Below are 55950 nucleotides of genomic sequence, written 5' to 3'. Positions count from 1 at the left end.
GCCGGCGCTGGACCAGCACCTCAAGGAAGCCGATTTCTTCGACGCCGCCAAGTACCCGGTGGTGACGTTCAAGAGCACCAGCGTCGAACCGGCTGGCGGCAACCACTTCAAGGTCGTGGGTAACCTCACCGTGCACGGCGTGACCAAGCCGGTGACGCTGGACGCGACGCTGAACCGGGTCGGCCCGCATCCGATGACCAAGTCGCAGGCGATCGGTTTCGACGCCACCGCCACCGTGAAGCGCTCGGATTTCGGCGTAGGTGCCTACGTGCCGATGGTGGGCGACGAGATCACGATCCACATCACCACCGAAGGCGCGGTGCCGAAGGCGAAGTAAGCCGCGGCATCCGGAAAAGAAAAAACCCGCGCCGGCGACGGCGCGGGTTTTTTGTCGCCGAACCGGCTCAGTTCGCTTTCACGCCGGCATCCTTCAGCGAAGCCAGCTGGTTGAGGTCGATGCCGGCCACGGCCTGTTTCAGCTGGTCGATGCTGTCGGCATTGCCATGCGCCTTCACTGTGAAGCGCTTGCCGACGATCAGACTGTATTCGCCGTACTTCGACTGCGTGTCCCAGGCTTCGTGCACGAGGTTGCCGCCGGCGGTGTAGGTCTTTTCGTAACCGTGCTCAGTCTCCCGCTCCTCCTCCGGCGCCATCGCACTGGCCAGCGCCATCAAGCCCTTGGCGCCACCGGTGTCGGAAACCTCGAGGGTGATGTGCTGGCTGTTGTCGGCGCTTGCGTAGTCGGCGCTCGCCTCGGAAATCTGCATGCCCATCGCCGCGTTGCGCTGGGCCGACAGGTTGGTGCGCTTGAGGCTGCCGAGGCTGTCGGGCAGGAAGGCCTTGATCTGGTCGGGCGCCAGCGCCTCGACGCTGCCATCGCTGCCTGCCATCGCGCCCATCATCTTGCCGGCCGCCGCGGCCTGGGCCTGGCTGTCGCCGGATTTCTGCGCGGCCTCCATGTCCTTGCTGGCCTGCTCGGCGCGCTGGCTCATCGCAGCGAGCCGGCCCATCGCGCTGTTGCTTTCGATGCTGACGTTGCCGCTGTTGCTCATCGCGGCACCGCTGAGCATGGCGGCGCCGGCCATGCCGGCGACGATCAGGCCGATGATCCAGCTCAGCACGATCGCGATGACCACGCTGACCGCGGTGTAGCCGCCGGCCTTGTCCTCTGGGCATTTCATGGTGTGCGGCAGGCCGAGGTAGAGCAGGTAGATGCCGTAGATGGCGCCGGCGAGGGCGATCAGCCAGCCCAGCCACGGCACGATCACCGCGATGCCGGCGACCCAGGTGGCGGTCCACGAATAGGCCACCACCTTCAGCGCCTGGGTCATGTCCTTCTGGCCGCCGAAGCTCGGTGCCAGCGCGTTGATGATCAATGCCATCACGTAGGCCAGCACCAGCGACAGCAGGTAGCCCAGCACCAGCTGGGTGATGCCGGCGCCGATCGAGTTGCGGACGGTCATGCCGAAGGCGCTGCTGCCGATCAGGCTACCCTTGATGAAGTGGGCGATTGCCGGCAGCGCGGCGACGATGACGATGTAGCCGGAGTACAGGCTGGTGGTGGTGGCCGGTTCGGTGGCGATGACGGGCCACTCGGTCCTCGGCGTGCTCAGGATGGCCTTGATGCGATCGATGATCTTGCCGAAATCCATGGTCGACCCCCGCTGCAAGTGCCGGCCGAACCGGCTGGCTGTTGCCTCGCGGCGCGTGGCATAGGGCCCTGTACCGCGCCGTCCCCGTTGCTTCCCCTGCCGGCTTGCGCCGAGCGCCGGTAGCATAGCGCAGCCTGCTACCATTGGCGGTCCCGCATCCAGCCTGGAGCCATCCCATGTCTGCCCCTGTCGCGGCGGTCACGCCGATCCCGGCGAATGCCGAAAATCGTTACGAAGTGACGCGCGCCGACCTGCCGCTGTCGTGCCCGATGCCGGGCATGGCGCTGTGGAATTCGCACCCGAAGGTGTACCTGCCGATCGTCGACGATGGCGGCGAGTCGGTTTGTCCTTATTGCGGAGCACGTTACGTCCTGCGCGACTGATTGATCCAGTCTTCAGGATGGTGGCGGCATTGTTCTTGCTTGGATTTCAGGATGAAACTCATGCATCAGGATGCAGGCCCGCAGGCGGGAACCATGTCCGGCAGTGTCGACTCCACACCGCGACTGACCGTCGTCCAGCTGATCCCCGCGCTGCAGTCCGGCGGCGCGGAGCGTTCCGCGCTGGAGGTCGCGCGCGCGCTGGTGCAGGCGGGGCATCGCTCGGTGGTGATCTCTGCCGGCGGGCGCCTGGTGGAACAGCTCCTGGCCGAGGGCAGCGAACACATCACGCTGGATATCGGCCGCAAATCGCTGGCTACCCTGTGGCGGCTCGGTGCTCTGCGCCGGCATCTGCGTGAGCTCAGGCCCGACATCGTCCACGCGCGCTCGCGCGTACCGGCGTGGCTGGGCTGGTGGGCATTGAAGGGGCTCGATCCGCGGCCGCACTTCGTCACCACGGTGCACGGGCTCAACTCGCCCGGCCGCTATAGCGCAATCCTGCTGCGGGGCGAACGCGTGATCGTGGTATCGCAGACCTTGCGCGACTACGTGCTCGGTCATTACCGATGGCTGGAGCCGGGCAGGGTGCGGGTGATCCCGCGCGGCATCGACCCGGAGGCATTCCCCTACGGCCATCGTCCGGACGAGGCGTGGAAGCGGGCGTTCTTCGCCGAGTATCCCGCGCTGGCCGGTGCACCGCTGCTAACCCTGCCGGGTCGCGGTAGCCGACTCAAAGGGCACCATGACGCGATCGAGCTGCTGGCCGACCTCAAGCGCCGCGGTATCGACGTGCGCCTGCTGCTGCTGGGAGTGATCGAGGCCGGCCGCGAGGCGTACGTGGAAGAGCTGCGCAAGCTGATCCGCGATCGTGGCGTGGAGGCGCAGGTGGTGCTGACGCCGCCGCGCAGCGACGTGCGCGACGTGTACGCGATCTCCAGCCTGATCCTGCAATTGTCGAACAAGCCCGAATCCTTCGGCCGCACCGTGATCGAGGCGTTGTCGCTGTGCCGGCCGGTGCTGGGCTACGCGCATGGCGGCGTGGGCGAATTGCTGGCCGAGCTGTATCCCGCCGGCCGCGTGCCGCCGGGCGACCGCGAGCGGCTGGTGGAACGCGCCGCCGAACTGCTGCGCGTGGCGCCGCCGATCCCGATGCTGCAGTCTTATCGGCTGGAAGACATGCAGCAGGCCACCTTGTCGCTGTACGGGGACGTGGTCGCCGGCTGAACCCCTACAATGCGGGATCGTCGTCTTGCCGGTTCCTGCATGATCTCAGCGATCGATTCGCTCAAGACCGCCCTGCGCTCGCCGCTGCTGCCGTTCTGGCTGGTGATCGCGCTGCTGCCGTTCGGGCGCAGCAGCGAATTCGGCACCTTCCTTTGTGTGGTCGGGGCGATCCTGCTGTTTGCGCGCACGCCACAGGCGTGTCGCGATTTGCCCGGCGCGCGCCTGCTGTCGTGGCTGCTGGCAGCCTACATCGGCGCGGCGCTAATCTCGGCCTTCGATTCGCTGGCGCCGGGCAAGAGCTGGAGCACAGTGGCCGCGCTGCTGCGCTACCTGCCGCTGGGCATGTACGCCTGCTTCGTGATCCGCGACGAGCGCCGCCTGCAGGCGTTGTATGTGGCGGTGGCCTGTGTGCTGGCGTGGTGGGTGCTGGACGCATGGGTGCAGGCCTTTACCGGCTGGAGCCTCGGTGGGCATGCAGAGGCCGAGCGCATCTCTGGCATCTTCGGCGCGCGCAACCTCAAGCTCGGGCCCACGCTGGCGGTGCTGTCGCCGTTCGCACTGTGGGCGGCGCGGCGACGCTGGGGCTTGCCGGGACTGGTCGCGGCCTTCCTGCTGCTGCTGGGGCCGGTGCTGCTGGCCGGCTCGCGCGCGGCATGGCTGTGCTACGGGCTGGTGGCGCTGGCCTTTGCATGGCGGGAGGCGAGTTCGTGGCGCCGCTTCGCGCTGTATGGCGGCCTGTGTGCCATGGTGCTGGCGCTGGCCGGCGGTATCGCGTGGCATACCTCCAGCCGTTTCGAGGCGCGCATGCAGCGCACCATGGACGCGCTGCACGGCACGCATCGTGGACTGGACGAGGCGCTCACCGGACGGCTCGATATCTGGCGCGACAGCCTGGCGATGGTCGCCGCGCATCCGTTCAACGGCGTGGGCGTGCGTGCCTTTCGCTACGCCTATCCGCAGTTTGCGCCAGCGAACGATCACTTCGTAGTGGCCGAGTCCTGCGGCGAAGGCGAGGGCGCCTGCCACGCGCATCAGATCGTGCTGGAGATCCTCACCGAGACCGGCGGCATCGGCCTCGTGCTGTGGCTCGCGGCGGTGGTGCTGGCGTGGCGCGCCTGGCGGCGCGTGGGGGCCGCGGCGCGCGAACGGGCGTTCCCGGCCACGCTGGCGCTGGGTGTGATGCTGTTCCCGCTGAACACCCATCTGGCCTTCTATTCGGCATGGTGGGGCTTGCTGTTCGCCTGGTTGCTGGGGTTGTGGTGTGCGAGTTTGTTTGTTGCCGGCATCCCTGCCGGCAGAGCAGAGCCCGGCATCCCTCCCGGACTTTTCAAAGAAGCGCTTCCCCGGGAGGTTCGCGATGGCGCGTGAACCGCTGTCAGTGGTGGTCATCACCTTGAACAACGCGGCCACACTGGATGCCTGCCTGTCCGGCGTGGACTGGGCGGACGAGATCGTGGTGCTGGACTCGGGTTCGACCGACGATACGTTGGAGATCGCGCGGCGCCATGGTGCGCGCGTGGATACACATCCGTTCGACGAATTCGGCCCGCAGAAGCAGCGTGCGATCGGCATGGCCAGCCACGACTGGATCTTGAATCTCGACGCCGACGAGGTGCTCTCGCCGGCCAGCCGCGCAGTGATCGAGCGAGCGCTCACTGCGCCGAAGCATGCCGGCTTCCGCCTACCGCGGCGCGAGCGCATGTTCTGGACGGTGCAGCACCCCTGGAGCTGGCGCAACGCCCACCTGCGCCTCTACGACCGTCGCCGCGGCCGCATGAACGACGTGGAGATCCATTCGGCGATGGAAGTGGACGGCCCGGTGAAAACGCTGTGGCGCGCGGACTTCGTCAACGACAGCGACCCCGACATCGCCGGCCGCATCGATCGCATCAACCGCTATAGCAGTGCGCTGGTGGCCAACAAGCTGCGCCGCCGCCAACGCTTCACCGGCGTGCGCATGGTGATCTACCCGCCCGTGTTCTTTTTGCGCCAATACCTGCTCAAGCGCTACTTCCTCAATGGCTGGGCCGGCTTCATCGCCAGCGTGGTCGGCGCGAACTACGTGTTCCTGAAGTACGCCAAGCTGTACGAGGCGCGACGACGAATGCACTGAAGAGTGCGGCCATGGATGGCCGCCCGTTTGATCTTCGCGATCATGGATGATCGCAAAGGATAAGGCGTGCGGTCATGGATGGCTGCCCGTTTGATCTCCGCGATCATGGATGACCGCAAGGGATAAGGCGTGCGTCATGGATGGCCGCCGTTTGATCTCCGCGATCACGGATGCTCGCAAAGCAACGACAGCGGCTTCAGCGACCGGCTTCGCCCAGCTGGCGCACGAATTCGGCGGCGATCACCGGCGTGCTGAAGTGCTGCAGCGCGAAATCGCGTGCGGCAGCCGCCATCGGCAAGCACGTGGCGTCGTCGCACAACGCCAGGATGCCGTCGCGCCATGCCGCGCTGTCGCCTGGCGGCAGCAGCAGGCCGGTGACGCCGGGCTGCAGTGTTTCCGGGATGCCGAAAGCATCGCTGCACAGCACCGGCACATTGCAGGCCTGCGCCTCCACCGGAGTGCGGCCGAAGGCTTCCGTTGCGATCGAGGGGAAGGCCAGCAGCGACAGCGCGTTGTAGTACGGAGCCGCGTCGGCAACCCAGCCGAGCTGGTGGTGACGAGCGGGGAACGGCGAAGCGGCGATGCTGTCGCGCAATCGCTGCGTGTCGATGCCGTCGCCCAGCCACAGGCAATGCAGGCGTGGTTCCTGCGCCATCGCCGCGTTGGCGGCATCGAGCAAGGTGTAGATGCCCTTGCCTGCGTGCAGGCGGCCGAAGCAGCCGAGCACGAGCGCGCTTTCGTCCAGTTCCAGCTGCTGCAGCAGCGCGGCGCGTTGCGCCGGATCCGGCCGGCACTGCTCCATGTCCACCGGGTTGTACAGCACTTGCACGCGCCCGGCGGGCATGCCGTGTTCGATGTAGTCGCGGCGCGCATATTCGGATACCGCGAAGAAGCGCTGCGCGCAGCGCGCCACCAGTCGCGCCGAGAGCCGGTTCATCGGCTTGAGGCGATGGCGGAACAGCGCCACCGGGATGCCGAGCAGGCGGCCGATCAGGATCAGCGGCCAGTATTCCTTGCCGAAGTCCCCGACCAGCCAGTCCGGTTTCAGGCGGCGTGCGGCGGCGATGGTGGCGCGGTAGCCGCGCAGATCGAACACGTTGCGGAAGCGCCCCGCATGCAGGCGCACCGCCGAGCCGGCCAGCGCCTTCGCCATTGGCGCATCCGGGTGCACCACCGCCTCCACCGTGTGGCCGGCAGCGGCCAGCGCCTGGGTCAAGGTGACAAAGTGGGCCTCGGCGCCGCCGTTCTCGCGGCTGGTGCCGGCGAACAGGAACTTCATCCGCGCCGATCCTCGTAGCCGGTGAGCGCACGCCAGGCGAACTGCGGCAGGATGTGGCTGCGCGCTACCGCCACGCGCGGCAGCCGCCACAGGTCGCCGCCCGGCTGTGCGCGGCCGCGCTGGATCGTGGTGGCCGCGGCGTAGCCGGCTTCGCGGGTGGCGGCGACCACGCGGTCGTCGTGATCGCCGTAGGGATAACAGAACTGCGTGACCGGTGCGCCGATCAGCTCTTCCAGTTCGGCCTTGTTGCCGGCGATCTCGTCGCGCAACTGCGCGTCGCTGCACTGGCGCAGGCGCGGATGGGTGCGCGTGTGCGCACCTACCTCCATGCCGCCGGCATGCCAGGCGCGCAACTGCGAGGCGTCCATCATCGGCTTGCGCACGCCGAGCTTGGTATCGTCCCAGTCGTTGTAGCGGCCCAGTGCGCCGCTCACCGCATAACAGGTGGCGCTGAAGCCGTGGCGCTGCAGCACCGGCAGCGCGTTCTCGAGATTGTCGACGTAGCCATCGTCCAGCGTGATCACCGCGACGCGACCCTGCCGCTCGCCGCGCAGGTACGGCATCGCCGCGCCCATCGACAAGCCGGCGTAGCCGAGCCGGCGCAGCAGCGCCATCTGCCGTGCGAACGAACGCGGGTGCACGTACAGGCTGCGCCAGCGTTTCAGCTCGCGCGGTGCCGGCGCGATGTTGTGGTACATCAGGATGGGGATGGGCATGGCGGCGGGCGTGGCTGCGTGGTTCAGTACACCGGCGGCAGGCCGGGCGGGCGGGTCTTGAAGCGCTTGTGCACCCACAGGTATTGCTCGGGCGCCTCGCGCACCATCTGCTCGATGCAGGCGTTGACGCGCGCGGTGTCGTCCAGCGCACTGGCTCCGGGGAAATCCTCCAGCGGCGCGCTCAGGCGCAGCGCATAGCCCTTGCCGTCGGGCAGGCGGCGGTGGAAGAACGGAATCACCGCCGCGCCGGACAAGCGCGCCAGGTGATGGGTGGCGGTGATGGTGGCGGCGGGCACGCCGAAGAACGGCACGAACACGTTGTCCTTGCTGCGCATGTCCTGATCGGGCGCGTACCACAGCGTGCCGCCCGCGCGCAGGTATTTCACCGTGCCGCGGATGTCATCCTTGTCGAACATGGCGTCGGCGTAGCCGAGGCGGGCGCGCAGCACCACCCATTCGAATACCGCCGAATCCATCTTGCGGTACATGCCGGCGATGCGGATGCGCCGCGACACCAGTCGCGCGCACAGTTCCAGGTGCGAGAAATGGCCGCCCACCAGCAACACGCCACGGCCTTGCGCGCGGGCGGCTTCGAGATGCTCCAGGCCCTCGACGCTCACCGGGACGCGTGCGATCGCGCGTTCCGAGCCCAGCCAGCCCAGCGCGAACTCCATCAGCATCAGGCCGATGTCGCGCAGATGCGCGTCGACCAGCGCTGCCTGGGCGGGCGCGTCGAGCTCGGGAAAGCACAATGCGATGTTGGTCGTCGCCACCGGACGCCGCGCCGAGGGCACGCGCTGCACCAGCGCACCCAGCGCACGGCCCAGCGCCATCAGTGTGCGATACGGCAGCAGCGCCACCAGCTTGATCACGCCCACGGCGAGCCAGGCCGGCCAGTGGCGCGGCGCGAGCAGGGAGCGGTGGAAGTCGGGGCGTGGGGTGCCGGGCATCCGCGGCATTGTAATGGACGAGCCGCAACGGCATGGCCGCTCCCATGAGGCGTGTTCGATGTCGCCGCGGGACGGCCACGGCAAGACGACGCGGGCTGTGTGGGGATATCAAACTGGCTCTTATACTCGTGCGTTGTTTCCGGAGCCTGCCTTGCGTTATCTCTACACCCTCGCGATGTATCTGGTGACGCCGCTGATCGTGCTGCGGCTGGCGCTGCGCGGTTTCCGTTCGCGGCCGTACTACTGGCGCTGGGCCGAGCGTTTCGGCTTCTTCAAGGCGCCGTCGGATCTGACCGGCAGCCTGTGGGTGCATGCGGTGTCGGTAGGCGAGGTGAACGCGGCCGAGCCGTTGATCAAGGCGCTCAGGCGCGATTATCCGGATGCGCCGCTGGTGGTGACCACGGTGACGCCCACCGGTACCGCGCGGGTGCAGCAGCTGTTCGGCGACAGCGTGTTCCATGTCTATCTGCCCTACGACCTGCCGTATGCGGTGAACCGTTTTCTCGCCGGCGTGCGGCCACGGCTGGCGCTGATCGTGGAAACCGAGATCTGGCCGAACCTGTATTTCGCCTGCCGCCGCCGCGGCATTCCGTTGATGATCGTCAATGCGCGCCTGTCCGAGCGTTCGCTGCGCGGTTACCGGCCGCGGCCGTTGCGCGGGATGGTGCGTGCAGCGTTGGGCTGCGTGCGCCTGGTCGCCGCGCAGTCGCACGCCGACGCGGAGCGTTATCGGCTGATCGGTGCGCCGGCCGAGCGCGTCCTGGTGTGTGGGAATCTCAAGTACGACATGCCGGTGCCGCAAGAGGCGCCCATCGTAGGTGCACGCCTGCGCGATCACTGGGGGGCGCGGCGGCCGGTATGGATCGCGGCGAGCACCCACGAGGGCGAGGAGCAGGCTGTGCTGGATGCACATCTCGCGGTACTCAAGCGGTTGCCCGATGCGTTGCTGCTGATCGCTCCGCGTCATCCTGAGCGCTTCCGGCCGGTGGAGCACGCCGTGCGCAGCCTGGGTTTCGCCACCGGTACCTACAGTGCCGACGGTATGCCCGCACCGGCGAACCAGGTCTTCGTGATCGATGCGATGGGCCAGCTGATGCCGTTCTACGCGGCCGCGGGCCTGGCCTTCGTGGGCGGCAGCCTGGTGCCGATCGGCGGCCACAACGTGCTGGAGCCGGCGGCGTTGTCCACGCCGGTGCTGGTGGGGCCGCATACCTTCAACTTCGAAGAGATCACCGCCAGCCTGATCGAGCATGGCGGCGCGCTGCGCGTGCCTGGCAGCGATGCGCTGGGCGAAGCGGTGCTCGGCCTGCTGCGCGATGCTGAGCGCCGCCGCGAAATGGGACGGGCCGCGCAGCAGGTGTTCGAGCGCGAGCGCGGTGCGGTGGGGCGGTTGATGCATCTGATCGACGCGCAGCTGCGGGCATGACCGGGCGCTGAAACGACGACGGCCGGGCAGTGCCCGGCCGTCCTTGTGCGTGTTCCGCGGCGGCTTACTGCAGCAGGGCGTTGATGTCCTGCAGATCGCTGAGGCTGGCGGTGCCGGCGCTCTGCTTCAGCAGCAAGCGGTTGAGCACCAGCTGGTGGCGCGCCTGCGAGTAGCTGCTCTCCGCCTGGGTCAGTGTCTGGATCGCCAGCAGCACGTTGACCATGGTCTGCGTGCCCACCTCGAAGCCCGCGCGCGTGGCGTCCAGCGCCTTCTGCGCCGAATCCACCGCGGCCTTGCCGGACAGCACCTGGCTGACGCCGGCCAGCACCGAGCGATAGTAGTTGAGCGTGCTCGCCTTCACCTGGCGGCGCTCGATTTCCATCGAATCCTGCGCTGCGTCGCGGTTGTAGATGGACTGGCGCACCTGCGACTGGGTGAGGCCGCCGGAGAAGATCGGCACGTTGAGGGTGAGGCCGATCGTGGTCGAGGACGGCGTGTTGGAATGGATCGCCGCGTTCTCGTACCAGCTCGAGCTCTTGCCGTAGCTGACGTTGGCGGTGATCGTGGGCAGGTGGCCGGCGCGCGCCGCGGTGACGTTGTGCTCGGCGGCCTGCACGTTCTGCTCCTGGGCGAGCAGGGCAGGGTTGTTGGCCAGCGCCTGCTTGACCCAGGCGTCCGGGTCGGACGGGTCGGGCGCGCCCATCGGCAGATCGTCGCGCAGCTTCTTCAGCGAGCCGGTGGGCTGGCCGGTGATCTGGCTCAGCGCCTCGCGATCGTTGTCCAAGGTGTTCTGCGCGGCGATGGTCTGCGCCTTGGCGCCCTCGTAGTAGGACTTGGCCTGGTAGACGTCGGTGATCGCCGACAAGCCCACCTTGTAGCGCTGGTCGGATTGCTCGTACTGCCGCTTGTAAGCGTCTTCGTTGGCCTTGGCGAAGGTGAGCTGGTCCTCGTCGGTCAGCACCGTGAAGTAGGCGTTGGAGACACGTACGAACAGGTTCTGCAGCGCTGCCTGGTAGGTGTCGTCCTGTGCATTCGCCGAGGAGTGCGCCGCCTTGAGGCTGGCGTACTTGCTGAAGTCGAACACGGTCTGGCTGAGGTTGGCGCTGAGATTGCGCGTGCGGCTGTGGCCGAACGAGCTGGTGTTGATGAACTGGTTGGGGTTGTTCGGATCCTGCACGCGCTCGTTGCCGCCACCCGTGGTCTGGCTCAGCCCGAGGCTGCCGTTGATCTGCGGCAGCAGCAGCGCACGCGCTTGATTGACGCCTTCACCGGTGGCGAGGCGGGTGGCGTCGGCCTGGGCCAGCACCGGGTCGTTGGCGCGCGCCTGGCGATAGGCGTCGAGCAGGTCTTCGCCATGGCTGGGCAGCGAGACGGCGGCCAGGGTCAATGCCAGGGTGAGCAGCTTCAAACGCATGGGTTGCCTCGTGGGGGAGTCGATGTCGGTCGGTGGGGCGTTCAGAACACGAAACGCGACGACGGCGCGGCGTGGGCAAGATAGGGCAGGTCGGTCTCGAACAGGTTTTCCTCGCGCTGGCGGCCCTCGCCCTCATGGGTGATCAGCATCGCCTGCTGTGCGGGCGACTCGCCGCGGATCACCAGCAGTCGGCCACCAGGCTTCAGCCAGCCCAGCCAGCGCGCCGGCGTCTCAGCCACTGCGCCGGTAGCGACGATGGCATCGAACTGGCCATCCGGCTGCCAGCCGCGCACGGCTTCGCCGGTGTGGAGTTGCGCGTTCGTCACGCCGGCGGATGCCAGGCGCTGGCCCGCCGTCGCGGTGAAGTCGGCATGGATGTCGATGCTGACCACTTCGGCCGCCAGCCCGGCAAGGCAGGCGGTGAGGAAGCCCGAACCGGTGCCGATCTCCAGCACGCGGTCGCTGGCCTTGAGATCCAGTGCCTGCAGCACGCGGCCTTCCAGCACCGGCTTCATCATCACCTCGCCATGGCCCAGCGGCAGGCACAGGTCGGCGAAGGCGAGCTGGCGGTGTTCGGGCGCCACGAAATCCTCGCGCCGCACGCGGCCGAGCATGTCCAGCACGCGGCCGTCCAGCACTTCCCATGGACGCACCTGGTTCTCGACCATGTTCGTCCGCGCCTGTTCGAAGTTCATCGCCATGTCTGCCAGTGTTCCGTGAGTGCCGAAAAAGACCAGAAAGGATAAGGGCTTGGCCTTGCCTCGACAATGACTAGCCTGCGGCCCGCGCCTCGTGTCACGAAGTGCCGGAAGTCACCGCGATGCGCTGACGTAAGTCATGTCCCGGATAATGTCCGCGGACACTTTTTGGGCCAGCCGGCTGGAAATAATTGAACCAGTGCGTATAATAAAGTCCGTGTACCGTTTTGGGAAGGCTTCGACATGAGCAGTATCTCGCCGGTCAGGTCCCAGGGACCGGGGCGACCGAAGGACCTTGAGAAACGCGCGGCCATCCTGGCCGCGGCGAAAGCGTTGTTCATCCGCAACGCCTTCGCTGGCACCAGCATGGACGCGATCGCCGCCGAAGCCGGCGTCTCCAAGCTCACCGTCTACAGCCATTTCGGCGACAAGGACAACCTGTTCCGCGAGGTGATCCGCGCGCGCATCGAGGACTTGCTGCCGGAAAACACCTACGACCACGACCCGCAGGCACCTATCGAGCAGACCTTGCTGCGCGTGGCGTTGATCCACGCGCGGCTCGACTGCGACCAGGAAACCGTGGGCACCTTCCGTGCCATCCTCGGCGACTGCCGCCAGGGCAATCCGCGCTTCGGCCGGCTGCTGTGGGAGGAAGGCACCTTGCGCACGCACGGCTTGATGGAGCGCCTGCTGCAGCATGCGGTCGACGCCGGGCAGCTCATCCTCGACGACGTGCCGCGTGCCTGCGTGCAGTTCTTTGCGCTGATCAAGGGCGACCTGTTCATGCGTCGCATGTTCGGTTGCGTGGACTGTGGCGAAAGCTACGCCGCCGAGATCGAGGCCACCGCCCGTGCCGGCGTGGTCACCTTCCTGCGCGCCTACGCACCGCGCTGAGCGCCTGCCGCGACCCCGCCGCACTCGCGGCGGACCCCGCTTCGTGCTTGAATAGCCCCTCCAGAAGCGGGGGTGCCGGCGCAACGGTCGGCTGAGAGAGTCCCTTCGAACCTGATCCGGTTAGCACCGGTGTAGGGAGCTTCGCCGCATGGTGACCGAGTTCATCGTGCGTCCGGCGCCGTCGCTTCGCGCGCGAGTCCCTCGCGCAGAGACCGCACGTTACCGTGCGGATTTTTCATGCAAGCCGCCGGAATTTAAGCCGATGAATGCCCAGCTCTCCGACCTCGCACGCGCCGCGCAGGAACTTTCCACCGCCGTGACCCGGCCGATTCCCGGATCGCGCAAGATCCACGCGGCCGGCAGCCGCGCCGACCTGCGCGTGCCGCTGCGCGAGATCGCCCAGGCCGATACGCCGGCGATGTTCGGCGTGGAGAAGAACCCCGCCATCACCGTCTACGACACGTCGGGCCCGTATACCGACCCGGACTACCAGGTGGATCTGGCCAGCGGCCTGCCCGCATTGCGCGCGGCGTGGATCGCCGAGCGTGGCGATACCGAGGCGCTGGACGGACGCAGCTCCGAGTTCGGCCGCCGTCATGCGAGCGCGCCGGAACTGGCCGCGATCCGCTTCCCGCAGCTGCCGACGCCGCGCCGCGCGAAGGCCGGTGCCAACGTCACCCAGATGCACTACGCGCGCAAGGGCATCGTGACGCCGGAAATGGAATACATCGCGATCCGCGAGAACCAGCGCATCGAGGCGCTGGGCGACAGCGCGCTGCGCGTGCAGCATCCGGGGCAGTCTTTCGGCGCCGCGATCCCGCGCCTGATCACGCCGGAATTCGTGCGCGACGAAGTGGCGCGCGGCCGCGCCATCATCCCCGCCAACATCAACCACCCGGAAAGCGAGCCGATGATCATCGGCCGCAACTTCCTCACCAAGATCAACGCGAATATCGGCAATTCCGCGGTGACCTCGTCGATCGCCGAGGAAGTCGAGAAGATGGTGTGGTCGATCCGCTGGGGCGGCGACACGGTGATGGATCTTTCCACCGGCAAGCACATCCACGAGACGCGCGAATGGATCCTGCGCAACTCGCCGGTGCCGATCGGCACGGTGCCGATCTACCAGGCGCTGGAGAAGGTCGGCGGCGTAGCCGAGGAACTGACCTGGGAGTTGTTCCGCGACACGCTGATCGAGCAGGCCGAGCAGGGCGTGGACTACTTCACCATCCACGCCGGCGTGCTGCTGCGCTTCGTGCCGCTCACCGCGAAGCGCGTCACCGGCATCGTCTCGCGCGGTGGCTCGATCATGGCGAAGTGGTGCCTGGCGCACCACAAGGAGAACTTCCTCTACACGCACTTCGAAGACATCTGCGAGATCATGAAGGCCTACGACGTGTCCTTCAGTCTCGGCGATGGCCTGCGCCCCGGTTGCGTGGCCGATGCGAACGACGCGGCGCAGTTCGGCGAGCTGGACACGCTGGGCGAGCTGACGCAGATCGCGTGGAAGCACGACGTGCAGACCATGATCGAAGGCCCCGGCCACGTGCCGATGCAGCTGATCAAGGAAAACATGGACCGCCAGCTGGAGAAGTGCGGCGAGGCGCCGTTCTATACGCTGGGGCCACTGACCACCGACATCGCGCCGGGCTACGACCACATCACCAGCGCGATCGGCGCGGCGATGATCGGCTGGTTCGGCACCGCCATGCTCTGCTACGTGACGCCGAAGGAGCACCTGGGCCTGCCGAACAAGCAGGATGTGCGCGACGGCATCATCGCCTACAAGATCGCCGCGCATGCGGCCGACCTCGCCAAGGGCCACCCGGGCGCGCAGGTGCGCGACAACGCGCTGTCGAAGGCGCGTTTCGAGTTCCGCTGGGACGACCAGTTCAACCTCGGCCTCGATCCGGAGAAGGCCAAGGAGTTCCACGACGAGACCCTGCCCAAGGACGCGCACAAGAGCGCGCACTTCTGCTCGATGTGCGGCCCCAAGTTCTGCTCGATGAAGATTACGCAGGACGTGCGCGACTACGCCGCCGAGCACGGCGTGAACGAGACTGCCGCGCTGGACGAAGGCATGGCCGAGAAGGCCGCCGAATTCCGCGCGCAAGGTGCTGAGGTATATCGCAAGGCCTGACGCCCAGCGCCTGGGAATCGGGAAGAGCCGGGTGATGTTTTCACCCGGCTTTTTCATGCGCGCGCCTAGGCTGAAAGGCCGTGTCCGTCGCAGGCGGCATCAGCCCAGGAGCCAGCCATGTCCAAAGCCAAGCCTTTCGTCAGCGATCTCGAGGCCATTCGCAAGCGCGCGCGCCAGGACATCGACAAGGGCGCGATGACCGCCGGCTACAAAGCCGATCGCGCCACCGTGGTGAAGCTGCTCAACCACGCGCTGGCCACCGAGATCGTCTGCGTGCTGCGCTACAAGTACCACTACTACATGGCCTCGGGCATCCATTCGCAGGCGATCAAGCAGGAGTTCCTGCAGCACGCGAACGAGGAGCAAGGCCACGCCGACCTTATCGCCGAGCGCATCACCCAGCTCGACGGCAAACCGGATTTCTCGCCCGAGGGGCTGGCCACGCGCAGTCATTCCGACTACGTGGAAGGCGAAGACATCGTCGACATGATCAAGGAGGACCTGGTCGCCGAGCGCATCGCCATCGACAGCTACCGCGAGATGATCGATTACGTGGGCAAGGATGATCCCACCACCCGCCGCGTGCTGGAAAGCATCCTGGCGATGGAGGAGGAGCACGCCGAAGACATGAACACCTTGCTGGAACAGCTGGGCAAGAAGGGCGAGCCGGCCAAGCCGGCACCTGTGCACGGCGGCCGTGCCGGCGCGAAGAAGAACGGGCGCAAGCGCGGCTGAGCGCTGGGCGCTACGCGCCGCACGGCGGGCCGGCCATGCGCCGGCCCGCCTCGCATCACCAGCCGGCCAGTACCAGTTTGCCGATGCCGGCGCCCGACTCCAGCCGGCGGTGCGCCTCACGCAGGTTCGCCGCATTGATCGGGTTCAACGCCTCGCGCTGGATGCTCTTCAGCTCGCCGACGTCGACCAGTGCCGCCACGCGCGCGAGGATGCGGCCTTGTTCGGTCATGTCCGGCGTGCGGAAGCGGGATCGCGCGAACATCATCTCCCAGTGAATGCCGATGCACTTGGCCTTGTACGGGTCGCCGATTTTCAAAGCCCCTTTCGGTTCCACGATCAGGCCCACGTGGCCTTGCGGCGCCAGCAGTTCGCCCAGCGTGTCCCAGTAGTGGTCGGTGTCGGCAAGGTTGAGCGCGGCGTCGATCTGCGGGAAGCCCAACGCGGCCAGCTGCGGCGCCAGCGGATCGCGATGATTCACCACATACTGCGCGCCCATCGCATGGCACCAGTCCATGGATTCCGGACGCGACGCGGTGGCGATCACGGTGAAGCCCGCGCGCCGTGCCAGCTGGATCGCGATCGAGCCCACGCCCCCGGCGCCGGCGATCACCAGCAATGACTTGCCCTTGCCGCCGTGCTCGCTATCGAACGGCATGCGCTGGAACAGCAGCTCCCACGCGGTGATCGCCACCAGCGGCAGCGCGGCGGCCTGGGCGAAATCCAGCGAGCGCGGCATGGCCGCGGCGAGTCGTGCGTCGACAAGCTGGAACTCCGCGTTGCTACCCGCCCGGGTGACGTCGCCGGCATAGTAGACGCGGTCGCCGGGCTGGAAACCCTGTACCTCGGCGCCCACGGCCTCGACCACGCCGGCTGCGTCGTAGCCAAGCACCTTCGGCTGCGCTTCCACCTGCGGTTTGGGTGCGCGGACCTTGGTGTCGACCGGATTCACCGAGACGGCTTCCACGCGCACCCGCAGATCGTGTTCGCCGGGGGCGGGCCGCGGCAGTTCCACGTCGACCAGCGATTCGGGATTGTCGATGGGCAGGTAGCGGGTGAGGGCGACGGTTTTCATGGGTTCGACTCCGTGGGGACGGGAACGGCGGCTACCGGCGGCGGATTGCGCTCGGCGAACGGGCCGTTCCAGTAAGGGTAGTAGGGATACGGCGGCATCACCGCACTGGCGGTGTCGAGTACCGCCATCTGCGCGGGTGTGAGGTTCCAGCCGACGGCGCCCAGATTGTCGACGAGCTGCTGCTCGTTGCGGGCGCCGATCAGTACGCTGGACACGGTCGGCCGCTGCAGCAGCCAGTTGATCGCGACCTGCGGCACCGTGCGGCCGGTTTCCGCGGCGATGGCCTCCAGCGCGTCGACCACGCGGTACAGGCGCTCCCCATCTACCGGCGGCGCGAAGCCGGCGGTGTCGTGCAGGCGGCTGCCGGCGGGTAGCGGCTGGCCGCGGCGGATTTTTCCGGTGAGTCGGCCCCAGCCCAGCGGGCTCCACACGATGGCGCCCAGCCCCTGGTCCTGGCCTAGCGGCATCAGCTCCCACTCGTAGTCGCGGCCGATCAGCGAGTAGTAGGCCTGATTGGCCACGAAGCGCGTGCGGCCGTGGCGTTCGGCGGCGGCCTGCGACTTCATGATTTGCCAGCCGGAGAAGTTCGACGCGCCCAGGTAGCGCAGCTTGCCTGCGCGCACCAGGTCGTCCAGCGTGGACATCACCTCGTCGACCGGCGTCATCGCGTCGAAGTGATGCAGTTGCAGAAGGTCGATCCAGTCCGTGCCGAGCCGCTTCAGCGCGCGCTCCACGCCGGCGACGAGATGATGGCGCGAGGCGCCCACGTCGTTCGGGCCGTCACCCGCACGCAGGGTCAGCTTGGTGGAGACAATGGCGCGCTCGCGTCGGCCCTTCAGCGCAGCGCCGAGGATCTCCTCCGAGGCGCCGTCCGAATAGACGTCCGCGCTGTCGAACAGGTTGGCGCCGGTGTCGAGGCAGATGTCGACCAGGCGCCTCGCTTCGGCGACATCGCTGCTGCCCCAGGCGCTGAACAGCGGACCCTTGCCGCCGAAGGTGCCAGTGCCGAAACCCAGTGCGGGTACCTTGAAGCCGGAACGGCCGAGGAAGCGGTAATCCATGATGTAGCTCCGTGAGGGGGAAGAGTCAGGCTTGTGGACAGGCCACGCCCGCTTGTATGGCACGCCGGCCACGCAGCGCGTACGCCGCCAGCGCGATGCCGATACCTGTCACCAACGCGGCGGCCCATGGCAGCGCGGTCAGCCCGGCGCCGTGCGCGATCACCGCGCTGCCCAGCCACGCACCCAGCGCATTGGCCAGGTTGAACGCGCCGATGTTGAGGCTGGAGGCCAGGCTGGGTGCGTCGCCGGCCTGACGCAGGATCCACAGCTGCAGCGGCGCCACGGTGGCGAACATGGCCATGCCCAGCTGGCCGGTGAACAGCACCATCGACCATCGCGCGTGTTGCGCGAAACCGAACACAAGCAATACCGCGACCAGCGCCACGAGCGTGCCGATCAGCGCGCTGGACAGGCGGCGGTCGGCGAGCCGCCCACCGAGCGGATTGCCGATCGCCATGCCTGCGCCGAATACCAGCAACACCGGCGAGACCATCGCGTCGCCGAAGCCGGCGACTTGGGTGAGCAGCGGCTCGATGTAGGTGTAGACCACGAACACGCCGGCGAAGCCGAACACCGTGGTGGCCAGGCCGAGCAGCACCGGCACGCCCGCGATGGCGCGCAGCTCCACGCCTAGCGCCGCCGGCGCGGATTCGCCCTGCGTGGGTGGCACCAGCACGGCCAGCGCCAGCATGGCCAGCATGCCGATCGCGGTCACCGCCCAGAACGCCGCATGCCAGCTGAAGTGCAGGCCCAGCCATGCGCAAGCCGGTACGCCGATGAGGGTGGCCAGGGCGAGGCCGTTGAACATGGTGGCGATGGCCGAGGCCTTGCGCTGTTCCGGCACCAGCGAGGTGGCTACCACCGCACCCACGCCGAAGAAGGTGCCGTGCGCCAGCGAAGTAAGCACGCGTGCAGCCATCAGCGCGACATAGCTTCCAGCCAGCGCGCAGGCGAGGTTGCCGAGGATGAAGATAGCCATCAATCCCAGCAGCACTGCCTTGCGTGGCAGGCGGCGGGTGGCGATGGTGATGACCGGTGCGCCGGCGAACACACCGATGGCATAGCCCGAGATCAGCAGGCCGGCGGTAGCGATGCTCACGCCGAGATCCGCGGATACCTGCTGCAGCAAGCCCATGATCACGAACTCGGTGGTGCCGATGCCGAACGCGCCGATGGCCAGCGCGTACAGGGCCGGCGGCGTGCGGGGATGGGCGGAGGCCATGCGGGTGCTCCTTGAGGGGAGTGCGCAGCCTAGGCACTTGCACTGTCAACAAAAACCATCAGCATATGGATTCATTTTCAACAAATCATTGAAAGACATGGATCGCCTCGACGACCTCGCTCTGTTTCTGCGCGTGTTGGACCAGGGCTCGATCAGCGCTGCTGCGCGCAGCCTGGACATTTCGGTCGCGGTCGCCAGCCAGCGGCTGCAACGGCTGGAGCGCGGGCTGGGTGTGCGGCTGCTGCAGCGGACCACGCGGAGCCTGCATCCCACGCCGGAAGGGCGGCTGCTGGCCGAACAAGGCCGTGCCTTGGTCGAAGACCTGGACGCGTTGACCGCCGGCCTTCGCCAGAGCGCCGGCAGCGTGTCCGGCACCTTGCGCGTAACCATGTCGGCCGCGTTCGGCCGGGAATACATCTCGCCGCTGCTACCCGAGTTCCTCGCACTTCACCCGAAGCTGCGCCTGTTCGCGCACCTGAGCGACGAGATGGTGGACGTGGTGGGCGCAGGCTACGACCTCGCCATCCGCATCGGCACGTTGAACGACTCCAGCCTGGTCGCACGCCGGCTGGCCGCGAATCGCCGCGTGCTGTGCGCGTCGCCCGATTACCTGCGCCGGCATGGCCGCCCGCGCACGCCGGCAGAGCTTGCGCGACACGAATGCGTGCTGCTGTCCGGCCAGGACGTATGGCGTCTGGTCGACCGGCACGGCCACGAGCATGTCGTGCGCGTACAGGGACGGTTCGAAACCACGCTGGGCGAAGCGGTGCGCGACGCGGCACTGGCCGGACAAGGCATTGCCTTGCATTCGCTGTGGCACGTGCACGAGGCGCTGGCCAAGGGGCAGCTGGAGGTGGTGCTGCCGGATTATCCGCTGCCCGAAAGCGGCATCTGGGCGGTGACGCCGCAGCGGCGACTGGTGCCGCCGCGGGTGCGCGCGTTCACGGACTTTCTGGTCGGGAAGCTGGGCGACCCGCCACCTTGGGAACGTGGCCCGGCGCCGAAGGCGACAGCCGCGAAGCGCGCGCGCCGCGGTTGACGCGCGCAAAAGAAACGGCGCGCCGCCGGATGGCGACGCGCCGTCGATTCAGCGGACTCAGGCCTTGGAGGCCTTGTAACGCGCGATGCCGGCGGTGATCTCGGCCTTCGCCGCATCGGCGCCTTCCCAGCCTTCCACCTTCACCCACTTGCCCTTCTCGAGATCCTTGTAATGCTCGAAGAAGTGGCCGATGCGCTCCAGCCAGTGCGGCGAAACGCCCTTGATGTCGCTGATGTGGGCGTAGCCGGGGAACACCTTGGGCGAGGGGATCGCCAGCAACTTCTCGTCGCTGCCGGCCTCGTCGGTCATCTTCAGCATGCCGACCGGGTGGCAGCGGATCACCGAGCCCACCGTCAGCGGCAGCGGCAGGATCACCAGCACGTCCAGCGGATCGCCGTCGCCGCCCAGCGTGCCCGGCACGTAGCCGTAGTTGCAGGGATAACGCATCGGCGTGGACAGGATGCGGTCGACGAAGATCGCGCCCGAATCCTTGTCCACCTCGTACTTGACCGGCTCGGCATCCTTGGGGATTTCGATGATGACGTTGATTTCGTCCGGCACGTTGCGGCCGGCGGGCACCAGATGCAGACCCATGGGGATGTCCTTGCGCGTGTTTCGGAGGGAGAAAGCCCGCAAGGATACGGCAAAAGACTGTTGCGATGCAGCAGCGCAGGCTGAACGCCCGGCTTCAGGCCCGCTCCGCGTCCATGTCGTCCAGGCATTGGCCGAACAGCTGCATGGCCTCGCGCAGCGCCGTGACCGACAGGCCGCAATAGCCCAGCAGCAGGCCGGGGCGCGCCGGGGGATTCAGGTAGTGCGGGGTCATTGAGTACAGGCCCAGTCCGCGCTCGCGCGCGAGTTCGATCAGGGCCTCGGCGCGGCTGTGGTCGTAGCCGCGCAGCCAAACCACCACGTGCATGCCGGCGGGCGAACCGACGATCTCCACGCGTTCTCCCGCGTACTGGTGCAGGCCCTCGATCAGCGCTTCGCGGCGCACCTGCAGTTCTTTGCGCGCCAGGCGCAGGTGGCGCTCGAAGCCGCCGTCTTCCATGAAGTGCGCCAACGCCGCCTGCTCAATGCCGGGGCTGGCGATGTCGCTCAAGTACTTGGCGTTGAAGAAATCCTCGACCAGGGCTACCGGCAGCGCCATGTAAGCCAGCCGAAGCGTGCCGAACAGCACTTTGGAGAACGTGCCCACGTAGATCACGCGATCGCCTTGGTCGAGCGAACGCAGCGCCGCCAGCGGATGGGCGTCGTAGCGGAACTCGCCGTCGTAGTCGTCTTCGAGAATCCAGCACTGGTGTTTTTCCGCGTAGCGCAACAGTTTCAGCCTGCGCGGCAGCGAAAGCACGGCGCCGGTGGGGAATTGGTGCGAGGGCGTCACGCAGACCAGGTGGGGCGACACCTGTGGCAGTTCGGCGCAGATCAGTCCATCGCGGTCGGTGCGCACGGCGCATATCCGCGAACCGTGCGCGACCAGTGCCTGGTGCATGCTGAAATAGTGCGGCTCCTCCAGCACCACCGCATCGCCTTCGTCCAGCAGCACGCGCGCGGTGAGGGTCACGGCCTGCTGGGTTCCCGCGACGACCAGGATCTGCTCCGGCGAGATCCGCACGCCGCGGCGGCATGCGAGGTAATCGCATATCTGCTTGCGCAGGGCCGGCAGGCCTTGCACATCGGCGATCTGGGGCGGGGTGTACATGGCCGCCCGCGCCAGCTCCCGTCCCCAGATGCCATTCAGCGCCGGGTTGATCTGCGAATGGCCGTACTGCAGTTCGTAGCGCAGTCCGCGGTGTTTCGTGGCGATGCCCGGAGTGCGCGTCAGCCGCGCACGCTGTGCGTAGCGCGACGGCATGTCGATCATCGGCTGCGCCGAGAGCAGTGGCGGCTGGGTCTGCAGCGCCGCCACGTAGCTTCCGGAACCGGTGTGCCCCTCGATGAAGCCTTCCGCACGCAGTTGCTCGTAGGCGGCCAGCACGGTGGTGCGCGACAGCTCCAGTTCGTGGGCGAGTTCGCGCGTGGGCGGCAGGCGGGCGCCGGTGGTCAGGCGGCCGTCGAGGACGGCGCTCTTCAGCGCCCGGGCCAGTTGCGCATAGTGCGGACCATGGCCATCGAGTTCGAGGAACATGTCAGCGCCTTCGGGGAGCAGGCTCCGCCATAGCCGCGGTCATGGGAAACGACGTCCGCAGTATACGATTCGCCCGAAGGGGCGATGCCAGGGGCATCGGCAAGCGGATTCCGGGCGGGTACTAGCTTGGCTCGCCCAACTGCCGCAGCAGGTTGCGCAGCGGATCCAGCAGGGCGCCGTAGCGGGCCGAGCGGGCGGTGTTCGACTGCAGCGGCTGCCGCACCTGGGCGGCGCTGGCGGTGCTGCGGACCGCGCGGGCAGTTTTGTGGAATGCGAGGCAGGCCGGTTCGAACGGCAGGCCGCAGAACGCCAGCAGCTCGCGGATCCTGCCTTCCGGGTCCGCCAGCATGTCTTCGTAGACATGGTCGTGGTAGCGCTCCGTGAAGCGCTCTTTCCAGAACCGGCTGATGCGGTCGTATCCGGCGTAGTAGTGCGCCATCGATTCGAAGTCGTAGCTGAAGGCGGCGCCGTCGCCGAATAGCTGGCGGTAGCAGGCGAAACAGGTTTCCAGCGGGTCGCGCCGGGTGTTCACCACGCGGGCGCCCGGCAACATCGCCAGCGCGGGTCCGACCAGCGACCAGTTGCCGAGGTTCTTGTCGGTGAATCTGGGCTTGTCCTTGCGCCAGTGCGCGGTGCGTTCCAGGTATTCGCGGCCGAGGCGATGCCAGTCTTCGGCGCTGGCCTGCGGCGCCCATTGGGCGAGCGTCTGCTGCCTGCGCCTGGCTTCGCCCTGAAGCACCGCGGACAGGTCCGGTATTTCGTTGGCGCCCTCCACTTGGGAGTGGGAGGCGAGGATGTGCTCGGTGAGCGTCGAGCCCGAGCGGGGCAGGCAGGCAATGAAGATGACTTCGCTACCAAGGGTCGGATCGAGTGGGGCAGGCAGCGGGCGGGTGAATGTCTCGATGAGGCTGTCGATCCGCAGATGTTCGGCCTCGATGTCCCACGAGGTGAAGCGGCGCTTGGTCGCGTTGGCCGCCTGCAAGGTGCGGAAAGACGCCGTCAGCTCGTTCTGGTCCTCGAGCGCCTTGGCCAGCGCATAGCCCAGCCAGACACGGTCATCGGCGGACAGCGTGGGACGCTCCAGCAGCTGCTCGATGTGCCGGACCTCGGCGTCGTCGAGTTTCACCGTCTTGAGATTGACTAGCGAGTACCAGGCCCTGGCGTGGTTCGGATGGCTATGCAAGATGTCGCGGTAAAGCCGGATGGCTTCGTCGATGTCGCCCAGGCCGTTGAGCACGTTGGCCAGGGTCATGCGTGTCATCACGTGCGCGGGATCGAGCGCCATCGCGCGCTCCAGCGCGGGGCGCGCTTCCTCGGTGTAGCGCGCAATGTGCAGGGCGCGCCCGAGGTTGTACCAAGGTGCGCTGGCGTCGGGGGCCAGCTCGCAGGCGCGGCGCATGCTCGCAAAGGCGGCGTCGGGGTACTGGCACTGGAACAGCGCGCTGCCCAGATTCATGTGCGCGTTGAAATCGCCGGGCTCCAAGGCGACGGCATGCCGCAGGAAGCCGACGGCCATGCCTGCATTCCCGCGCATGAGCTGCACGATCCCGGAGAGCCGTTGCGCCTCGGCCGAATCCGGCGCGATCGCCACGGCCTGCCTCAGGGTCTGTTCCGCGCTGGCCAACTTTTGCGCCGCGATGGCGCGGGATGCCTTGGCCAGTAAATCGTTTAGCGACGAGGCGTCGACGGGATCCATGATGGGGCTGTCGCCGAATCCTCCGGGAGCCGGTCCGCTCCGGTCCGGTCGGGCATCGCCTTTGCCGGTACGCAAAGGGCGGGCTACCCGAAACTGAAACTATAGACCTGCAAGCCTTTCGCGGGGACATGCAGCTTCAGCACATGGATGCCGTCGGTGCCGCCGTCGAACAAGGGGTACAGGCGACTGCCTTGCACGGTGACGGGAGTCTGTGGCTTGCCGTCGATCGTCACTTCCAGCGTGATGGGCGTGCTTGCGCTGGCGACCATGTAGAGCTTGGTGGCCTTGAAGCGGATCTGGATGTCCCCTTTGGAGCCGACCAAGCCGGCATACTCGTCCGTCATGTTCCAGATGCCGGTCAGCGCATAGTGGTTGGGCGCGGGTTGCCCGGGATTGGGAAAATGGTGCAGGCCGTTGTTGCCGCTCTCGGAGCTGTCCAGGCCGGTCTGGGCTTCGGTGCCCAGCAGCATTTCCGGCGTGTCGCCTTCACCGGGGGCGTATTCGCCTGCGGCGGCGACGTCTGATTGCGCGCCCTGCCCAAGCAGCATGCGGATGGCGCTCTCCATGCGCTGGTAGCCGCCTTCGCCGTACTGATGGCCGATCAGCTGGCCGTTCTGGTCGATCAGGTATTCGGCAGGCCAGTACTGGTTGTGCCAGGCCTTCCAGGTCGCGTGCTCGCTGTCCATGGCGACCGGGTAGGTGACGCCCAGCTGCTGCACGGCGGCGGTGACATCGGCAGGGTTCTTTTCGAAATCGAATTCCGGCGAATGCACACCGACCACAACCAGGCCCTTGTCCTTGTAGGTTTCGTACAGATGCTCGACGTGCGGCATGGCGCGCACGCAGTTGATACATGAATAGGCCCAGAAATCGACCAGGACCACCTTGCCGCGCAGGCTGGCCAGGGTCAGCGGTGGCGAGTTGATCCAGTGGTCGATCCCGGCGAAGTCCGGTGCGGTCGCGGTCTGTGCCGCGATGGTGCTGCAGGACAGAAGCAGCAGGAAGGCCAGGGGGCGTATAGGCAGCTTCACGGGAGACCTCCCATCGTGGATGACGCGTGGTACATCGCGGGACGCAGCGCATGATCGCATGCCGGCGCCGTGCGCTGCGGGGCGGCGCCGGTGGACACCGCGCTCCGCAAAGCGTCGCGCGGTGTCCGGTTGGTCAATAGTCGTAGGTGACGCCGAGCTGCACGTAGCGCGGGCTTTCCATGCCCGCCGGTATCAGGTACCCCGGCAGCGGCGCCGCCGTTTTGCCATAGGCCGGGTTGATCTGGGTGATGCTCTGTTCGTTGAACACGTTGTGTATCTGCAACTGGAAGTCCAGCTTGTGCTGGGCGAAGGCCGGGCGGTAGTCCACTTGCAGGTTCAGCTGGTGCGTCCACGGCGTGTAGCCGGTGCTGCCGGGGGGTGTCGGCTTGCCGCCGCACCAGTGGTACGCGCCGCCGAACTGGGCGTAGTTCTGGTAGTTGCTCTCGTTGGGGCCGTAGTAACCCAGGCAGGATTCGGGCGTGCCCGAGGCGATGCGATAGGTGCCGCCGACCATCCACTCCGGCGTGATCGCGTAGGAGCCGTAAATCCGCAGCTGGTGCTTCTGGCTGTTGGCCTGGTCGCCGTTGGCGTACTGCATGATCTGCCAGAAGTCCCACTGCTCGGTACCCGACTGCGAGCTGCCGCCCTGGCCGATGTTCGACTGCACCGGTCCCTCGGTATCGCCGTAGCTGCGCGAGAACACGTAGTCGACCTTGCCGAACCACTTGCCGTCGAACGGATGCTCCAGGTACAGCTCGAGCGAGTAGTAGTGGCGCTTGGCCGGCGGGTAGTTGAAGACCACGCCCGGCATCTTGACCGTGCTGTAGCCGCCGGTGCCGTTCGGGATGGTCAAGGTGGCGGTGCTGCCCGGGTTGATCAGGACGCTGCCGCTGAGCATGGCCGGATCGATGGTCACGCCCTGGGCCGCGGCCAGGGCGGCGATCTGCGGTTCGTAGGCCTGCGGATCGAAGTCGTCGATGACGCGGCCCAGCTTGTTCACGATGCCGGTGACGCCATACACCCACGACGAGTTGATCTGCTGCTGCATGCCCAGCACGAACTGGTCCTGGTATTCCGCCTTGAGGGTGCCCGATGCCGCCGTCTTGGGATTGATCAGCTGGCCGTTCTCGCCGTTGACGTAATAGGTGTTGTTCGCCTGGACTGGGGTCAGGCCGGTCGGGACGCCGTCCGAACCCATGCCCGTGTAGCTGTAGAAGGTCTCTGAGTACAGCGGGTAACTTGCCTCGCGCAAGGCGACGGAGACCGGCATCGCCAGGTAGTAGCGGCCGGCGTTGCCGAACACCTTCAGGGTGGAGTCGCCGAACACGTCCCAGCTGAAGCCGATGCGCGGCGCCCACTGCGGCTTGGTCAGGCGCAGGAAGGGCTGGCCCTCCGGGTTGTAGTTGGTGAACTGGTCGTTGCGCAGGCCGATGTTGAGCAGGAGGTTCGGCGTGACCTGCCAGTTGTCCTGGATGTACTGCGCGCGCTGCTGGATGCGCAACGAAGAGGTAAGCGTGGAGAACACGTACTTGCTCACGAAGTAGGTGCCGCCGTTCGGCACGGGGCCGATCGAACCGGGGATGATGTCCTGGCCGGGCGTGCCGGTATTGCCGTACAGCCAGGCATAGCCCGGGCCGGTCATCTGCAGGCCATCGTCGAAATCGGCGTCGTCGTCGTTGTCGATGCCGAACTGGAGGTCGTGGTTGCCAAGTTTCCAGTCGAGGTCGAGGCGCAGGTTGCGCACTTCCGACTTGTGCGATGCGTTGTTGATGTTGGTGAAGAAATTGCCGCTGTGGACCGGGCTGCCGTTGGGCAGGTACGCCGGGTTCTCCTGCGACGAACTCAGGATGTTCGCCACGGTCGCGTCGTAACCCGGATACGGCGGCTGGTTGACGTAGTACTTGCCGTCCATCTTGCCGTACAGGAAGTTCAGCGTCAGGTTGTCGGTCAGGTACGAGGTGTACTTGGCGACCCAGATGTTGAAGCTGTTCTTGGTTTCCTGGCCCAGGCTTTCGAACGCGCCCCGCTGGTGCGTGGTGTTGTCGTACGCATAGAACTGGGACGGATCGTTGGTGATCGAGTTGTAGATGTCGGTCAGCGACAGGATGTTGCTTTCGTTGATGTTCCAGTCCAGCTTGAGGTAGTACTTGGGGTTGCTGGTGCGTTGGTCGGCGATGTTGCCGGCGTTGACGTTGCCCACGGTCGTGGTCTGCATCTTTTCGGCTTCGGCCGCCACGAACAGGAACAGCTTGTCCTTGATCAGCGGGCCGCCGAGGTAGGCGTCGTAGATCGTGGTCCAGCTTCTGTCGCCCTTCCTGTACTGGAAGAGCTGGCCGTCGTTGGCGACGCATTGGCCGTTGCAGCGCGGGTTGCTGTAGTAGTAGTTGTCGAAGTTGTTCTGCGCGAAGGCCGGCTGCCACAGCGCCTGGCCGCCGAAGTGCCAGTCGTTGGTGCCGCTCTTGCCCACCTGACTGATCACGCCGCCCGCCGAACGGCCATACATGGCGCCATAACCGCTGGTCAGCGTCTGCTGCTGGTCGATGGCGCCGTAGGGCAGGGCGATACCGCCGGTGTTGCTGAGCGGGTCGGAGGTGTTGAAGCCGTTGATGTAGTAGGCGTTCTCGACAATGGACGAACCGCCGAACGAAATCGGCGAATTGCCGGTGGGGCCGCTGCCCATGAACAAGGCCGCGCCTGGAACGGTGCCTGGTGCGAGCAGGGCGATGGCTTCGGCGTTGCGCGGCAGCGGCAACTGGGTGAGCTGTTTCGCGGTGATGGTCAGGTTCTGGTTGGTGGAGGTCACGTCGATCGCGGGCAGCGAGTTCGCCGTCACGGTCACCGTACTCAGGTTCTGCGCGTTCGCGCCGTTGCCGCCGGGCTGCACGAAGTCGGCTTCGGTGGCGCCGCCGGCGCTTGGGCTGACGTTGCTGTGCGACTGCACCACGGCGCCGTTCTGCATCAGATTGACCGTGTAGCTGCCGACCGGCACGGTCACTGAATAATGGCCGGAGCTGTCGACCGGAACGGTGCGGTTGAAGCCCGCGCCGCCGGCGACCTGGACCGTCGCGCCGCTGGTGGTCGGCGCGGTGCCGAAAATCGTTCCCGTCGTCGCCTGCGCATGGACGGGAGCGAATGCGGCCGCTCCATACACGCCCAGGATGGCGGCGATAGTGGTGCTCAGCGCCGAGTGGGCCATTCGATGGCTTCGACGGTTCTGTGCGAAGTGTTTGTTGTTTTGCATGCCACGCCTCTCCCAATGTGATTGCCGAGCCCGGGTCTTTGGCGCCGCCCGGACGAATTCACGTTCTTGATCAAAGCCGGTGCATGCACTGCCGCATGCATCGCCATCCTTGTGAGAATCGGAGCAAGCGCCGTTGCGCTAGCCGATCAACGCCTTCCTGCTGCAGAAATAGCCGCCCAACAGGGCATGCAGCGCGATCACACGGTTCGCATGACCGGGGCTGCCGGCATGGCCGAGCAAGTGATAGATCTGCGCGAGCGCATCGGCGCGTTGTGCCGGGTTCAATGAACCGCCGACCAGGCCGATGTAGGACTGGAGCACGCGGAACGCCGAGGCCAGCAGATTCGGGTCCACGGTGATGTGTGCTTCGGCATCGGCCGACGAGCCCTCGTCATCAGGTGGAACGGGAGCGGCCTGCGGCTTGGGTGGCCAGGTGGCAGGGTCGCCCGCGTCGCGCATGGAATCCTCGCCGGCGACCAGCCAGCGCAGGGAAATCCCGAGCGCCCGCGCGACGATGACGCAATGTTCGCGCGAGATGTCGCTGCGGCCGTGGCACCAGTCGCGCACGGTGTCTTCCGAAAAGCCGCAGCGTCGCGCGATGGCCGAGGCGCTGCCTTCGATCCGGATCAGCAACTGCATGCGCGCGGAGAGGCTGTCCAGTCCGGCGGGGACGATCGGCGGCGAGGACATCCGTGCCGGGGCCGTAGGCGGCATGGCGGGGGAAATGGTTTCCGAGGGCCTTTCCAGGACAGGCATGCCATCGTCGCCGCCGGCGAGGTCGTCGGCATGGAAGTCGCTGCGAATGGCTGCTTGAGCGGGGTGTGCGTCGAGGTGGGGGGGCGCGATCGACATCGAACTTCTCCATGGAGTGATCGAGCGACAACGTTGTGCCCGGCGATCGAGGGGGACGAACCGGGCGGATGCGTCTGCAACTGTGCGTCAGAACGTCAACGACTCGTTACAAAAGCGTCCGGTGACAAAGCCTAGGCAGGCGGAATGCTTCGGTACACGACCAATTCAGGTGGAATGGTCGAAGCCAATTCACAGGCGGGCGCGCATTCGCATCAATCGGTCGACACGATGTTGCGATGGATATCCCGCCATGAAAGATGGCGTCGTCGCGCTCGAAGAAATCTGCGGCCGGCGTTTGCCTGGCCTCAAGAAAAACGGGGAGATTGGCTATGGATGTAACACGCCGCCGCGCCTAGCCTGCGTCCATCGGCGTGGCGCCAGGGATGCGTGGGTGCCGCGCGAGGTCGTAATAGCAAGGTGGCTTTTCCCCACCCCGCGGGCGGATTTCTCCCCGGCCGCCTGCGGGCCTTTGCGAGGTGATCGCAAGTCGCGGCAGGCCATGCCGATCCTGTCGAGACTTTCGACATCCGCCGCGGGCCGTCCGGCCGCGGTATTGATTGGCGGCGACGTTTTCGTTGGCGCGCTGGACCTAGTTCTTGCGTGCGGCTACTGGAAATTAATGCACGGCGTGCCGCCGACGTGCACCTTTCAAGTGATCGCCTCGGGCGTGTTGGGAAGGCATGCCTTCGACGACAGCCCGGCGAGCCCGGCTGCGCGGTGGGCAGGCTCTAATAAGGCCTTTCGCGCAGCCACTTGGTGGCGATCCACTTCTCGCCGCGCAGCACCGGCAGGCCGGCGTGCAGCGAACTGGTGTCGCCGCCCTCGTAGGCGAAATAGACGGCCGAACCGCGCAGTGCCGTGATGGTGAGGCCGACCTCGGGAAAGGCGGTGCCGCCGCCGGCCTCGGGCGTGTTGAGATACATCACCACGCTGGCAATGCGCTGGCCGCCCAAGGCGGTGACGGCGGAGTAGCCAGGCTGCTCCGGATCGAACCAGTCGTAGTGCGGCGTGTATTCCTGCCCGGGCAGGTAGTGCAGGATCTGCAGGCCTTCGCCATGAGTCACGGGGATGCCGAGCAGTTCGGCGATGCGCTGCTCGAGCTGCGCCACCAGGGGCAGCTCACCCAGCTTGAAGAACATGCCTGCGCTGGTGCGTCGCTGGTCGACCTGCTGCTTGCCGGCGGCATCCACGGTGAGCGCGCGTGCCAGGCGCGGCTCGGCCAGCGCGATCAGCTCGTCGCATTCCTCGCCTGTCAGCAGGCCCTCGAGCACCCGCAGCGCGGGCCGGTCCATGCTGAGGGCGACGCGTATCTCGCGGTCGCCTGCCCTGGCCAACGGTGCTTCGGGATGTTTCGCACGGAGTCCGCCCGGCGCGGCCGCATCCGCCAGCAAGGTAGCCGCCGGCAGTTTCAGCACCTCGGTGATGATCGCGCGGCTCTGGTGCAGGCCATAGCCGTGCGCGCGCATCAGCTCCAGCACGGCACGCGGGTCGTGGCCGGCGTGGGCGGTGGCGAGTATCCACTCGCGCAGTTCGGGGCTGATCGTGCTGCTTGGGTTCATGGTGCCGGGCAAGCTATGAGCTTGCCCAAGCTTACTCCACGGGGCGCCACGCGATCGGCAAGGCGTACGGGCCGGCCGGCGCGACAGCTCAGCCGCGGCGCAGCATGCGGTGCGCGCAGATGGCGATCGGCAGGCCGAAGGTGAGCATGTGTATGACCATGTCGAGGGCAACCATCGGCAAGTTCGTGACTGGCTTGAAGGCAATCGCCGACAGCGGCAGCACGACCCCGTTCATCACCACATAGGCGACGAGCCCGTAGAGCAGCCCGCAGACGACGTAGCGACGCAGCAGCAGGGGCAGGCGCTGCGCCGCCAGCACGTAGGCGGCTGCCGCTGCCAGCGAGATGAGCAGGTGGAGGGCGGCGCCGCCGAGTGCCGACGGCAGGCCGCCGAAGTACGCGGCCTTGCCGGTCAGGCCGCTGGTGATGGACTGGAATACCTGCGCCGGCGTGGCGCCGAGCGCCACCTGCATGGGCAGTACCACCAGCATTTCAGTCGTGGCGGCAACGGTGCCTGCCACCAGGGTGGCGCGGAGGGTCTGCGGGGCGGTCGCTGGCGCGGCCATCGCGGCGGTTGCTGTCGTCGACATCGGTGCATGCTCCATGGGGGGCGCGTGGGGAGGTCCGTTCGCGGCAGGGAGGTTGCCAGGCGAGCCGGAGGCGTCGCGGTGGGGGCGCGGCGCCAGCGGCACAGGATAGGCAGGAGCCGTCAGCTTTCTACGGCCAATCGGAGCGAATTCGGCCAAGCCAATCGGGCGGAAGTCAGTCCGTCTTGGCCGGGACTGCGTCCAGGCATTCGCCGAACAGGCGCATCGCTTCGCGCAACTCGGTGCTGGACAGGTTGCAGTAGCCGAGCAGCAGGCCGGGCCGGGGCGGCGGCACGAAGTAATGCGGCGCCATGGGATGCAGGCCGAGGCCGCGGTCGTGCGCGTAGGCGATCAAGGCTTCGGCGCGGGCGTGGTCGTAGTCCCGCAGCCACGCCGCCACGTGCATGCCGGCCGGCGAATGGACAATCTGCACGCGTTCGCCGGCGTAACGCTGCAGGCCGGCGATCAAGGTCTCGCGACGATTTTTCAGCTCCTTGCGCGCATGGCGCAGATGCCGTTCGAAGCCGCCGCTTTCCATGAAATGCGCCAGTGCCGCCTGTTCGATGGCGGGCGAAGACATGTCGCACAGATACTTCGCGGCATTGAAGTCGTCGCGCAACGCCGTCGGCAGCACCATGTAGCCGATGCGCAGGGCGCCGAACAAGGTCTTGGAAAAGGTGCCCACGTAGATCACGCGGTCGTTTTCGTCCAGCGAGCGCAGCGCGGCCAGCGGGTGGCCGTCGTAGCGGAGTTCGCCGTCGTAGTCGTCCTCGACGATCCAGCTGCGCTTGCTGGCCGCATAGCGCAACAGTTCGAGCCGGCGCGGCAGCGACATCACGCTGCCCGTGGGGAACTGGTGCGAGGGCGTCACGCTGATCAATTTCGGTGGCGCGTCCGGCAGCTCGGCGCAGACCAGGCCTTCGTCGTCGGTGCGCACCGGATACAGGTTCGCGCCATGCGCGACCAGGACGTGATAGGCGCCGAAATAGTTCGGGTCCTCCAGTACCGCGGTGTCGCCCTCGTCGAGCAGCACGCGTGCGCACAACGCATAGGCCTGCTGGGTGCCGGTGACGATCTGCACGTTCTCCGGCCGCGTCTGCACGCCGCGGCGGCGCGCAAGGTAGTCGCAGATCTGCTGGCGCAGGGCCGGCAAGCCCCACGAACTGGTCACCCTGAGCGAGGAGTACGCGGCCGCACGCGCCAGCTCACGTCCCCATGCGGCATTCAGGGCGGGATTGGTCACGGGATCGCCGTACAGGAGATCGTAGCGCAGGCCGTAGTGCATGCCCGCGATCCCGCGGTTGCGCAGGTTCCGGGCGCGCTCGGTATAGCGCGAGGTGGGCGGAGCGGTCGCGTTGTCGTCGGGTTGCTGCGACGACGCGAGCTGGAGGCGGGACACGTAGCTGCCGGAGCCGACGCGGCCGTAGATGAAGCCCTCGGCGCGCAGCTGCTCGTAGGCGGCCAGCATGGTGGTGCGCGATACCTCGAGTTGCTGGGCCAGTTCGCGCGTGGACGGCAGGCGCGTGCCGGCGGCCATGCGGCCGTCGAGGATGGCGCCCTTCAGTGCCCGGGTGAGCTGTGCGTACTGCGGGCCGATACCGTCCAGGTCGAGAAACATGCGTGCGCACTTTCGGATGGGGCGCCGGGGGAGGCGGCTGCGCCGAGAGTTTTCGCACAATGACAGCGGCGTATCAATCCTGAACGATGGTTGGCCCGGTTCGGCCGAACCCGAAGGAGCACGGGCGCGGGATGTTTGCGGGGTGTCCGGGATGCATGTGTCGCTTGGAGGCCTGCCGTGCGGGGTGCGGAGGCTGTGCCGGGCGTGTTCGGGAAACGAAATGCGTGTACGGAGCTCGTCACTCGCGAAATCCGCCGCACTGCCGCTCCTGGCGGCATCGCCGGGCAGTTCCACCCGAGAAGCTGCGGTCGGCGTTGCCATGGCCTTGCTCCGCGATCAGGGAAAGGGGAGAAGGGTTCGCCTGGGGTTGGGGAGAGCCGCCAGGCGAACCAGACGCTGCGCCGGGGAACGGTAGGCGATGCCGCCAACGATTCGTTGCGAAAGCGCCCGTCGATCAGCCTAGGCGTGTGCAGCAGCGCGATACACAGCCAATTCGCGCGAAATTGCCGGAGCCACTCGGAAGATGTCGCGAGGCCGTGAATGACCGCGCCAGACGTGCATGCAACACGTCGTCATCGACGGCGTGGCCTGGCCGGCGCCGGTTTGGTTGAAGGGCGTGGGGCGCATTTGCGCGGCGGCGCGTGATGCGCGCCAGGCCCGGCCACATGGGCCGAGCCTGGCGTTGGTGCGCGGCGAAGCCGCGCGACGATCAGTCAAACACCCGGAAGACGCTTTCCGCTCCAGGCACTCCGGCTACCGGCTTACTTCAGTTTGTCCCACAGGAAGTCGTAGACCATCGCGTGCATGTGCGCGGATTGCTTGTTGTCCGCGCCGGCACCGTGGCCGCCTTCCAGGTTCTCGTAGAACCATACGTTGGGGATGTCCATGCCTTCCATCTTCGCGGCCATCTTGCGTGCCTGTGCCGGGCCGACGCGATCGTCGCTGGTGGTGGTGTAGAACAGCACCGGCGGATAGTGCGTTTCCTTGTGCAGGTTCTGGTAGGGCGAGAAGGTCTTGATGAAGCTCCACTGCTTCGGATCGTCGGGGTTGCCGTATTCGGCGATCCACGAAGCGCCGGCGTCGAGGTGGATGTAACGCTTCATGTCGAGCAACGGCACTTCGCAGGCGATCGCGCCGAACAGCTGCGGGTACTGGGTGAGCATGTTGCCCATCAGCAGGCCGCCGTTGCTGCCGCCCTCGGCGCCGAGGTGCTTCGCGGAGGTGATGCCGCGCTTCACCAGATCCTCGGCCACCGCGGCAAAATCCTGGTAGGCCTTGGGCCGGTTCGCCTGCAGCGCGGCCTGATGCCAGGCCGGGCCGTATTCGCCGCCGCCGCGGATGTTGGCGATCACGTACACGCCGCCGCGATCCAGCCAGGTGCGGCCGACCGAGCCGGAATAGAACGGCTGCAGCGAGACTTCGAAGCCGCCATAGCCATACAGCAGGGTGCGGTTCGAGCCGTCGAGCTTCATGTTCTTCGGCGCGATTTCGAAATAAGGCACGCGGGTGCCGTCCTTCGAGGTGACGAAGTGCTGGCTCACGGCGAACTTCGAGGCGTCGAAGAAGGCGGGTTGGTGCTTGATCGTCTCGGCCTTGCCCTGGCCCAGCACGCCGCGCTCCAGCGTGGGCGGGGTAAGGAAGCCGGTGACGGTGAGCCAGTACTCGTCACTGTGGTCCGGGTCGGTGTCGGTCACCGCCACCGTGCTCATCGCCGGGGCGCCCGGCATGGCCTCGCGCTTCCAGTCGCCCGCAGTTGCGGAATTTTCGGGGGGCGTCAGCACTTCCAGCCGGCTCTTCACGTCGTCCAGCACGTCGAGGATCAGGTGGTGCTGCGTCCAGGCGTAGTTGGAGAGCGCCGTGTGCGCATCGGGCTTGAACAACACGGTGAACGCGCGCTTGCCGGCCATGAAGTCGTCGAACTTCATGGTGATCAGCGCGCCATTGGGGTAGGTGGCGCCGCCCACCGTCCACGGCGAGCGCAGCGTCACCAGCAGCCATTCGCGGTGTGCGTCGGCGCTGGCGTCGCTGGGGATGTCGAGCTTCGCGAGCTTGCCGTCCTTGCGCAGGTAGGTATCGCTGTGGAAGAAGTCGGTGGACACCTGCACGAAGTCGCGTTCGAAGCCGGGGGTAAGGTCGCGGTAGGCGTTCACCAACATATCAGTGGGCTTGCCTTCGTATATGGTCGGGGCGGTGGCGAGCGGCGTGCCACGCGTCCACTCCTTGGCGATGCGCGGATAGCTCGATGTCGTCATCGAACCGGGGCCGAAATCGGTGCCCACGTAGATGTGGTCCTGGTCGATCCAGCCCACCTGGGTCTTGGCGATCGGCAGTTCGAGGCCATCCTTCACGAAAGACTTGGAGGAAAGGTCGAACTCGCGCACCGTCACCGCGTCGCCACCGTCGGGCGACAGCGAGAGCAGGCATCGCGTGTAGGCGGGCTTCAGGCATTGCGCGCCCTTGAACACCCAGCGCTTGCCCTCGGCCTTGTTGAGCGCATCCACGTCAAGCACGGTTTCCCACTTCGGGTCGGCCTTGCGGTATTCGGCCAGCGTGGTGCGGCGCCACAGGCCGCGCGGATGCGTCTTGTCCTGCCAGAAGTTGTAGAGGTACTCGCCCATGCGGCTCACGTAGGGGATGCGCGCGTCGGAATCGAGCACCTCGAGGATCTGGTTGCGGGTGTGGTCGAACCCGGCCGAGCTGGCGAAGGCCTTCTCGGTGATCGCGTTCTGCTGCTTCACCCAATCCATCGCACGAGCGTCGTGGGTCGCTTCCAGCCACAGGTAGGGATCGTCGCTGGCGGCGGGCTGGTCGGTGGTCGCGGCATGGGCGGTGTTCATGCCGCCCAGTGTGATGCCCAATGCGAGCGCCAGCCAGAGGGAAGTCTTGGAATTCATGGAAGCTCCTTGTCGGATGACCGTGTGTTGCGGCGAACGCTTGAGTGTGACGGCGTGGCGTGGCGTGTGCGTGTGGCTGAAGTCAGGTGCCAGAAATGCGACAGGCCCCGCGAACGGGGCCTGTCGCCGTGGCGGATCCGATCAATGCAGCAGCGGGATGATCAGCAGCGCCACGATGTTGATGATCTTGATCAGCGGATTCACCGCGGGGCCGGCGGTGTCCTTGTACGGATCGCCGACGGTGTCGCCGGTGACGGCGGCCTTGTGCGCTTCCGAACCCTTGCCGCCGTGGTGGCCGTCTTCGATGTACTTCTTGGCGTTGTCCCAGGCGCCACCGCCGGTGGTCATCGAGATCGCCACGAACAGGCCGGTGACGATGGTGCCGATCAGCACGCCGCCCAGCGCCTTCGGCCCCAGCAGAAGGCCTACCACGATGGGTACGATCACCGGCAGCAGCGAAGGCACGATCATCTCCCTGATCGCCGAGCGGGTGAGCATGTCCACCGCCTTGTCGTACTGCGGTTTGCCGGTGCCGTCCATGATGCCGATGATGTCGCGGAACTGGCGGCGCACTTCCTCTACCACCGCGCCCGCAGCGCGGCCCACCGCTTCCATTGCCATCGCGCCGAACAGATAAGGGATCAGGCCGCCGATCAGCAGGCCGATGATCACCATGTGATCGGAAAGGTCGAAGCTGTAGGTCGTGTCCGGATGGTTCACCGCGAGGTTGTGCGTGTAGTCGGCGAAGAGCACGAGCGCGGCGAGCGCGGCCGAGCCGATCGCGTAACCCTTGGTCACTGCCTTGGTGGTGTTGCCCACCGCGTCCAGCGGGTCGGTGACGCCGCGCACCTCCGGCGGCAGGTCGGCCATCTCGGCGATGCCGCCGGCGTTGTCGGTGATCGGGCCGTAGGCGTCCAGCGCCACGATCATGCCGGCCATCGAAAGCATCGAGGTTGCCGCGATCGCGATGCCGTACAGGCCGCCGTGCTCGTAGGCACCCCAGATCGCCAGGCAGATCGCCACCACTGGCAGGCCAGTGGCCTTCATCGATACGCCGAGGCCCGCGATGATGTTGGTGCCGTGGCCGGTGGTGGAGGCTTGGGCAATGTGCTTGACCGGCTTGTAGTCGGTGCCGGTGTAGTACTCGGTGATCCACACGATGGCGCCGGTGAGCACCAGGCCGATCAGCGAGCAGAACCACAGGTTCAGTGCGCCGTAGCTGAAGCCGCCCATCAGCCGCATGGTGATCGGGTAGAACGCTATCGCCGCCAGCACGCCCGACACCACCACGCCCTTGTACAGCGCGCCCATGATCGAGCCGCCGGGCTTCACACGCACGAACAGCGTGCCGATGATGGAGGCGATGATGGATACCGCGCCAAGCAGCAGCGGATACAGCACGGCGGTAGCGCCAGCGTTGGTCAGCGTAAGGCCGCCCAGCAGCATGGTGGCGATCACCGTCACCGCATAGGTCTCGAACAGATCGGCCGCCATGCCTGCACAGTCGCCCACGTTGTCGCCTACGTTGTCGGCGATCACCGCCGGGTTGCGCGGGTCGTCCTCGGGAATGCCCGCCTCGACCTTGCCCACCAGGTCGGCGCCGACGTCGGCGCCCTTGGTGAAGATGCCGCCGCCGAGGCGTGCGAAGATCGAGATCAGCGAACTGCCAAAGGCCAGGCCCACCAGCGCGTGCAGCGCGTTGTCATTGGTGATGCCGATGCGGTTGAGGATCAGCCAGTAGCCGGCCACGCCCAGCAGCGCCAGGCCCACCACCAGCATGCCGGTGATCGCGCCGCCGCGGAACGCCACATCCATCGCCGGGCCCAGGCCTTGCCGCGCCGCCTCGGCGGTGCGCACGTTCGCGCGCACCGAGACGTTCATGCCGATATAGCCGGCCGCACCGGAAAGCACCGCGCCGATCAGGAAGCCGATCGCGGTCGGCCAACTCAGGAAGAAACCGATCAGGACAAACAGCACCACCCCGACGATGCCGATCGTGCCGTACTGGCGGTTGAGGTAGGCGCGGGCGCCCTCCTGCACCGCCGCGGCGATTTCCTGCATCCGTGCATTGCCCGGCGATTGCGCCAGAACCCAGCGTGCCGATATTGCGCCATACAACACTGCCACCACCGCACACGCGAGCACGATCCACCAGCCAAACTGCTGCAGCATCGGAGCCTCCCCATGGGTTGTAATGGCCGTCCGGAGCGGGCGGTCCAAGGGAGTATAGGCAGAGCCCGCCGTGTATTCCGTTGTGCGGCGCAACGGGATACGCGGAAATGCGAAGGCCGCACATCGCTGCGCGGCCTTCGACATTGTGCTGGTGACTCAGTGTGTGGCGATGTCGAGGATGATGCCGGTGGCGAGTGCGACCAGCAGGTAGTCGTTGTTCTCCGCCCGCACCCAGCCATAGCCGCGTGGTGGCGGGCGCAGGCGGTAGTGGCCGTAGTCATGCACCACGTAGATCGGGCCACCGTAGCGATGGCCGCGTTCCCAGCGGCGATAGTGATCGTGGTCGTGTACGACCACGTAGCGGCGACCGTCGTAGCGATCGTGTCCACGGTATTCCGGCCGGCCGTGGCGGTCGTGCCCGTGATCGTGGCCGTGGCGGTGGCGGTGGCCGCGATCGTGATCGTGATCGGCCAGCGCCGCGGTGCTGCCGGCGAACAGCGGCAAGGCAAGCATCAGGCTGTACATGGTCTTCATCGCGGTACCTCCGGTCCTGCCGTCTGGCGGCTCGGCGTGAATCGTATGAAGTTGCGCCTGAACGAAAGATATGTCGATGCCGCGCCGTTCTCGGGCATGGGTTCGCCGATGGCTGGCTGCGCAGGGATGACACAGTCAGCAGATAGCGACGCACGCGGCATAGTAGGCTGTGTGGATGGACTCTATCGACTTCGCGCCACGCCGCGCCGCCTTCCGCAAACTGCATGAAAGCGGTTGTTTCATGCTCCCCAACCCCTGGGATCCCGGCTCCGCCTGGGCGCTTCAGCAGCTCGGCTTCAAGGCGCTGGCGACTACCAGTTCGGGTTCCGCATGGTCGCGGGCGCACGCCGACAACGCGATGGACGTGAACGCGGTGCTGGCGCACTGCCGCGCAATCGTGGGGGCCACCGACCTGCCGGTGAACGCCGATTTCGAGGACGGGCATGCCCGCGACCTCAAGGAGCTGGCGGACAATGTGCGCCGATGCGTCGACACCGGCGTGGCCGGCTTGTCGATCGAGGACTCCACCGGCGATGCCGCACGGCCGCTGTACGAGCTCGACGAAGCCGTGGCGCGCATGCGCGCCGCGCGGGCGGCGATCGATGCCTCGGGCCAGGACGTGATGCTGATCGGGCGTGCCGAATGTTTTCTCGTCGGCCACCCCGACCCGCTGGACGAATCGCTGAAGCGCTTGCGGGCTTATGCCGAAGCCGGCGCGGACTGCCTGTACGCGCCGGGCCTGCGCACCAGCGAACAGATCGAGGCGGTGGTGCGTGCCGTCGCGCCAAAGCCGGTCAACGTGCTGGTCGGTTACGCCGCGCCATTCACGCAGGCCGATCTCGCCAAGCTCGGTGTGCGCCGGATCAGTGTGGGCGGCGCACTGGCGGGCGCTGCCTGGGGCGGCTTCCTGCGCGCCGCGCGCGGCCTGGCCGAGGGGCGTTTCGACGGCTTCGCCGACAACGCCACCCACGCGGAAATCGATGGCTTTTTCTGAGCAAGGTCCAGTCCGGCGAGCGCCGCGTGGCTTGCCCACTGCTCGCCAGAGGCGTGCGCGATAGCAGGGCTTGTTTCACCGTGAATTCACCGGTGCCTGTCATGGTGGTCCAGGATTCCCTGGAGGCGACACCATGATCACCCCGATTGTTTTTGACGCGGACAACGTGATCGGCATGCGCGTCGACGGCCAGATTGTCGCCGCGGACTTGGACCGGATCGCGGCGACGGTGGAAGAGAAGCTGGCCCACCACGACAAGCTGCGGGTCTATGCCGAAGTGCCCTCCTTCGAGGGCATCTCGATCGAGGGCTTCTTCAAGGACCTGCAGCTCGGCTTGCGCCACTGGAACCGCTTCGAAAAAGAGGCGGTCGTGTCGGACGAACAATGGATGCACAAACTGGCGCCGCTGAGCGGTCACCTGGTGCCGGGTCTGGAAGTAAAAGTCTTCGCCAGCAAGGAGTCCGCCGTGGCCAAGGCGTGGGTCGTCGCCTGACCCCGCGCGGGCGTCAGGCCCCGAAAGGCGGGAGCTTCTTCGCCACGGACGCATTCTTGAGCGTCCCGTATTTCGGCAAGCCGTCCTTGCCGTAGGGCAACGGCGCCTCGCCGGCGATCAGCGGGGTGAGGTAGCGGCGTGCGGCGACGGTGATGCCGAAGCCGTCGCGGCGGATGTAGCCCTTCGGCAGCTTCTTCTCATGGTTGGCGATCTTCGCCAGCGGCGCGGGCTCGATCTTCCAGCGATACGGCGCGTCGGAGCTGCGCACGATCACCGGCATCACCGCGTTCATGCCGGCCAGCGCATAGCCCACGGCGGCCTTGCCCACGGCGTAGGCCTGCTCGGCGTCCACCTTCGAGGCGAGGTGTCGGGCCGAGCGCTGCAGATAGTCGGGCAGCGCCCAGTGCACTTTGTAACCGAGCTTGCCTTTCACCAGCGTGGCCAGCGTGGGCGCCACGCCGCCGAGCTGCACGTGGCCGAACGCGTCGCGCGTGCCGGCATCGGCCAGGAACTGCCCATCGGCATTGCGTATACCTTCGGAGGCCACCACCGTGCACCAGCCCACGCGTTCCACCGTGGCTTTCACCCTGGCGAGGAACGCCGCTTCGTCGAACACATTCTCGGGGAACAGGATCAAGTGCGGTGGCGCGTCCGCGCCTTCGCCCGCAAGGCCGGCGGCGGCGGCTATCCAGCCCGCGTGGCGGCCCATCACTTCCAGGATGAACACCTTGGTCGAGGTGGAGGCCATCGAGGCCACATCGAGGCTGGCTTCCAGCGTGGAGACCGCGGTGTACTTCGCCACCGAGCCGAAACCGGGGCAGCAGTCGGTGACGGCGAGGTCGTTGTCCACCGTCTTGGGTACGCCGATGCAGCGCAGGTCGTAGCCCATCGCCTTGCCGATCTGCGAGAGCTTCAGCGCGGTGTCGGCCGAGTCGTTGCCGCCGTTGTAGAGGAACCAGCGGATGTCGTGGGCGCGGAACACCTCGATCAGGCGCTCGTATTCGGCACGGTTCGCCTCCAGCGACTTCAGCTTGTAGCGGCAGCTGCCGAACGCACCGCCGGGGGTGTGGCGCAATGCGGCGATCGCAGCCTTCGACTCCCTGGCGGTGTCGATCAATTCCTCGCGCAGTGCGCCGAGGATGCCATTGCGCGTGGCGTACACCGGGACGCTCTTGGCGCGGGCCGCCTCGATCACGCCGGCGGCGGTGGCGTTGATCACAGCGGTGACGCCGCCGGATTGGGCGTAGAGCAGGCGGCCGGGCGTGGCGTTGCGGGGCGGCATGGCGATCTCCTGGCGTAACAGCCTGTTGCAGGCTCAAGCCTTCAGTATCGCGCCAATGCGACGTACGTCGGTACTTCGGCGATGGTTTCCGTTTGACGACAACAGCCCTCAAACGCTACCGTGAAGCCCATTTCCCAGGGAATCGGCGGCCTTCCGCCGCCATTGCGGAGCGATATGCGACTCGTGCTACTCGGTGCGCCCGGTTCGGGCAAGGGCACCCAGGCCACCCGGCTGAAGAACGACCTGGGCGTGCCGCACATCTCCACCGGCGACATGCTGCGCGCGGCTGTGGCCGCGGGCACGCCCACCGGGCTCAAGGCCAAGGCGGTGATGGACGCCGGTAAACTCGTCTCCGACGACATCCTGCTGGCCATGCTGGAAGAGCGCCTGGCCCAGGCTGATGCCCGCAACGGTTTCATCCTGGACGGCTACCCGCGCAACCTGGCCCAGGCCGACGCGCTCGACCACCTGCTGTCCCGCATCGGCCAGCCGCTGGATGCGGTGGTGAAGCTGGAGGTGCCGAACGCGGTGATCATCGGCCGCTGCGAGATCCGCTACGCCGCCGAACACCGCAAGGACGACGATCCGGCCGTGGTGCGCGACCGCCTCAAGGTCTACGCCGAGCAGACCGCCCCGGTGGCGGATTTCTATGCGAAGCGCGGCACGCTGCAGGTGATCGACGGCGTGGGCGAGCTGGACGAAGTCACCGCACGCGTGAAGCAGGCGCTCAAGGCCGAATCGGCGGCTGCCAACGGCTGAAACCTGCTTCTGCCCCTCTCCCCCGCGGGGAGAGGGCTGGGGTGAGCGGCCGGGCGGAGCAAATACGTCCGGATCCGCACAGCCCATCCTCCCGCAAGTCCCGTACCCTCGCCCCCAGACCCTCTCCCGGCGGGAGAGGGAGCAAGCATCGGCGAGAGGGATGGGTTCCACGATATGCGTCTGCACATCCTCGGCATCTGCGGCACCTTCATGGGCGGCGTGGCCGCGCTGGCGCGCGAGCTTGGCCTCACGGTGGAAGGTTCGGACGCCAGCGTCTATCCGCCGATGAGCACCCAGCTCGAATCGCTGGGTATCCGACTGATGGACGGCTACAAGGCCGAGTACTTGCAACCGGCGCCCGATCTGGTGGTGGTAGGCAACGCCATGGTGCGCGGCAACCCGGCCGTGGAATACATGCTCGACCAGCAGTTGCGCTACATCTCCGGCCCGCAGTGGTTGGGCGAGACGCTGCTGCCTGGGCGCGAGGTGCTGGCGGTGGCGGGCACGCACGGCAAGACCACCACCACCAGCTTGCTGGCGCATTTGCTGGAAAGCGTGGGCATGGCACCCGGTTTCCTGATCGGCGGGGTGCCGGGCAATTTCGATGTTTCCGCGCGCAAGGGCAGCGGTAAGCCCTTCGTGATCGAGGCGGACGAATACGACAGCGCCTTCTTCGACAAGCGCTCGAAGTTTGTGCACTACCGCCCGCGCATCGCGATCCTCAACAACCTTGAATACGACCATGCGGACATCTTTCCCGACGTGGCGGCGATCCAGCGCCAGTTCCATCATCTGGTGCGTACCGTGCCGGGCAACGGCCGACTCATCGTCAATGCGCACGACCATCATCTCGCCGAAGTGCTGGCTATGGGTTGCTGGACGCCGGTGGAGACTTTCGGCATCGGCCGGGGCGACTGGCAAGCCGAGCTGATCGAAGCCGACGGCAGCGCATTCAGGGTGACGCGCAAGGACGAGGCGATCGGCGAGGTGCGCTGGTCGCTGCTCGGCAACCACAGCGTGATGAACGCGTTGGCCGCGCTGGCGGCAGCGACTGCCGCGGGCGCCGATCCGCGCGCGTTGCTGCCGGCCTTCGCCAGCTTCGAGAGCGTGAAGCGGCGCATGGAGCTGGTAGGCGAGACGGGTGGCGTGCGCGTCTACGACGACTTCGCCCATCACCCCACTGCGATCGCCACCACGCTGGCCGGCCTGCGCGCGAAGGTGGGCAAGGCACGCATCGTGGTGGCGTTGGAGCCCCGCTCCAACTCGATGCGCCTCGGCGCGCATGCCGAGGCGCTGGCGCCCTCGCTCGCCGATGCGGACGCGGTGGTGTTTCTGCATCGGCCCGAACTGCCGTGGGACGCGCAGCGGGTTACCGATGCCTTGCAAGGGCGCGGCAGTACCGCGCCCAGCGTCGATGCGCTGCTCGCGGCACTGCGCGCGCAGACGCGGCCTGGCGACCACGTGGTGTTCATGTCCAACGGCGGCTTCGAGGGCGCGCCGCGCCGTTTCGCGGAGTCGCTGCGCGCTTGACGGCAACCCGGAGGTGGCGGGGATTTACCCCGCCAGCGGTGCGTCGAAACAGGGCGGCCGACGCAGGTACTCGCGCCGCGCCGAGCTCCACACGCCCAGTCCGAAGCCCAGCGTGACCAGCAACAGCACGCCGCTGCCGATGGCGTAGCCCAGCGCGCCGAGTAGCCAGTAGCCGCCCCAGTACACCGCCATCGCGCCCAGCGTCACGCCAAGATCGACCAGGCCGCGTCCCAAGTTGTTCTCCGGGCCGATCAGGTGCACCGCCAGTGCGGTGAGGCTGGCGCCCACGCTCACGATCGCCGCGTCGAGCAGCATGCGTAGCGGGTCTGCGGCATGGGTGAGCACGATGCCCAGCCCGGTATAGGCCACGGTGCTGAGCACGGTGATCGGCACCAGCACCACCAAGGCATCGAGCAGGGTCTGCTGATAGTCGGCGCGTGTCGGCGGCGCCAGCGTGAGATAGAGGTCGGCGAGATTGGGCCGCATCTGCCGCATACCGCGGCCAAGCTGCGGAAAGCGCGACAAGCCCAGCAGGACCGCGTAGGCGCCCACCATCACGGCATTGAAACGCTGCCGATGCATCACGGCGAACACATAGAACGTCACGATGGCCGCTACCAGCACCAGCCGCAGTGCGATCGCCTGCGGATTGTCGTGCGGCAGCAGCAGCCGGCGCACCAGCACCGTGCGCAGGCGCCAGGTGGGCCTTTGCCGGAAGCGCCCCAGCGCCTGTTCCATCGCGCGCTGCGAGGTGCCGTCGAAGAGCGCGCCGATGTACCTGGCCAGCTTGCCGCGCCGTGCCGGCGTGCCGTCCATGCTGCGGGCGCGCGAGCGGCCGAGCTGGACATTCTCCAATGGCGAGCTGTCCGTTTCGCGATCCTCGATGCGCAGCATCGCGCGCAGGCTGAGGCTGGCGATCAGCACAGTCAGAAGCAGCGCCAGCGGCACGGCCCACGGCGAGGCGATCAGCGCCTTGGCGATCTGGCTGGCCAGCCCGGGTTGCCAGCCGGCCAGCACGAACAGGCCCCACACCAGCAGGGTGATGTAGCGCGTGGAGCTGGACGCCAGCCCGATCGCCGCCAACAGCAAGATCGCCGCCCCGCCCAGCACGGCATGCGGCACGCCCAGCAGCACGGCAGCCAGGGTGGGCAGCAGTGCCCATTGCGCGACTTGCAGCCCGCCGACCATGGCGAGCCGTTTGCGGAAGTCGGGTAGCAGGAAACTCTCTGGCCGGCACAGGCCTCGCAGGCACAGGCCCAGCACGATGAACCAGAACCACGCGCCGAAGGCGAACAGCATCGCGGCCGCGCCGGCGAAGCCCACATCGATGGCAGGTGCGCAGCCCAGCAGGATCGCGCCGGCCAGCCATGCCAGTTGCAGCAGCAGCGCGCCGACCAGCATCTGCCGGAACGGCTGCAACCACAGCTGCCACACCGCCCTCATGCCAGCTCCACGAACAGATCTTCCAGCGTGGGTGTTTCGATGCGCAGCGTGGCGCCTTCGCGCGCGGCGAGCGCGTGCAGGCTTTCCGGATTCATGTCCTCGACCAGCAGCTGTGCCTCATCGCCCTTGACCGTGGCCTTCAGCAGGCCTGCTACCACCGGTGCCTGCGGCCAGCCGCCGGCGCGGTTCAGCAGTACGCGGCGCATGCGTTCGCGCAGCTCGGCCAGCGGGCGGGTGAACTGGATCGCGCCGTCGCGCAACAAGGTGATGTCGGCGTCGGCGCGCTCCAGGTCGGCGGTGATGTGAGTGGAGAAGATCACCGTCTTGCCCGGCGCCTGCATCAGCTCCAGCAGTTCGGCCATGAAGGCGCGGCGCGCCTGCGGGTCGAGGCTGGCGACCGGCTCGTCCAGCACCAGCAGGTCGGGCTCGGGCGCGATCGCGCGCACGATGGCCAGTTTCTGCCGCTGGCCCTGCGACAGCTCGCCGATCTTCTGCCGCGGGTCGAGCTCCCAGTCGCCCAGCAGCCGGGTGGCCAGGGCGTGGTTCCAGCCGGCGTAGAACGCGGCGGTGAAGTCGAGGTAGGCGCGTACCTTCATCCACGGGAACAGGTCGAAGGTCTGCGGCACGAAACCGATGCGATGCATGCGCTCGCCGCTCGGTTCGGTCATCGGTTCGCCGAACAGCGCCACCGTGCCGGCGTCGATCGGCGACAGGCCCAGCAGGCAGCGCAGCAAGGTGGTCTTGCCAGCGCCGTTGCGGCCGAGCAGGCCGATCACCCGGCCGGGCGGCACGTCCCAGTCGATGCCGCGCAGCACCTCGCGCTGCTTGAAGGACTTGCGCAGGCCGCGCACGCACAGTACGGGTTCGGTCCGCGTGTCGGCAAAAGCTGTCGTCGGTACAGTGGCGATGGTCGACATCCTTGCGCATGCTCCCCGGGCGAGGCAGTTAATGTGCCGTTGCATGGCGGGCGCGTCCAGTGAACGGGGTGCCGGACGCGATATCCTGCAGCGATTCCGACCAGGCCGATTCCACCATGGGCAATCTCTCCGGCAAGACCTTGTTCATCACCGGCGCCTCGCGCGGCATCGGCCTGGCGATTGCGTTGCGCGCCGCGCGCGACGGCGCCAATGTCGCGATCGCCGCCAAAAGCGGCGTGCCGAACCCCAGGCTACCCGGCACCATCCACACTGCCGCGGCCGCGGTCGAGCAGGCCGGTGGCCGCGCACTGGCGATCAAATGCGACATTCGCGAGGAGGCCGAGGTGCATGCCGCCGCGGCGCAGGCGGCCGAACATTTCGGCGGCATCGACATCGTGGTGAACAACGCCAGCGCGATCTGGCTGGCCGGCGTGGAAGGCACGCCGATGAAGCGCTTCGACCTGATGCACCAGGTCAATACGCGTGGCACCTTCCTCGTCACGCAGGCCTGCCTGCCGCATCTGAAAAAGGCTGCGAATCCGCACGTGCTGATGCTGGCGCCGCCACCCAGCCTGGAGCCGAAGTGGTTCGCGCCGCACACCGCCTACACCATCGCCAAGATGGGCATGAGCCTGTGCGTGCTGGGCATGAGCGCGGAGTTCGCGCCATGGGGCATCGCGGTGAACGCGCTGTGGCCGCGCACGGTGATCGCCACCGCGGCGATCGGCATGATCGACGGGGTGCGCCCGGAGCAGTGCCGCACGCCCAACATCGTGGCCGATGCCGCCCATGCCATGCTCGTTCGTCCCGCGCGGGAATACAGCGGCCGTTTCGCGATCGATGAGGACGTGCTGCGCGAGGCCGGCGTGCGCGATTTCGATCGCTACGCGGTGCAGCCGGGTACGCCGCTGCTGCCTGACCTGTTCCTGGATTGAGCGGGCTGCAGGCCCTTCACAGCGTCTGCAGCCGGTCGGCCAGGCGCAGGCTCATCGTCACGATGCCATAGGTGGGGAGGGTCCAGCCGTCGCCCGCTACACTTTGCTGCATGGCTGGACGTTCTTCCCGCGCTGAATTGCCACTGTTTCCGCTATCCACGGTGCTGTACCCCGGCGGACGGCTGGAGTTGCGCATCTTCGAGCCGCGCTACCTGGACCTGGTGCGCGAGTGCACGCGCGACGACCGCGGCTTCGGCGTCTGCCTGATCCTGGCGGGGCGCGAGGCGGGCGAACCGGCCTTGCCGGCAGCGGTGGGCACGCTGGCGCGCATCGTGGACTTCCACTACGGCGCCGATGGCTTGCTGGGGATCGTCGCTGAAGGTGCCGAACGTTTCCGCGTGCTGCGCACGCGCGTGCGCGCGGACGGCCAGTTGCGCGGCGAAGTGGGGTGGTGGCCGGAGGTGCCGGAGGTGCCGGTGCCCGTCGAGCTGGCGTTGCTGCAGACCATCGCCGAACGCCTGGTCGAGGCGATGGCGCCGCAGTGGAAGCACGCGCCGCGCGCGTGTTACGACGACGCACGCTGGCTGGGTTACCGGCTTGCCGAGTTGCTGCCCCTGAGCGGCGACGAACGTCAGCGCCTGCTGGAACTGACCGATCCGCTGCAACGCCTCGCCGAGCTGCGCGATATCCTGCCGCGCTTCCAGAAGGCCTGAGCCCGAGCCGGTGCCGCCGTCGGAAACCGTCCTTCCGCGATGGCGGCCAAGCAAGGCCTGTGCCCGTCGCCGCGGTCAAGCAAGGCCTGTGCCGGTGGCATAGGCTGGATTGTGCGCGGCTCGTCGTCACGCCACTGACGCTACAGCGGGTCTACAATCCGCGGGAAACCTATAGGGCAGGGATCTGCCTCACACGTGTTGCCAGGGGGTAGGTGACACGCGGCGATCGGAATCCGCGAGAGGGGACAATGGACGCCAAGGGCTCGAGGCGTTTGGGGTGTGTGATCTGGTTCGGTCGGCCAGAGGCGCGGGAGCGTCATGGTTTGACCGAAGCCGGCTGGCAGGTGCGGCTGGCCGATGGCGATACCCACATCAAGCTGCGCGAAGGCGGCGGCATCGTGGTGCTGGCGGATCTGCGCCACGGCGATGCCCGCAGCTTGCAGGCGATGCAGCGCTTGATGACGGACTGTCCTGGTTTGCCGTGGATCGCGCTGGTCTCGCTCGATACGCCGGCGCGGCGTCCGCAGGTCAAGCGCATCTTGCAAGGCTGCCGCGATTTCTTCAGCGCGCCCCTCGATCTGCCGCGCCTGCTCGCGGCACTCGAGCGCGCCGACGGTATGGCGTTGCGCGTGGCCGAGGCGATCACGGACCTGCCCGAACTGGTGGGGCGCAGCACCGTCGTGGCGACGCTGGCAGCGAGCTTGCGCAAATACGCGCCGAGCGACCTGCCGGTGCTGATCACTGGCGAGACCGGTGTCGGCAAGGAAGTGGCGGCTCGTGTGCTGCACCGGCTTTCGGCCCGTGCCATACAGCCGTTCGTGGCGATCAACTGCGGAGCCTTGCCGCTCAATCTGGTGCAATCCGAGCTGTTCGGCCATGAGCGCGGCGCATTCACCGACGCCACCGCGCGGCGGATCGGGCACATCGAGAGCGCGGCCGGCGGCACGGTCCTGCTGGACGAGGTCGGCGACCTGCCGATGGATGCGCAGACCAATCTGCTGCGCTTCCTGCAGGAGGGTGTGCTGCAACGTGTGGGCAGTAGCCAGCCGATCGAGGTCGACGTGCGTGTGATGGCGGCGACTCATATGGATCTTGAACAGGCCGTGGAGGCGGGGCGCTTCCGCGAGGATCTGTACTACCGGCTCAATGTCCTGCGGCTGCACATACCGCCGTTGCGCGAGCGCGGCGACGACGTGGAATTGCTGGCGCATCGCTTCCTCGAATGTTTCCGCGAGCGGCAGGCTTGCGCCGCCCGCGGTTTCGAAAGCACGGCGTTGCGCGCGATGCACGCCTACCCGTGGCCGGGCAACGTGCGCGAACTGCGCAACCGGGTGCAGCGCGCCGCGGTGATGGCGGAAGGCGCGCTGATCGACACGGCCGACCTCGCCTTGCCGGTGAATGCGCAGGAGCACGGCGATCCGGCGGTTACCAGCCTGGGCGTCTTCCGCGCATCGGCCGAGCGCGAGGCCATTGCCGCCTGCCTGCGCGAGTGCCGCTTCAACATCAGCGAGTGCGCGCGGCGCCTGAAGATTTCGCGGGTCACCGTGTACCGCCTGTGCAAGAAGCACCAGTTGGAGCTGCGCACGCCATAGCGCGGCGCCTGGCCTGCCGCCGGCTTGTTGGTGGATCGACAGCCGGCGCGGTGGTGTCCCGTGGGATAATGGCGGCTTCACGCGCATCACCAGGCTGGGCCCGCGGTCGCGAGCGTTTCGCGACGCCCAGGACGGACACGGGAACACGGCCGGGGCGCAACCTGGAGTGCCTTATGCAGCAACATGATTCGACCCCGCCCCCCCGCCTGATCGCGCTCGGTCAGCGCTACTGGCTGCCGGTCTACAAGCCGCGCGAGCTGGTGCTCGACCATGGCAAGGGCGCACGGGTGTGGGACATGGAAGGGCGCGACTACGTCGATTTCGGCGCCGGCATCGCAGTGAACGCGCTGGGTCACCAGGACCCCGACCTGCTCGCCGCGCTCACTACGCAGGCGCACAAGCTGTGGCACGCGAGCAACGTGTTCTACACCGAGCCGCCGCTGCGCCTCGCCGAGGAGCTGGTCGACGCAAGCGGCTTCGCCGAACGCGTGTTTCTGTGCAACTCCGGCGCCGAGGCGAACGAGGCAGCCATCAAGCTGGTGCGCAAGTGGGCCGCCGCGCAGGGGCGCGCACCGGACAGGCGCGTCATCGTCACCTTCAAGGGTTCGTTCCACGGCCGCACCCTGGCTACCGTCACCGCTACCGCGCAACCGAAATACCAGGCCGGCTACGAGCCGTTGCCGGAGGGTTTCCGCTACCTCGACTTCAACGATGCCGCGGTGCTGGAAGCCGCGTTCGCCGCCGGCGACATTGCCGCGGTGATGCTGGAGCCGGTGCAGGGCGAGGGCGGCGTGCTACCGGCCGCACCGGGGTTCCTGCAACGCGTGCGCGAGCTGTGCGACGCGCACGGCGCCTTGCTGGTGCTGGACGAGATCCAGTGCGGTATGGGCCGTACCGGCACGTTGTTCGCGCATGTGCAGGACGGCGTGAAGCCCGACATCGTGACCCTGGCCAAGGCGCTGGGCTGCGGCTTCCCGATCGGCGCGATGCTGGCCGGCCCGAAGGTGGCCGAAGTGATGCAGTACGGCGCCCACGGCACCACCTTCGGCGGTAACCCGATGGCCGCCGCGGTGGCGCGCGCTGCGCTGCGCAAGCTGGCTTCGCCGGAGCTGCTGGCGAACGTGGCGGTACAGGCGCAGGCCTTGCGCGACGGATTGGCGGCGATCAACGCGGAGCTGCACCTGTTCGACGAGGTGCGTGGCCGCGGCCTGATGATCGGCGCGGCACTGGCGGAGGCGCACCGCGGCAAGGCCGGCGAGGTCCTCGACCACGCCGCCGCGCACGGCTTGCTGCTGCTGCAGGCCGGCCCGGACGTGCTGCGCTTCGTGCCGCCGCTGACGATCAGCACGGACGAACTGGCCGAGGGCCTCGAACGCCTGCGCGCCGCACTGGCTGCTTTCGCTGCGGCGTGAGCACGGCGGCCTGCCCGTTCTGCGCGATCGCCGCGGGCGAGGCGCCGGCCGCCATCGTGGCGGACGATGGCGTGGTGCTGGCCTTCCTGGATCTGCGCCAGGCGGTGCCGGGGCATGTGCTGGTGGCGCCGCACCGGCATGCGCCCGACCTCTACGCGCTTGCGCCCGACGAGGCGGCAGGTGCGATGGGCATGGCGCAGCGGGTGGCGCTGGCGCTGCGCGCGGAACTCGATCCGGCGGGCCTGAACCTCTGGCAGTCCAACGGACGCGCGGCGGGGCAGGAGGTGTTCCATTTCCACCTGCACGTGCAGCCGCGGCGTGTAGGCGATGGCCTGCTGCGGGTCTATCCCGATGGTGCGCCGCGATCCGCGACGACCGGCGAGCTGGACGCCATGGCGGAAGCGCTGCGGACGCATCTGCGCGGTTGAACTGCGCCACGGCGGGTATCATCGCTCGCTCCCCATCGACACACCCGAGTGACGACCCATGAAATACCTGCACACCATGGTGCGCGTGCGCGACATCGATGCCTCGCTGCGCTTCTATTGCGAAGGTCTGGGGCTGCGCGAGGTGCGTCGCATGGACAACGCGCAGGGCAAGTTCACCCTGGTCTTCCTCGCCGCACCGGGCAGCCCCGAGGCGGAGGTCGAGCTGACCTGGAACTGGGGTTCCACCGAGGATTACGGCGGCGCGCGCAATTTCGGCCACCTCGCCTTCCAGGTGGAAAACATCTACGCCACCTGCCAGCGGCTGATGGACATGGGTTACGTCATCAACCGCCCGCCGCGCGACGGTCACATGGCGTTCGTGCGTTCGCCGGACCTGATCTCGATCGAGCTGCTGCAGGACGGCCACCTGCCGCCGCAGGAGCCGTGGGCGTCGATGCCCAACACCGGGCAGTGGTAGTCAGCTTTCGCTGGCCCGTGGTTTGCCGACGCGGAAGCGGCAGGCGTGGCCGCCGCGCAGCAGGCATTCCATGTGCTGGATCGGCCGTCCGGTGGCCGCTTCCATGAAAGCGAGGTCGAAGCGGCACACGTCCGGATGCGCCCTGGCCAGCGTGTGGAACACGCAGTTGTATGCCTCGACCTGGGTTTCGCCGTCGCGCTTCACCGTGGATGCTTCGTAGCCCAGTGCATCGAGCTGCTCGGCGAGGCGCGTGGCGATGGCGGCTTCGTCCTCGCCGTCGACGCGACTGGCCGCGGCACTGCCCAGTTCCTGCCCTATCGTCGCCAGCAGCGCCTGCACGCCGGCCTTGCCGGCGGTGGCGTACAGGTGTTCGAGGATGCCGGTGGCGATCAGGCCGTAGTTGCGCGGGAACAGCTCGCGGCCCGCGGGCAGCAGCAGGTAGCGCGCCTGCGGCCGACCGCCGGAGGGAAGCGCCATGCCGCGCTCGACGTAGCCTGCGGCGATCAGTGCGGCCAGGTGCTGCCGCACGGCGTTGTGGGTCACGCACAGCGCCTGGCACAACGTTTCCACGCTGGCGCCCTGCGGCTCGGCCAGCAAGGCCCGCAGCAGTTTCTGCTGGGTCTGGCCGAGCTGGCGCAGGGCGCTGGCGGCTTTCATTGCGCCTTGGCCGGGAACTGTTGAGCGATACCGCCGGCCAGCGCGTCGGCGATCATGTCCATGTGTTCCTGCATTCCCGCCCAGGTCTTTGCTTCGGCGGCGGTGTCGCCGCTCATGATCTCGCCGACCTGTGTGTGGTGATCGGCCACATGTTCCAATAGCAGGCCGCGCACGGTGGCTTCCGGCCAGTTCGCGGGATTGGCGCCAGCGAGGAATTTCGCGATCGCGCCCGCATTGGCGGACAGCGCCTGCATGGCCTTGTCGCTGGCGGCCTTGTCGCCTGCGTGTTCGGCGTCGGTCAGCGCCTTGACCCCGGCCCAGTGCCCGGCGAGCAACTGCAGCATGCCCTTGCCGGCGTCGGCACCGTAGAAGCCGGCCACGGCATGGGCGATCTGCTTCGCGTTCGCGACCACGTCATCGGCGGCCTTGGCGGCGGCCGCCTGGTTACCGGCTTTCACCGCCATCGCGTAGGCGCGGGTGTGCACGATATGGCCGTGCCACAGGCCGCGCAGTGCGGCGTGGAGTTTCGGGGCGGCCGCGGCTGCGGTGGCCTGCGGCGCGGTGGCTGGCATGGCCGGTGCTGCCGTGCAGGCGAACGGCAGGGCCAAGACCAGCCCCAAAGTGCAAGCGAGCGTGCGGTATTTCATGCGATGAACTCCTGTGACATGCCGACGGATGACGGCTGCGGGCATCCTGCGCGCTTGCCACAGACAGTAAAGTCACATATGTGTAAAGCCTGTATTTCCTTGTCTATGCCTGAGCTCAGCCAAGCTCGGCCAGCGTCTCGCGCGCAGCCTGCAAGGTATCGGCGATGTCCTGGTCGCTGTGCGCGCTGGAGAGGAAACCCGCCTCGAACGCGCTGGGCGCCAGGTATACGCCGCGCTTCAGCATGCCGTGGAAGAAGCGATTGAACAGCGTCGTGTCCGCGGTCGTGGCCTGCGCGTAGCTGGTCACTTTCTGCGCCGTGAAGAACAGGCCGAACATGCCGCCGACGCGGTTGGTGCTGAACGGCATGCCGGCGCCGTCGGCCACCGACTGGAAGCCGTCGCAAAGCAGGCGCGTGCGTGCGGCGAGCGTGTCGTAAAAGCCCGGCGCCTGGATCAGCTCCAGCATCGCCAGCCCGGCAGCCATCGCCACCGGATTGCCGCTGAGCGTGCCGGCCTGGTAGATCGGTCCGGCCGGAGCAATCTGCTCCATCAGCTCGCGACGGCCGCCGTAGGCGCCCACCGGCATGCCGCCGCCGATGATCTTGCCGAAAGTGGTGAGGTCGGGCGTTACGCCGTACAGCGCCTGCGCGCCGCCCAGCGCGACACGGAAGCCGGTCATCACTTCGTCGAAGATCAGCAGCGCGCCGTGCCGCGTGCACAGTTCGCGCAGGCCTTGCAGATAGCCGTCCACCGGCGGAATGCAGTTCATGTTGCCGGCGACGGGCTCGATGATCAGGCCGGCGATCTCGCTGCCCTGCTCGGCGAACAGCGCCTTGGCAGCATCCAGATCGTTGTAGGGCAGGGTGAGCGTGAGGTCCGCGTTCGCCTTGGGCACGCCGGGCGAGGTGGGTACGCCGAAGGTGAGCGCGCCGGAGCCGGCCTTCACCAGGAAGCTGTCGCCATGGCCGTGGTAGCAGCCTTCGAACTTCACGATTTTTGCGCGGCCGGTGGCGCCGCGCGCGAGGCGGATCGCCGACATGGTGGCTTCGGTGCCGGAGTTCACCATGCGCACCATGTCCACCGACGGCACCAGCTTCGCGATGGTTTCGGCCATGGCTACTTCGGCTGGGCATGGCGTGCCGAAGGACAGGCCGTCCTTGATCACGCGCGCCACGGCTTCGCGCACCGCGGGATGGTTGTGGCCGACGATCATCGGCCCCCACGAGCCGACGTAATCGATGTAGCGCCTGCCTTCCACGTCCCAGAGACAGGCGCCGTCGGCGCGTGCGGTGAAGAACGGTTCGCCGCCCACCGACTTGAAGGCGCGCACCGGCGAATTGACGCCGCCGGGCATCAGCTGGCGGGCGCGCTGGAACAGTTCGTGGTTGGTGCTCATCGGATGGATCTCGATCAATCGGGGGAATAGAGGCGGGCGAAGCGCTGCGCGGCGGCGCGTACGTCGGTGGCGCCGAACACTGCCGAGATCACGGCGATGAAATCCGCGCCGGCTTCGACCAGCGAAGGCGCATTGTCCGGCGTGATGCCGCCGATCGCTACCCGAGGCAGGTCCAGCGCGGCGCTCTGCCGCAGCAAGTCGAGCGATGCGCGTACGGCGTGTGGCTTGGTGGGTGAGGGAAAGAAGGCGCCGAAGGCCACGTAGCTCGCGCCGGCGGCTGCCGCCGCGCGTGCGCGGTCGAGCGAGTCGTAGCACGACACGCCCACGATCGCGCCGGCGCCCAGTACCGCGCGGGCAGCCGCCACATCGCCGTCGTCGCGGCCCAGGTGCACGCCGGCGGCGCCCACCGCGGCGGCAAGCGCTACGTCGTCGTTGATGATCAGCGGCACGGCGCGGGCATCGCATAGCTGCTTGAGCGCGTTGGCTTCGGCATGGCGCCGGGCGGCATCGGCGGTCTTGTCGCGGTATTGCACGACCCGTGCGCCGCCGGCCAGCGCCTGCGCGACAACGTCAGACAGGTCGTCGCGCGGGCCGTCGGTGATCGCGTACAGGCCGCGGTCCGGGAGTCGGGTGTGGATCATGGTGCGAGGTTTCCGTGCGCCCGCGGGGGCGAGGGTGGCGCTGCGTGCTTTCGCAATGGCAGGCGAGTTGCGAGAATGCACTATTCACCCTCGAACAAAGAAGCCCGACGATGAGCCAGAGCTCCACCGAAACCACCGCGTTGCGCAAATGGATGTGCGTGGTCTGCGGTTACATCTACGACGAGGCGCTGGGTGTGCCGGAGGAAGGTATCGATCCCGGCACCCGCTGGGAGGATGTGCCGGAGACCTGGACCTGCCCGGACTGCGGCGCCACCAAGAGCGACTTCGAAATGATCGAGGTCGACTGATCGCCGATTCTCGCCCCGGCCCGGCCCGTTTTCGCCACTTTCCGGCCTGCGAACGGGCCCGCCGATCGGTTGAGATGCTTCCGTGCGCAGGCCATGCGCGTCACGCCGGAAGCATCACCATGCAGCAGTTCATTCCCTTCGAAGACGATTGGGACATGCTCGACGCGATCCGTCCGGAAGCATTGATCCCCTACCGCGTCGGCCTGGCGGTTTCCCCGTCCGGCATCCGCGCCGCCGCTCAGTCGACCGCGCCCAGCTTCCCTTCGATCGCCAGCGTGTCGCCGTCGCGCACGCCGATGCGCTTGACCGTGCCCGCCGACAGCTCCAGCACGTAACGCGCCGGCCCCGCGCTGGGGTAGACCGGGCAGGGAACGGCCTTGCACGGCGGCACGTTCAGCTGTGCCGATACCAGCTTGTGCTGTTCGTCGAAATACAGGATGTCGAGCGGGATCAGGGTGTTCTTCATCCAGAACCCGCGCGGCGCCGTGTCCGGGAACACGAACAGCATGCCGTGATCCGGCGCCAGCGAGGTGCGCATCATCAGACCGTGCTCGCGCGCGGCTTCGTTGGTGGCCAATTTCACGGAAAAGCGCTGGCCGTGCAGGGTTACGGTGACGGGTGCGGCCGCAGTGTCCGCGCGAGCGTGGCTACAAAGCATCAACAGCGACGCGGCGATCAGGGATTTCAGCATGGCGCGATGCCTCGTATGACGTGTGATCGGGCCAGTGTAGTGCCCGCGATGAGGCACTCCCGACGAAAAATTTGCGTGCTGCCTCTTCCCAGTCGTGCCGCCCGGCGCTATGATTCACGCCCCTTCGACGAGCCCACTACTTCGAAGGGTCTGCGCCACCAACACGCTGCAAGAAATTCTTCGCTGCAGGTGTTGACGGACCGGAAAGACGATGTATAGTGAGCGGCTCACCGGGACGAAATGTCCTCTAGCGGAAACGACCGCGGTGAAGAGATCTTTGACAGTGTGCACAGGTGAATTGTGTGGAC

Annotated in this window: 50 protein-coding genes and 1 riboswitch (1 of these 51 only partly in view); of the genes, 21 read left to right on the top strand and 29 right to left on the bottom strand. The window is 67.3% G+C overall.

The window, feature by feature from the left end; genetic code table 11:
• On the top strand, positions 1 to 337 hold the 3' portion of the coding sequence (locus ISP14_RS06225) for a YceI family protein (protein ID WP_404537247.1). It extends 248 nt beyond the left edge of the window; 337 of the gene's 585 nt are visible here — the last part of the coding sequence; its start codon lies off the left edge, out of view; its stop codon occupies positions 335 to 337.
• Positions 338 to 404: 67 nt separating this feature from the next.
• Here the strand turns inward: ISP14_RS06225 and ISP14_RS06220 are convergent, their stop codons facing one another.
• Entirely contained in the window at positions 405 to 1652 is a 1248-nt protein-coding gene (locus ISP14_RS06220; protein ID WP_404537245.1) for a Yip1 family protein, read from the bottom strand.
• A 176-nt stretch (positions 1653 to 1828) separates the two neighbouring features.
• Between ISP14_RS06220 and ISP14_RS06215 the strand changes: the two genes are divergently transcribed.
• The 4 genes from ISP14_RS06215 to ISP14_RS06200 all read left to right on the top strand — a co-directional run bounded on the left by ISP14_RS06215 (position 1829) and on the right by ISP14_RS06200 (position 5369).
• Positions 1829 to 2035: a zinc-finger domain-containing protein gene (locus ISP14_RS06215; protein ID WP_404537243.1), complete on the top strand. Its 207-nt coding sequence runs from the start codon at positions 1829 to 1831 to the stop codon at positions 2033 to 2035.
• A 93-nt stretch (positions 2036 to 2128) separates the two neighbouring features.
• The gene (locus tag ISP14_RS06210) at positions 2129 to 3256 is read left to right on the top strand and encodes a glycosyltransferase (protein WP_404537813.1); all 1128 of its coding nucleotides are present in this window, start codon (positions 2129 to 2131) and stop codon (positions 3254 to 3256) included.
• A gap of 39 nt (positions 3257 to 3295) precedes the next feature.
• On the top strand, positions 3296 to 4624 hold the full coding sequence (locus ISP14_RS06205; protein ID WP_404537241.1) for an O-antigen ligase family protein: 1329 nt from the start codon (positions 3296 to 3298) through the stop codon (positions 4622 to 4624).
• Complete coding sequence (locus ISP14_RS06200) at positions 4614 to 5369, top strand: glycosyltransferase family 2 protein (protein WP_404537239.1); 756 nt, start codon at positions 4614 to 4616, stop codon at positions 5367 to 5369. The genes ISP14_RS06205 and ISP14_RS06200 overlap by 11 nt, the downstream gene beginning before the upstream one ends.
• Positions 5370 to 5565: 196 nt before the next feature.
• Here the strand turns inward: ISP14_RS06200 and ISP14_RS06195 are convergent, their stop codons facing one another.
• The 3 genes from ISP14_RS06195 to lpxL are packed head-to-tail and all read right to left on the bottom strand — an operon-like array spanning position 5566 to position 8323.
• On the bottom strand, positions 5566 to 6648 hold the full coding sequence (locus tag ISP14_RS06195) for a glycosyltransferase family 4 protein (protein ID WP_404537237.1): 1083 nt from the start codon (positions 6646 to 6648) through the stop codon (positions 5566 to 5568).
• Positions 6645 to 7364, bottom strand: coding sequence for a polysaccharide deacetylase family protein (locus tag ISP14_RS06190; protein ID WP_404537235.1), 720 nt, complete (start codon positions 7362 to 7364; stop codon positions 6645 to 6647). Before ISP14_RS06190 ends, ISP14_RS06195 begins: the two co-directional genes overlap by 4 nt.
• Before the next feature lie 23 nt (positions 7365 to 7387).
• Positions 7388 to 8323, bottom strand: coding sequence for an LpxL/LpxP family Kdo(2)-lipid IV(A) lauroyl/palmitoleoyl acyltransferase (gene lpxL, locus ISP14_RS06185; protein WP_404537234.1), 936 nt, complete (start codon positions 8321 to 8323; stop codon positions 7388 to 7390).
• 142 nt (positions 8324 to 8465) lie between these two features.
• Here lpxL and waaA point away from each other — a divergent pair, with 142 nt between their 5' ends.
• A complete protein-coding gene (gene waaA / locus ISP14_RS06180) occupies positions 8466 to 9740 on the top strand; it encodes a lipid IV(A) 3-deoxy-D-manno-octulosonic acid transferase (RefSeq protein WP_404537232.1) in 1275 nt (424 codons plus the stop codon).
• 64 nt (positions 9741 to 9804) lie between these two features.
• On the opposite strand, the gene ISP14_RS06175 is transcribed toward waaA, so the two are convergent.
• On the bottom strand, positions 9805 to 11154 hold the full coding sequence (locus ISP14_RS06175; RefSeq protein WP_404537230.1) for a TolC family outer membrane protein: 1350 nt from the start codon (positions 11152 to 11154) through the stop codon (positions 9805 to 9807).
• A gap of 41 nt (positions 11155 to 11195) precedes the next feature.
• Positions 11196 to 11855, bottom strand: coding sequence for a protein-L-isoaspartate O-methyltransferase family protein (locus ISP14_RS06170; protein WP_404537228.1), 660 nt, complete (start codon positions 11853 to 11855; stop codon positions 11196 to 11198).
• 240 nt (positions 11856 to 12095) lie between these two features.
• Here ISP14_RS06170 and ISP14_RS06165 point away from each other — a divergent pair, with 240 nt between their 5' ends.
• The 3 genes from ISP14_RS06165 (at position 12096) to ISP14_RS06155 (ending at position 15621) form a co-directional block, all read left to right on the top strand.
• Positions 12096 to 12746, top strand: a complete 651-nt coding sequence (locus ISP14_RS06165) for a TetR/AcrR family transcriptional regulator (protein WP_404537226.1) — start codon at positions 12096 to 12098, stop codon at positions 12744 to 12746.
• 58 nt (positions 12747 to 12804) lie between these two features.
• A riboswitch (TPP riboswitch) is annotated at positions 12805 to 12901 on the top strand.
• Between the two features lie 107 nt (positions 12902 to 13008).
• Positions 13009 to 14886, top strand: coding sequence for a phosphomethylpyrimidine synthase ThiC (gene thiC, locus ISP14_RS06160; RefSeq protein WP_404537224.1), 1878 nt, complete (start codon positions 13009 to 13011; stop codon positions 14884 to 14886).
• Positions 14887 to 15003: 117 nt separating this feature from the next.
• Positions 15004 to 15621 (top strand): ferritin-like domain-containing protein, encoded by a 618-nt coding sequence (locus ISP14_RS06155; RefSeq protein WP_404537222.1) that lies wholly within the window; start codon positions 15004 to 15006, stop codon positions 15619 to 15621.
• Positions 15622 to 15676: 55 nt separating this feature from the next.
• On the opposite strand, the gene ISP14_RS06150 is transcribed toward ISP14_RS06155, so the two are convergent.
• From ISP14_RS06150 to ISP14_RS06140, 3 genes are read right to left on the bottom strand one after another with little or no spacing between them, the layout of a single operon-like run.
• Entirely contained in the window at positions 15677 to 16693 is a 1017-nt protein-coding gene (locus tag ISP14_RS06150; protein WP_404537220.1) for a zinc-binding alcohol dehydrogenase family protein, read from the bottom strand.
• Positions 16690 to 17754, bottom strand: a complete 1065-nt coding sequence (locus ISP14_RS06145) for an aldo/keto reductase (protein WP_404537218.1) — start codon at positions 17752 to 17754, stop codon at positions 16690 to 16692. Before ISP14_RS06145 ends, ISP14_RS06150 begins: the two co-directional genes overlap by 4 nt.
• A 25-nt stretch (positions 17755 to 17779) precedes the next feature.
• Complete coding sequence (locus ISP14_RS06140) at positions 17780 to 18976, bottom strand: MFS transporter (RefSeq protein ID WP_404537216.1); 1197 nt, start codon at positions 18974 to 18976, stop codon at positions 17780 to 17782.
• A 97-nt stretch (positions 18977 to 19073) separates the two neighbouring features.
• Between ISP14_RS06140 and ISP14_RS06135 the strand changes: the two genes are divergently transcribed.
• Positions 19074 to 20015 carry a LysR family transcriptional regulator gene (locus ISP14_RS06135; protein ID WP_404537214.1) on the top strand — a complete coding sequence of 314 codons (942 nt, stop codon included), beginning with the start codon at positions 19074 to 19076 and terminating at the stop codon, positions 20013 to 20015.
• Positions 20016 to 20072: 57 nt separating this feature from the next.
• On the opposite strand, the gene ppa is transcribed toward ISP14_RS06135, so the two are convergent.
• The 12 genes from ppa to ISP14_RS06075 form a co-directional block, all read right to left on the bottom strand.
• The gene (ppa, locus tag ISP14_RS06130; protein WP_404537212.1) at positions 20073 to 20609 is read right to left on the bottom strand and encodes an inorganic diphosphatase; all 537 of its coding nucleotides are present in this window, start codon (positions 20607 to 20609) and stop codon (positions 20073 to 20075) included.
• Positions 20610 to 20703: 94 nt separating this feature from the next.
• Positions 20704 to 22143 carry a MocR-like pyridoxine biosynthesis transcription factor PdxR gene (gene pdxR, locus ISP14_RS06125; RefSeq protein WP_404537210.1) on the bottom strand — a complete coding sequence of 480 codons (1440 nt, stop codon included), beginning with the start codon at positions 22141 to 22143 and terminating at the stop codon, positions 20704 to 20706.
• 121 nt (positions 22144 to 22264) lie between these two features.
• On the bottom strand, positions 22265 to 23839 hold the full coding sequence (locus ISP14_RS06120) for a tetratricopeptide repeat-containing sulfotransferase family protein (RefSeq protein WP_404537208.1): 1575 nt from the start codon (positions 23837 to 23839) through the stop codon (positions 22265 to 22267).
• Positions 23840 to 23922: 83 nt separating this feature from the next.
• A complete protein-coding gene (locus tag ISP14_RS06115; RefSeq protein WP_404537206.1) occupies positions 23923 to 24870 on the bottom strand; it encodes a thioredoxin family protein in 948 nt (315 codons plus the stop codon).
• 133 nt (positions 24871 to 25003) lie between these two features.
• Positions 25004 to 28066: a TonB-dependent receptor plug domain-containing protein gene (locus ISP14_RS06110; protein WP_404537204.1), complete on the bottom strand. Its 3063-nt coding sequence runs from the start codon at positions 28064 to 28066 to the stop codon at positions 25004 to 25006.
• Between the two features lie 183 nt (positions 28067 to 28249).
• Positions 28250 to 28963 (bottom strand): helix-turn-helix domain-containing protein, encoded by a 714-nt coding sequence (locus tag ISP14_RS06105; protein WP_404537202.1) that lies wholly within the window; start codon positions 28961 to 28963, stop codon positions 28250 to 28252.
• 728 nt (positions 28964 to 29691) lie between these two features.
• Positions 29692 to 30522, bottom strand: a complete 831-nt coding sequence (locus ISP14_RS06100) for a 2OG-Fe(II) oxygenase (protein ID WP_404537200.1) — start codon at positions 30520 to 30522, stop codon at positions 29692 to 29694.
• 88 nt (positions 30523 to 30610) lie between these two features.
• The gene (locus tag ISP14_RS06095; RefSeq protein ID WP_404537198.1) at positions 30611 to 31126 is read right to left on the bottom strand and encodes a hypothetical protein; all 516 of its coding nucleotides are present in this window, start codon (positions 31124 to 31126) and stop codon (positions 30611 to 30613) included.
• A gap of 157 nt (positions 31127 to 31283) precedes the next feature.
• The gene (gene pdxR / locus ISP14_RS06090) at positions 31284 to 32726 is read right to left on the bottom strand and encodes a MocR-like pyridoxine biosynthesis transcription factor PdxR (protein ID WP_404537196.1); all 1443 of its coding nucleotides are present in this window, start codon (positions 32724 to 32726) and stop codon (positions 31284 to 31286) included.
• Positions 32727 to 33487: 761 nt separating this feature from the next.
• Positions 33488 to 35620, bottom strand: coding sequence for a prolyl oligopeptidase family serine peptidase (locus tag ISP14_RS06085; RefSeq protein ID WP_404537194.1), 2133 nt, complete (start codon positions 35618 to 35620; stop codon positions 33488 to 33490).
• Between the two features lie 141 nt (positions 35621 to 35761).
• The gene (locus ISP14_RS06080) at positions 35762 to 37792 is read right to left on the bottom strand and encodes a sodium-translocating pyrophosphatase (protein ID WP_404537192.1); all 2031 of its coding nucleotides are present in this window, start codon (positions 37790 to 37792) and stop codon (positions 35762 to 35764) included.
• 156 nt (positions 37793 to 37948) lie between these two features.
• Positions 37949 to 38326, bottom strand: coding sequence for an RcnB family protein (locus ISP14_RS06075; RefSeq protein WP_404537190.1), 378 nt, complete (start codon positions 38324 to 38326; stop codon positions 37949 to 37951).
• Positions 38327 to 38501: 175 nt separating this feature from the next.
• Between ISP14_RS06075 and ISP14_RS06070 the strand changes: the two genes are divergently transcribed.
• On the top strand, positions 38502 to 39320 hold the full coding sequence (locus ISP14_RS06070) for an isocitrate lyase/PEP mutase family protein (RefSeq protein WP_404537188.1): 819 nt from the start codon (positions 38502 to 38504) through the stop codon (positions 39318 to 39320).
• A 133-nt stretch (positions 39321 to 39453) separates the two neighbouring features.
• A complete protein-coding gene (locus ISP14_RS06065; protein WP_404537186.1) occupies positions 39454 to 39813 on the top strand; it encodes a SpoIIAA family protein in 360 nt (119 codons plus the stop codon).
• Positions 39814 to 39826: 13 nt separating this feature from the next.
• Here the strand turns inward: ISP14_RS06065 and ISP14_RS06060 are convergent, their stop codons facing one another.
• A complete protein-coding gene (locus tag ISP14_RS06060; RefSeq protein WP_404537184.1) occupies positions 39827 to 41095 on the bottom strand; it encodes a 6-phosphofructokinase in 1269 nt (422 codons plus the stop codon).
• A 174-nt stretch (positions 41096 to 41269) separates the two neighbouring features.
• Between ISP14_RS06060 and ISP14_RS06055 the strand changes: the two genes are divergently transcribed.
• Together ISP14_RS06055 and mpl are read left to right on the top strand one after the other, a co-directional pair.
• Complete coding sequence (locus ISP14_RS06055; protein WP_404537182.1) at positions 41270 to 41854, top strand: adenylate kinase; 585 nt, start codon at positions 41270 to 41272, stop codon at positions 41852 to 41854.
• Between the two features lie 174 nt (positions 41855 to 42028).
• On the top strand, positions 42029 to 43384 hold the full coding sequence (gene mpl, locus ISP14_RS06050) for a UDP-N-acetylmuramate:L-alanyl-gamma-D-glutamyl-meso-diaminopimelate ligase (protein WP_404537180.1): 1356 nt from the start codon (positions 42029 to 42031) through the stop codon (positions 43382 to 43384).
• A 24-nt stretch (positions 43385 to 43408) separates the two neighbouring features.
• Here mpl and ISP14_RS06045 read toward each other — a convergent pair whose 3' ends face one another.
• On the bottom strand, positions 43409 to 44827 hold the full coding sequence (locus ISP14_RS06045) for a hypothetical protein (protein ID WP_404537178.1): 1419 nt from the start codon (positions 44825 to 44827) through the stop codon (positions 43409 to 43411).
• Positions 44824 to 45744 carry an ABC transporter ATP-binding protein gene (locus ISP14_RS06040; protein ID WP_404537177.1) on the bottom strand — a complete coding sequence of 307 codons (921 nt, stop codon included), beginning with the start codon at positions 45742 to 45744 and terminating at the stop codon, positions 44824 to 44826. The genes ISP14_RS06045 and ISP14_RS06040 overlap by 4 nt, the downstream gene beginning before the upstream one ends.
• Before the next feature lie 116 nt (positions 45745 to 45860).
• Here ISP14_RS06040 and ISP14_RS06035 point away from each other — a divergent pair, with 116 nt between their 5' ends.
• From ISP14_RS06035 to ISP14_RS06010, 6 genes are all read left to right on the top strand, one after another.
• On the top strand, positions 45861 to 46679 hold the full coding sequence (locus ISP14_RS06035) for an SDR family oxidoreductase (protein ID WP_404537176.1): 819 nt from the start codon (positions 45861 to 45863) through the stop codon (positions 46677 to 46679).
• A 110-nt stretch (positions 46680 to 46789) separates the two neighbouring features.
• Positions 46790 to 47392 (top strand): LON peptidase substrate-binding domain-containing protein, encoded by a 603-nt coding sequence (locus tag ISP14_RS06030; RefSeq protein WP_404537175.1) that lies wholly within the window; start codon positions 46790 to 46792, stop codon positions 47390 to 47392.
• 248 nt (positions 47393 to 47640) lie between these two features.
• A complete protein-coding gene (locus tag ISP14_RS06025; protein ID WP_404537173.1) occupies positions 47641 to 48984 on the top strand; it encodes a sigma-54 dependent transcriptional regulator in 1344 nt (447 codons plus the stop codon).
• Positions 48985 to 49157: 173 nt separating this feature from the next.
• Positions 49158 to 50396: an acetylornithine/succinylornithine family transaminase gene (locus tag ISP14_RS06020; RefSeq protein ID WP_404537171.1), complete on the top strand. Its 1239-nt coding sequence runs from the start codon at positions 49158 to 49160 to the stop codon at positions 50394 to 50396.
• Positions 50393 to 50824 carry an HIT family protein gene (locus ISP14_RS06015; RefSeq protein ID WP_404537169.1) on the top strand — a complete coding sequence of 144 codons (432 nt, stop codon included), beginning with the start codon at positions 50393 to 50395 and terminating at the stop codon, positions 50822 to 50824. The genes ISP14_RS06020 and ISP14_RS06015 overlap by 4 nt, the downstream gene beginning before the upstream one ends.
• Before the next feature lie 58 nt (positions 50825 to 50882).
• The gene (locus ISP14_RS06010) at positions 50883 to 51302 is read left to right on the top strand and encodes a VOC family protein (RefSeq protein WP_404537167.1); all 420 of its coding nucleotides are present in this window, start codon (positions 50883 to 50885) and stop codon (positions 51300 to 51302) included.
• On the opposite strand, the gene ISP14_RS06005 is transcribed toward ISP14_RS06010, so the two are convergent.
• The 4 genes from ISP14_RS06005 to thiE all read right to left on the bottom strand — a co-directional run bounded on the left by ISP14_RS06005 (position 51303) and on the right by thiE (position 54643).
• Positions 51303 to 51959: a helix-turn-helix transcriptional regulator gene (locus tag ISP14_RS06005; RefSeq protein WP_404537166.1), complete on the bottom strand. Its 657-nt coding sequence runs from the start codon at positions 51957 to 51959 to the stop codon at positions 51303 to 51305. It lies immediately after the preceding gene.
• Positions 51956 to 52606 carry a hypothetical protein gene (locus ISP14_RS06000; protein WP_404537164.1) on the bottom strand — a complete coding sequence of 217 codons (651 nt, stop codon included), beginning with the start codon at positions 52604 to 52606 and terminating at the stop codon, positions 51956 to 51958. The genes ISP14_RS06005 and ISP14_RS06000 overlap by 4 nt, the downstream gene beginning before the upstream one ends.
• 115 nt (positions 52607 to 52721) lie before the next feature.
• Complete coding sequence (gene hemL / locus ISP14_RS05995; protein ID WP_404537162.1) at positions 52722 to 54002, bottom strand: glutamate-1-semialdehyde 2,1-aminomutase; 1281 nt, start codon at positions 54000 to 54002, stop codon at positions 52722 to 52724.
• A gap of 14 nt (positions 54003 to 54016) precedes the next feature.
• Positions 54017 to 54643, bottom strand: coding sequence for a thiamine phosphate synthase (gene thiE / locus ISP14_RS05990; protein ID WP_404537160.1), 627 nt, complete (start codon positions 54641 to 54643; stop codon positions 54017 to 54019).
• 110 nt (positions 54644 to 54753) lie between these two features.
• On the opposite strand from thiE, the gene ISP14_RS05985 reads away from it, so the two are divergent.
• A complete protein-coding gene (locus ISP14_RS05985; RefSeq protein ID WP_404537158.1) occupies positions 54754 to 54951 on the top strand; it encodes a rubredoxin in 198 nt (65 codons plus the stop codon).
• Between the two features lie 238 nt (positions 54952 to 55189).
• Here ISP14_RS05985 and ISP14_RS05980 read toward each other — a convergent pair whose 3' ends face one another.
• Positions 55190 to 55642, bottom strand: a complete 453-nt coding sequence (locus ISP14_RS05980) for a DUF192 domain-containing protein (RefSeq protein WP_404537156.1) — start codon at positions 55640 to 55642, stop codon at positions 55190 to 55192.
• Between the last annotated feature and the right edge of the window lie 308 nt (positions 55643 to 55950).

The sequence above is a fragment of the Dyella agri genome, assembly GCF_044904705.1.
Lineage (GTDB): Bacteria > Pseudomonadota > Gammaproteobacteria > Xanthomonadales > Rhodanobacteraceae > Rhodanobacter_A > Rhodanobacter_A agri.
Note: the sequence above shows the minus strand (reverse complement) of the source record. Positions and strands in the feature narration are given on the sequence as shown.

Excerpts from the sequence above, each read along its gene's own strand:
- ISP14_RS06165 (WP_404537226.1), top strand. The coding sequence starts at position 12,096 with ATGAGCAGTATCTCGCCGGTCAGGTCCCAGGGACCGGGGCGACCGAAG.
- ISP14_RS06085 (WP_404537194.1), bottom strand. The coding sequence starts at position 35,620 with ATGAATTCCAAGACTTCCCTCTGGCTGGCGCTCGCATTGGGCATCACA.
- ISP14_RS06110 (WP_404537204.1), bottom strand. The coding sequence starts at position 28,066 with ATGGCCCACTCGGCGCTGAGCACCACTATCGCCGCCATCCTGGGCGTG.
- ISP14_RS06205 (WP_404537241.1), top strand. The coding sequence starts at position 3,296 with ATGATCTCAGCGATCGATTCGCTCAAGACCGCCCTGCGCTCGCCGCTG.
- ISP14_RS06075 (WP_404537190.1), bottom strand. The coding sequence starts at position 38,326 with ATGAAGACCATGTACAGCCTGATGCTTGCCTTGCCGCTGTTCGCCGGC.
- thiC (WP_404537224.1), top strand. The coding sequence starts at position 13,009 with ATGAATGCCCAGCTCTCCGACCTCGCACGCGCCGCGCAGGAACTTTCC.
- ISP14_RS06120 (WP_404537208.1), bottom strand. The coding sequence starts at position 23,839 with ATGGATCCCGTCGACGCCTCGTCGCTAAACGATTTACTGGCCAAGGCA.
- ISP14_RS06040 (WP_404537177.1), bottom strand. The coding sequence starts at position 45,744 with ATGTCGACCATCGCCACTGTACCGACGACAGCTTTTGCCGACACGCGG.
- ISP14_RS06105 (WP_404537202.1), bottom strand. The coding sequence starts at position 28,963 with ATGTCGATCGCGCCCCCCCACCTCGACGCACACCCCGCTCAAGCAGCC.
- ISP14_RS06080 (WP_404537192.1), bottom strand. The coding sequence starts at position 37,792 with ATGCTGCAGCAGTTTGGCTGGTGGATCGTGCTCGCGTGTGCGGTGGTG.
- ISP14_RS06000 (WP_404537164.1), bottom strand. The coding sequence starts at position 52,606 with ATGAAATACCGCACGCTCGCTTGCACTTTGGGGCTGGTCTTGGCCCTG.
- ISP14_RS06215 (WP_404537243.1), top strand. The coding sequence starts at position 1,829 with ATGTCTGCCCCTGTCGCGGCGGTCACGCCGATCCCGGCGAATGCCGAA.
- ISP14_RS06155 (WP_404537222.1), top strand. The coding sequence starts at position 15,004 with ATGTCCAAAGCCAAGCCTTTCGTCAGCGATCTCGAGGCCATTCGCAAG.
- ISP14_RS06220 (WP_404537245.1), bottom strand. The coding sequence starts at position 1,652 with ATGGATTTCGGCAAGATCATCGATCGCATCAAGGCCATCCTGAGCACG.
- ISP14_RS06175 (WP_404537230.1), bottom strand. The coding sequence starts at position 11,154 with ATGCGTTTGAAGCTGCTCACCCTGGCATTGACCCTGGCCGCCGTCTCG.
- ISP14_RS05985 (WP_404537158.1), top strand. The coding sequence starts at position 54,754 with ATGAGCCAGAGCTCCACCGAAACCACCGCGTTGCGCAAATGGATGTGC.
- ISP14_RS06035 (WP_404537176.1), top strand. The coding sequence starts at position 45,861 with ATGGGCAATCTCTCCGGCAAGACCTTGTTCATCACCGGCGCCTCGCGC.
- thiE (WP_404537160.1), bottom strand. The coding sequence starts at position 54,643 with ATGATCCACACCCGACTCCCGGACCGCGGCCTGTACGCGATCACCGAC.
- mpl (WP_404537180.1), top strand. The coding sequence starts at position 42,029 with ATGCGTCTGCACATCCTCGGCATCTGCGGCACCTTCATGGGCGGCGTG.
- ISP14_RS06170 (WP_404537228.1), bottom strand. The coding sequence starts at position 11,855 with ATGGCGATGAACTTCGAACAGGCGCGGACGAACATGGTCGAGAACCAG.
- ISP14_RS06150 (WP_404537220.1), bottom strand. The coding sequence starts at position 16,693 with ATGAAAACCGTCGCCCTCACCCGCTACCTGCCCATCGACAATCCCGAA.
- pdxR (WP_404537196.1), bottom strand. The coding sequence starts at position 32,726 with ATGTTTCTCGACCTGGACGGTATCGGCCCGCAGTACGCACAGCTCACC.
- ISP14_RS06010 (WP_404537167.1), top strand. The coding sequence starts at position 50,883 with ATGAAATACCTGCACACCATGGTGCGCGTGCGCGACATCGATGCCTCG.
- ISP14_RS06135 (WP_404537214.1), top strand. The coding sequence starts at position 19,074 with ATGGATCGCCTCGACGACCTCGCTCTGTTTCTGCGCGTGTTGGACCAG.
- ISP14_RS06145 (WP_404537218.1), bottom strand. The coding sequence starts at position 17,754 with ATGGATTACCGCTTCCTCGGCCGTTCCGGCTTCAAGGTACCCGCACTG.
- ISP14_RS06190 (WP_404537235.1), bottom strand. The coding sequence starts at position 7,364 with ATGCCCATCCCCATCCTGATGTACCACAACATCGCGCCGGCACCGCGC.
- ISP14_RS06195 (WP_404537237.1), bottom strand. The coding sequence starts at position 6,648 with ATGAAGTTCCTGTTCGCCGGCACCAGCCGCGAGAACGGCGGCGCCGAG.
- ISP14_RS06030 (WP_404537175.1), top strand. The coding sequence starts at position 46,790 with ATGGCTGGACGTTCTTCCCGCGCTGAATTGCCACTGTTTCCGCTATCC.
- lpxL (WP_404537234.1), bottom strand. The coding sequence starts at position 8,323 with ATGCCGCGGATGCCCGGCACCCCACGCCCCGACTTCCACCGCTCCCTG.
- ISP14_RS06055 (WP_404537182.1), top strand. The coding sequence starts at position 41,270 with ATGCGACTCGTGCTACTCGGTGCGCCCGGTTCGGGCAAGGGCACCCAG.
- ppa (WP_404537212.1), bottom strand. The coding sequence starts at position 20,609 with ATGGGTCTGCATCTGGTGCCCGCCGGCCGCAACGTGCCGGACGAAATC.
- ISP14_RS06095 (WP_404537198.1), bottom strand. The coding sequence starts at position 31,126 with ATGGAGCATGCACCGATGTCGACGACAGCAACCGCCGCGATGGCCGCG.
- ISP14_RS06070 (WP_404537188.1), top strand. The coding sequence starts at position 38,502 with ATGGACTCTATCGACTTCGCGCCACGCCGCGCCGCCTTCCGCAAACTG.
- hemL (WP_404537162.1), bottom strand. The coding sequence starts at position 54,002 with ATGAGCACCAACCACGAACTGTTCCAGCGCGCCCGCCAGCTGATGCCC.
- ISP14_RS06200 (WP_404537239.1), top strand. The coding sequence starts at position 4,614 with ATGGCGCGTGAACCGCTGTCAGTGGTGGTCATCACCTTGAACAACGCG.
- ISP14_RS06140 (WP_404537216.1), bottom strand. The coding sequence starts at position 18,976 with ATGGCCTCCGCCCATCCCCGCACGCCGCCGGCCCTGTACGCGCTGGCC.
- ISP14_RS06005 (WP_404537166.1), bottom strand. The coding sequence starts at position 51,959 with ATGAAAGCCGCCAGCGCCCTGCGCCAGCTCGGCCAGACCCAGCAGAAA.
- pdxR (WP_404537210.1), bottom strand. The coding sequence starts at position 22,143 with ATGTTCCTCGAACTCGATGGCCATGGTCCGCACTATGCGCAACTGGCC.
- ISP14_RS06020 (WP_404537171.1), top strand. The coding sequence starts at position 49,158 with ATGCAGCAACATGATTCGACCCCGCCCCCCCGCCTGATCGCGCTCGGT.
- ISP14_RS06060 (WP_404537184.1), bottom strand. The coding sequence starts at position 41,095 with ATGCCGCCCCGCAACGCCACGCCCGGCCGCCTGCTCTACGCCCAATCC.
- ISP14_RS06025 (WP_404537173.1), top strand. The coding sequence starts at position 47,641 with ATGGACGCCAAGGGCTCGAGGCGTTTGGGGTGTGTGATCTGGTTCGGT.
- ISP14_RS06210 (WP_404537813.1), top strand. The coding sequence starts at position 2,129 with ATGTCCGGCAGTGTCGACTCCACACCGCGACTGACCGTCGTCCAGCTG.
- ISP14_RS06045 (WP_404537178.1), bottom strand. The coding sequence starts at position 44,827 with ATGAGGGCGGTGTGGCAGCTGTGGTTGCAGCCGTTCCGGCAGATGCTG.
- ISP14_RS05980 (WP_404537156.1), bottom strand. The coding sequence starts at position 55,642 with ATGCTGAAATCCCTGATCGCCGCGTCGCTGTTGATGCTTTGTAGCCAC.
- ISP14_RS06065 (WP_404537186.1), top strand. The coding sequence starts at position 39,454 with ATGATCACCCCGATTGTTTTTGACGCGGACAACGTGATCGGCATGCGC.
- ISP14_RS06100 (WP_404537200.1), bottom strand. The coding sequence starts at position 30,522 with ATGAACCCAAGCAGCACGATCAGCCCCGAACTGCGCGAGTGGATACTC.